General features: G+C 62.5%; 51 protein-coding genes (1 of these 51 running past the window's edge). 13 read left to right on the plus strand and 38 right to left on the minus strand.

The window, feature by feature from the left end:
* Positions 1-815: 815 nt before the first annotated feature.
* The 26 genes from JNB89_RS26085 to JNB89_RS26210 form a co-directional block, all read right to left on the minus strand.
* Positions 816-2,546, minus strand: a complete 1,731-nt coding sequence (locus JNB89_RS26085) for an AMP-binding protein (protein WP_220364141.1) — start codon at positions 2,544-2,546, stop codon at positions 816-818.
* A gap of 241 nt (positions 2,547-2,787) precedes the next feature.
* Positions 2,788-3,213, minus strand: coding sequence for a F0F1 ATP synthase subunit epsilon (locus JNB89_RS26090; protein ID WP_013340935.1), 426 nt, complete (start codon positions 3,211-3,213; stop codon positions 2,788-2,790).
* A 111-nt stretch (positions 3,214-3,324) separates the two neighbouring features.
* Positions 3,325-4,719 (minus strand): F0F1 ATP synthase subunit beta, encoded by a 1,395-nt coding sequence (gene atpD / locus JNB89_RS26095; RefSeq protein WP_013340936.1) that lies wholly within the window; start codon positions 4,717-4,719, stop codon positions 3,325-3,327.
* Positions 4,720-4,844: 125 nt separating this feature from the next.
* Positions 4,845-5,729: a F0F1 ATP synthase subunit gamma gene (gene atpG / locus JNB89_RS26100; RefSeq protein WP_013340937.1), complete on the minus strand. Its 885-nt coding sequence runs from the start codon at positions 5,727-5,729 to the stop codon at positions 4,845-4,847.
* 139 nt (positions 5,730-5,868) lie between these two features.
* Positions 5,869-7,410 carry a F0F1 ATP synthase subunit alpha gene (gene atpA, locus JNB89_RS26105; RefSeq protein ID WP_013340938.1) on the minus strand — a complete coding sequence of 514 codons (1,542 nt, stop codon included), beginning with the start codon at positions 7,408-7,410 and terminating at the stop codon, positions 5,869-5,871.
* 55 nt (positions 7,411-7,465) lie between these two features.
* Positions 7,466-8,005, minus strand: a complete 540-nt coding sequence (locus JNB89_RS26110) for a F0F1 ATP synthase subunit delta (protein ID WP_013340939.1) — start codon at positions 8,003-8,005, stop codon at positions 7,466-7,468.
* Positions 8,006-8,007: 2 nt separating this feature from the next.
* On the minus strand, positions 8,008-8,478 hold the full coding sequence (locus JNB89_RS26115; RefSeq protein ID WP_013340940.1) for a F0F1 ATP synthase subunit B: 471 nt from the start codon (positions 8,476-8,478) through the stop codon (positions 8,008-8,010).
* 135 nt (positions 8,479-8,613) lie between these two features.
* The gene (gene atpE / locus JNB89_RS26120; protein WP_007180033.1) at positions 8,614-8,883 is read right to left on the minus strand and encodes a F0F1 ATP synthase subunit C; all 270 of its coding nucleotides are present in this window, start codon (positions 8,881-8,883) and stop codon (positions 8,614-8,616) included.
* A gap of 82 nt (positions 8,884-8,965) precedes the next feature.
* On the minus strand, positions 8,966-9,817 hold the full coding sequence (atpB, locus tag JNB89_RS26125; protein WP_015004084.1) for a F0F1 ATP synthase subunit A: 852 nt from the start codon (positions 9,815-9,817) through the stop codon (positions 8,966-8,968).
* A 156-nt stretch (positions 9,818-9,973) separates the two neighbouring features.
* A complete protein-coding gene (locus JNB89_RS26130; protein ID WP_013340942.1) occupies positions 9,974-10,528 on the minus strand; it encodes an ATP synthase subunit I in 555 nt (184 codons plus the stop codon).
* 435 nt (positions 10,529-10,963) lie between these two features.
* On the minus strand, positions 10,964-11,851 hold the full coding sequence (locus JNB89_RS26135; protein WP_013340943.1) for a ParB/RepB/Spo0J family partition protein: 888 nt from the start codon (positions 11,849-11,851) through the stop codon (positions 10,964-10,966).
* Positions 11,852-11,869: 18 nt separating this feature from the next.
* The gene (locus JNB89_RS26140; RefSeq protein ID WP_013340944.1) at positions 11,870-12,661 is read right to left on the minus strand and encodes a ParA family protein; all 792 of its coding nucleotides are present in this window, start codon (positions 12,659-12,661) and stop codon (positions 11,870-11,872) included.
* Between the two features lie 76 nt (positions 12,662-12,737).
* Positions 12,738-13,421, minus strand: coding sequence for a 16S rRNA (guanine(527)-N(7))-methyltransferase RsmG (gene rsmG / locus JNB89_RS26145; RefSeq protein WP_220364142.1), 684 nt, complete (start codon positions 13,419-13,421; stop codon positions 12,738-12,740).
* A complete protein-coding gene (gene mnmG, locus JNB89_RS26150) occupies positions 13,418-15,376 on the minus strand; it encodes a tRNA uridine-5-carboxymethylaminomethyl(34) synthesis enzyme MnmG (RefSeq protein ID WP_220364143.1) in 1,959 nt (652 codons plus the stop codon). The genes rsmG and mnmG overlap by 4 nt, the downstream gene beginning before the upstream one ends.
* A 163-nt stretch (positions 15,377-15,539) precedes the next feature.
* Positions 15,540-16,289 (minus strand): ABC transporter ATP-binding protein, encoded by a 750-nt coding sequence (locus JNB89_RS26155; protein ID WP_013340947.1) that lies wholly within the window; start codon positions 16,287-16,289, stop codon positions 15,540-15,542.
* Positions 16,290-16,300: 11 nt separating this feature from the next.
* Entirely contained in the window at positions 16,301-18,085 is a 1,785-nt protein-coding gene (locus JNB89_RS26160; RefSeq protein ID WP_220364144.1) for a branched-chain amino acid ABC transporter ATP-binding protein/permease, read from the minus strand.
* A gap of 4 nt (positions 18,086-18,089) precedes the next feature.
* Complete coding sequence (locus JNB89_RS26165) at positions 18,090-19,145, minus strand: branched-chain amino acid ABC transporter permease (RefSeq protein WP_220364145.1); 1,056 nt, start codon at positions 19,143-19,145, stop codon at positions 18,090-18,092.
* Positions 19,146-19,340: 195 nt separating this feature from the next.
* Positions 19,341-20,501 (minus strand): ABC transporter substrate-binding protein, encoded by a 1,161-nt coding sequence (locus tag JNB89_RS26170; protein WP_220364146.1) that lies wholly within the window; start codon positions 20,499-20,501, stop codon positions 19,341-19,343.
* Positions 20,502-20,913: 412 nt separating this feature from the next.
* Complete coding sequence (locus JNB89_RS26175; protein ID WP_220364147.1) at positions 20,914-22,080, minus strand: ABC transporter substrate-binding protein; 1,167 nt, start codon at positions 22,078-22,080, stop codon at positions 20,914-20,916.
* A gap of 543 nt (positions 22,081-22,623) precedes the next feature.
* The gene (locus JNB89_RS26180; RefSeq protein ID WP_220364173.1) at positions 22,624-23,595 is read right to left on the minus strand and encodes a branched-chain amino acid ABC transporter permease; all 972 of its coding nucleotides are present in this window, start codon (positions 23,593-23,595) and stop codon (positions 22,624-22,626) included.
* On the minus strand, positions 23,595-24,479 hold the full coding sequence (locus tag JNB89_RS26185; protein ID WP_006050831.1) for a branched-chain amino acid ABC transporter permease: 885 nt from the start codon (positions 24,477-24,479) through the stop codon (positions 23,595-23,597). The genes JNB89_RS26180 and JNB89_RS26185 overlap by 1 nt, the downstream gene beginning before the upstream one ends.
* Before the next feature lie 174 nt (positions 24,480-24,653).
* Entirely contained in the window at positions 24,654-25,868 is a 1,215-nt protein-coding gene (locus JNB89_RS26190) for an ABC transporter substrate-binding protein (protein ID WP_013340953.1), read from the minus strand.
* 53 nt (positions 25,869-25,921) lie between these two features.
* Positions 25,922-26,680 (minus strand): ABC transporter ATP-binding protein, encoded by a 759-nt coding sequence (locus JNB89_RS26195; protein ID WP_013340954.1) that lies wholly within the window; start codon positions 26,678-26,680, stop codon positions 25,922-25,924.
* Positions 26,677-27,456 (minus strand): ABC transporter ATP-binding protein, encoded by a 780-nt coding sequence (locus JNB89_RS26200; RefSeq protein WP_013340955.1) that lies wholly within the window; start codon positions 27,454-27,456, stop codon positions 26,677-26,679. The genes JNB89_RS26195 and JNB89_RS26200 overlap by 4 nt, the downstream gene beginning before the upstream one ends.
* A 319-nt stretch (positions 27,457-27,775) precedes the next feature.
* Positions 27,776-29,494, minus strand: a complete 1,719-nt coding sequence (locus JNB89_RS26205; protein ID WP_220364148.1) for a GMC family oxidoreductase — start codon at positions 29,492-29,494, stop codon at positions 27,776-27,778.
* Positions 29,495-29,598: 104 nt separating this feature from the next.
* Positions 29,599-31,137, minus strand: a complete 1,539-nt coding sequence (locus JNB89_RS26210; protein WP_013340957.1) for a CoA-acylating methylmalonate-semialdehyde dehydrogenase — start codon at positions 31,135-31,137, stop codon at positions 29,599-29,601.
* Between the two features lie 160 nt (positions 31,138-31,297).
* Here JNB89_RS26210 and JNB89_RS26215 point away from each other — a divergent pair, with 160 nt between their 5' ends.
* Both JNB89_RS26215 and JNB89_RS26220 read left to right on the plus strand, forming a co-directional pair.
* The gene (locus JNB89_RS26215; protein WP_013340958.1) at positions 31,298-32,197 is read left to right on the plus strand and encodes a LysR family transcriptional regulator; all 900 of its coding nucleotides are present in this window, start codon (positions 31,298-31,300) and stop codon (positions 32,195-32,197) included.
* Positions 32,198-32,464: 267 nt separating this feature from the next.
* A complete protein-coding gene (locus JNB89_RS26220) occupies positions 32,465-33,001 on the plus strand; it encodes a class IV adenylate cyclase (RefSeq protein ID WP_027210595.1) in 537 nt (178 codons plus the stop codon).
* Between the two features lie 24 nt (positions 33,002-33,025).
* Here JNB89_RS26220 and JNB89_RS26225 read toward each other — a convergent pair whose 3' ends face one another.
* Both JNB89_RS26225 and JNB89_RS26230 read right to left on the minus strand, forming a co-directional pair.
* Positions 33,026-33,520 (minus strand): Lrp/AsnC family transcriptional regulator, encoded by a 495-nt coding sequence (locus tag JNB89_RS26225; RefSeq protein WP_220364149.1) that lies wholly within the window; start codon positions 33,518-33,520, stop codon positions 33,026-33,028.
* A gap of 237 nt (positions 33,521-33,757) precedes the next feature.
* The gene (locus JNB89_RS26230) at positions 33,758-33,982 is read right to left on the minus strand and encodes a DUF3717 domain-containing protein (protein ID WP_220364150.1); all 225 of its coding nucleotides are present in this window, start codon (positions 33,980-33,982) and stop codon (positions 33,758-33,760) included.
* Positions 33,983-34,091: 109 nt separating this feature from the next.
* Here JNB89_RS26230 and JNB89_RS26235 point away from each other — a divergent pair, with 109 nt between their 5' ends.
* Positions 34,092-34,778: a response regulator gene (locus JNB89_RS26235; protein ID WP_007180058.1), complete on the plus strand. Its 687-nt coding sequence runs from the start codon at positions 34,092-34,094 to the stop codon at positions 34,776-34,778.
* Between the two features lie 132 nt (positions 34,779-34,910).
* On the plus strand, positions 34,911-36,416 hold the full coding sequence (locus JNB89_RS26240) for a sensor histidine kinase (protein WP_013340962.1): 1,506 nt from the start codon (positions 34,911-34,913) through the stop codon (positions 36,414-36,416).
* Positions 36,417-36,479: 63 nt separating this feature from the next.
* Here JNB89_RS26240 and JNB89_RS26245 read toward each other — a convergent pair whose 3' ends face one another.
* The 7 genes from JNB89_RS26245 to mnmC form a co-directional block, all read right to left on the minus strand.
* A complete protein-coding gene (locus JNB89_RS26245) occupies positions 36,480-37,019 on the minus strand; it encodes an SET domain-containing protein (RefSeq protein ID WP_013340963.1) in 540 nt (179 codons plus the stop codon).
* 228 nt (positions 37,020-37,247) lie between these two features.
* Positions 37,248-38,360, minus strand: a complete 1,113-nt coding sequence (locus JNB89_RS26250; RefSeq protein WP_135892564.1) for an NADH:flavin oxidoreductase/NADH oxidase — start codon at positions 38,358-38,360, stop codon at positions 37,248-37,250.
* 90 nt (positions 38,361-38,450) lie between these two features.
* Positions 38,451-39,164, minus strand: a complete 714-nt coding sequence (locus tag JNB89_RS26255) for a glutamine amidotransferase (RefSeq protein ID WP_220364151.1) — start codon at positions 39,162-39,164, stop codon at positions 38,451-38,453.
* A 121-nt stretch (positions 39,165-39,285) separates the two neighbouring features.
* Positions 39,286-39,924 (minus strand): MarR family winged helix-turn-helix transcriptional regulator, encoded by a 639-nt coding sequence (locus tag JNB89_RS26260; protein WP_013340966.1) that lies wholly within the window; start codon positions 39,922-39,924, stop codon positions 39,286-39,288.
* Between the two features lie 538 nt (positions 39,925-40,462).
* Positions 40,463-41,578 carry a YbdK family carboxylate-amine ligase gene (locus JNB89_RS26265; protein WP_013340967.1) on the minus strand — a complete coding sequence of 372 codons (1,116 nt, stop codon included), beginning with the start codon at positions 41,576-41,578 and terminating at the stop codon, positions 40,463-40,465.
* 99 nt (positions 41,579-41,677) lie between these two features.
* Complete coding sequence (locus tag JNB89_RS26270; RefSeq protein WP_013340968.1) at positions 41,678-42,883, minus strand: cation:proton antiporter; 1,206 nt, start codon at positions 42,881-42,883, stop codon at positions 41,678-41,680.
* Positions 42,884-43,767: 884 nt separating this feature from the next.
* Entirely contained in the window at positions 43,768-45,777 is a 2,010-nt protein-coding gene (mnmC, locus tag JNB89_RS26275; protein ID WP_220364152.1) for a bifunctional tRNA (5-methylaminomethyl-2-thiouridine)(34)-methyltransferase MnmD/FAD-dependent 5-carboxymethylaminomethyl-2-thiouridine(34) oxidoreductase MnmC, read from the minus strand.
* 425 nt (positions 45,778-46,202) lie between these two features.
* Between mnmC and JNB89_RS26280 the strand changes: the two genes are divergently transcribed.
* Positions 46,203-46,481 carry an HU family DNA-binding protein gene (locus JNB89_RS26280; protein WP_006050811.1) on the plus strand — a complete coding sequence of 93 codons (279 nt, stop codon included), beginning with the start codon at positions 46,203-46,205 and terminating at the stop codon, positions 46,479-46,481.
* 140 nt (positions 46,482-46,621) lie between these two features.
* On the opposite strand, the gene JNB89_RS26285 is transcribed toward JNB89_RS26280, so the two are convergent.
* A complete protein-coding gene (locus tag JNB89_RS26285) occupies positions 46,622-47,965 on the minus strand; it encodes a GTP-binding protein (RefSeq protein WP_220364153.1) in 1,344 nt (447 codons plus the stop codon).
* 173 nt (positions 47,966-48,138) lie between these two features.
* Complete coding sequence (locus JNB89_RS26290) at positions 48,139-48,585, minus strand: lytic transglycosylase domain-containing protein (protein ID WP_135892558.1); 447 nt, start codon at positions 48,583-48,585, stop codon at positions 48,139-48,141.
* Positions 48,586-49,103: 518 nt separating this feature from the next.
* Between JNB89_RS26290 and gspD the strand changes: the two genes are divergently transcribed.
* The 3 genes from gspD to gspF are packed head-to-tail and all read left to right on the plus strand — an operon-like array spanning position 49,104 to position 54,251.
* On the plus strand, positions 49,104-51,452 hold the full coding sequence (gene gspD / locus JNB89_RS26295; RefSeq protein ID WP_220364154.1) for a type II secretion system secretin GspD: 2,349 nt from the start codon (positions 49,104-49,106) through the stop codon (positions 51,450-51,452).
* Positions 51,449-53,029, plus strand: a complete 1,581-nt coding sequence (gene gspE / locus JNB89_RS26300) for a type II secretion system ATPase GspE (protein ID WP_346656227.1) — start codon at positions 51,449-51,451, stop codon at positions 53,027-53,029. The genes gspD and gspE overlap by 4 nt, the downstream gene beginning before the upstream one ends.
* Before the next feature lie 4 nt (positions 53,030-53,033).
* A complete protein-coding gene (gene gspF / locus JNB89_RS26305; RefSeq protein WP_013340974.1) occupies positions 53,034-54,251 on the plus strand; it encodes a type II secretion system inner membrane protein GspF in 1,218 nt (405 codons plus the stop codon).
* A gap of 66 nt (positions 54,252-54,317) precedes the next feature.
* Here gspF and JNB89_RS26310 read toward each other — a convergent pair whose 3' ends face one another.
* Positions 54,318-54,740 (minus strand): general secretion pathway protein C, encoded by a 423-nt coding sequence (locus JNB89_RS26310; RefSeq protein WP_013340975.1) that lies wholly within the window; start codon positions 54,738-54,740, stop codon positions 54,318-54,320.
* Positions 54,741-54,886: 146 nt separating this feature from the next.
* Between JNB89_RS26310 and gspG the strand changes: the two genes are divergently transcribed.
* The 5 genes in view from gspG to gspK are tightly spaced (at most 17 nt apart) and all read left to right on the plus strand, a layout consistent with a single transcriptional unit that may run on beyond the window.
* A complete protein-coding gene (gene gspG / locus JNB89_RS26315) occupies positions 54,887-55,351 on the plus strand; it encodes a type II secretion system major pseudopilin GspG (RefSeq protein WP_220364155.1) in 465 nt (154 codons plus the stop codon).
* 17 nt (positions 55,352-55,368) lie between these two features.
* Positions 55,369-55,977 (plus strand): GspH/FimT family pseudopilin, encoded by a 609-nt coding sequence (locus JNB89_RS26320; RefSeq protein WP_431026608.1) that lies wholly within the window; start codon positions 55,369-55,371, stop codon positions 55,975-55,977.
* A 1-nt stretch (position 55,978) separates the two neighbouring features.
* On the plus strand, positions 55,979-56,392 hold the full coding sequence (gene gspI, locus JNB89_RS26325) for a type II secretion system minor pseudopilin GspI (RefSeq protein WP_013340978.1): 414 nt from the start codon (positions 55,979-55,981) through the stop codon (positions 56,390-56,392).
* Positions 56,370-57,113, plus strand: coding sequence for a PulJ/GspJ family protein (locus tag JNB89_RS26330; RefSeq protein ID WP_220364157.1), 744 nt, complete (start codon positions 56,370-56,372; stop codon positions 57,111-57,113). Before gspI ends, JNB89_RS26330 begins: the two co-directional genes overlap by 23 nt.
* 1 nt (position 57,114) lies before the next feature.
* On the plus strand, positions 57,115-57,671 hold the start of the coding sequence (gene gspK, locus JNB89_RS26335; RefSeq protein ID WP_223216862.1) for a type II secretion system minor pseudopilin GspK. Its footprint extends 637 nt past the window's final position; 557 of the gene's 1,194 nt are visible here — the first part of the coding sequence; its start codon is at positions 57,115-57,117; the stop codon falls past the right edge of the window.

Below are 57,671 nucleotides of genomic sequence, written 5' to 3' on the forward strand. Positions count from 1 at the left end.
GCGGTGGACGGTGGGCGGCCCACATTGTGTAACGCAGGGCTGCCCGACCTTGTCCGTGAAGCAGCGACGGTCGTTTTTGGGGCGACCAGTGAACGAGCCCCTTACAGATCTGCGAGGTGCCCGATGTATGTTGCGGTGCATCTGCCGTGCGGCATTCGCAGACGAAAAATTCTGCAGCGCCCGAGACAGTTGTAACAGCGGCGATTCGCCAGCAAAAGGATGAACACGCAACCATTTCATGCGGAATTGGCTTAACGGTTTATGCGGCGCTATGCGTCGCGAATATCATTAAACAACCGTATTAAACTGCCGGTCAGTCATAGGTAAAAATTGCTGATTTGACGCCTGTTCTACGCAATAAATCCCGCGGCGCCTTATCTGGCGGGCGTTACAACCTGAAACACTTTGTTACGGCGCTGTCTGGTTAATTCGCCCACAATGCCCTCAACGGTTTCAACACGGATGTGGCTGGGTGCGTGGTGTGAGCGGATACGATGCACTTGCCGGTCGGCGTATGCCGAAGCCCTGAGAAGGGGCATCCTTGCTGGGACCGTAGTCGACGCCGGGTCGTCGTCTCAGTCGGTTCCTACTTTGGTCTCCTCGCGCTAACCCCGTAGCGTGTGGTTTTTAGCGGGCTCCAGGCCCGCTTTTTTTTCGTCTTGCCAAACGTTTGCGCAGTGCAAGATAGCATCTTTTACCGGCCATTTGGCGGCTGTTCGGTATTGTGCCCGCGCTCGGACTCCCATCATTGGATTCAACGAAAAGGCCGCCCTGCGGCGGCCTTTTGTAGCGTCCTGGTCGCGGGTGCCATTCAATCAGGCGGTCTTCCCTTCCTGCAGCTTGAGTTCGTCGATCATGCGCTGGCGCATCACGAACTTCTGCACCTTGCCAGTCACCGTCATCGGCAGTTCGTCGACGAAGCGGATGTACTTCGGCACCTTGTAGTGCGCGATCTGGCCATGACAGAACTGCTGGATCTCCTCCGCTGTCGCGTGTTCGCCAGCATGCAGGACGACCCAGGCGCACACTTCTTCGCCGTATTTGGCGTCCGGCACGCCGAACACCTGCACGCTCTGGATTTTCGGGTGGCGGAACAGGAATTCTTCGATCTCGCGCGGGTACACATTCTCGCCGCCGCGAATCAGCATGTCCTTCAGGCGGCCGACGATATTGCAATAGCCTTCGGCGTCCAGCGTCGCAAGATCTCCGGTGTGCATCCAGCCGTCCACGACGCTCTCACGCGTTTTTTCCTCGTCGCCCCAATAGCCTTGCATGACCGAATAGCCACGCGTACAAAGCTCGCCGATTTCCCCGACGGGCACGACGTTGCCCAGAGAATCGATAATTTTCACCTCGAGATGCGGCTGAATCCGGCCCACGGTGGTGGTGCGCTTATCGAGCGGATCGGTGGTCGAACTCTGAAACGAGACCGGGCTTGTCTCAGTCATGCCGTAGGCAATCGTGATCTCACTCAGATGCATCCTGGAGACCACCTTCTTCATCGTCTCGATCGGGCACGGCGAGCCCGCCATGATGCCCGTGCGCAAGCGTGAGAGGTCGTATGAAGCAAAGTCCGGATGATCCAGTTCAGCAATGAACATGGTGGGCACGCCGTGCAAAGCGGTGCACTTCTCCTCGGCGACGGCAGCCAGGGTTGCGGCAGGGTCGAAGCCCTCGCCCGGGAACACCATGTTGGCGCCCACGGAAACGCACGCCAGCACCGCGAGCACCATGCCAAAGCAGTGATAGAGCGGCACAGGGATGCACAGCGCGTCCTGCTCGCTCAGGTTCATCGCCATCGCAATATAACGGGCGTTGTTGACCACGTTGCTGTGCGTGAGCGTCGCCCCCTTCGGGTTGCCGGTGGTGCCGCTGGTGAACTGGATATTGATCGGCTCGTGGCAGGACAACGTTGCAGCTATCGCGTCGAGCTTCGCAACGTCGAGTGTCGCGCGCCCCCGCTCGATCACGTCGGAGAAGCTCAGCATTCCCGGCGTTTCGGTGTCGCACATGCGAATAACGTGGCGCAACTCCGGCAATCTTGCCGCGTGCAGTTCGCCAGGCGCGTGCGTCGCAAGTTCGGGTGCGAGCTGCTGCAGCATTTCCAGATACATCGACGTCTTGAAACGCTCGGCCGCGACAATCGCTTTGCAGCCGACCTTGTTCAACGCGTATTCGAGTTCGGCCAGCCGATAGGCAGGGTTGATGTTCACCAGCACGGCGCCGATGCGCGCGGTCGCAAACTGGGTCAGCAGCCATTCCACACGATTGGGCGACCAGATACCCACGCGGTCGCCTTTGACGATGCCAAGCGCCAGAAAACCGGCGGCCAGCACGTCGACTTCTTCGGCGAACTCTTTCCACGTCCACCGAATGCGCTGCTCGCGGAACACCACGGCCGGGCGGTCCGGGAAGCGCCCGGCGGTCTCGCGCAAAAACTCGCCGATCGTCGCCTCGCTCAACCGAATGTCTGTCGATCCGCGGACATACGAGAGTCCGTCTTTCGGCTCGATGATTGCGCCTTCGCCCGACATTTGCGTTGCCATGGTGCTGTCTCCGTGAGCAGGATCGCCCTATTGAAATGAATTTGAAACCGATTGTGCCACCGGCGCGCGCCCGTTCGGCATCAAGTCTTACCCGCAGGGAGCCAGCGCCTCCCGCCACACGTCTCGCCGCAGTTGCACCGCCGGTTCGGCGACAGACAATCTCGCTGACCTTTCCGTAAACGTCAAGTCATAGTCAAAAAAAAGCAGCCACACGGGCCGCTTTTTCTTTGATACGTGCTGCTTAGTTTTGACTGCGCAGCTTGCGCAGACGCTGGATCGCAGCGAGTTGAGCCGTCGCATACGCCAGTTCCGCCTGAGCGGTCGCGTATTCGAGGTTTGAGCCCGTGTTCTGCAGTGCTTCTTCCGCACGCTTGCGCGCGTCTTCAGCCTTGGCTTCGTCGAGATCCTTGCCGCGAATAGCCGTGTCGGCGAGAACCGTCACAGCGCCTGGCTGGATTTCAAGTATGCCGCCGGCGACGAACACAAACTCTTCTTCGCCGTTTTCAGCCTCGATACGCACCGCGCCCGGACGGATCCGCGTGATAAGCGGCGTGTGGCCCGGCAGAATGCCGAGTTCACCCGCTTCGCCCGGCAGCGCGACGAACTTCGCCTGGCCCGAGAAGATCTGCTCTTCCGCGCTGACGACGTCTACTTTGATAGTTGCCATATGTGTCGACTCCTGTGGCGGGTTGAGCGTAGTGAAGACGCCGGCTGTGCGACAACCGCCACTCGGCAGTTATCGCGCGGACGCCGGCGCCCGCTTCGTTACACCCGACCTTTACTGGATCTTCTTGGCCTTTTCGAAGGCTTCGTCGATCGTGCCGACCATGTAGAAGGCTTGTTCCGGCAGGTGGTCGCACTCGCCTTCAACGATCATCTTGAAGCCGCGGATCGTTTCCTTCAGCGGAACGTACTTGCCCGGCGAACCCGTGAACACTTCAGCGACGTGGAACGGCTGCGACAGGAAACGCTGGATCTTACGAGCGCGCGCCACGGCGAGCTTGTCTTCCGGCGCCAGTTCGTCCATGCCCAGAATCGCAATAATGTCGCGCAATTCCTTGTAGCGCTGCAGCGTTTGCTGCACGCCGCGCGTGATCGAGTAGTGCTCTTCGCCGATCACGTTCGGATCGATCTGACGCGAGGTCGAGTCAAGCGGGTCCACGGCCGGATAGATACCCAGCGAAGCGATGTCACGCGACAACACGACGGTTGCGTCCAGGTGGCCGAAGGTCGTAGCCGGCGACGGGTCGGTCAAGTCGTCCGCAGGGACGTACACGGCCTGAACCGACGTGATCGAGCCGGTCTTGGTCGACGTAATACGTTCTTGCAGCTTGCCCATTTCTTCAGCCAACGTCGGCTGATAGCCCACTGCCGACGGCATACGGCCGAGCAGCGCCGACACTTCGGTACCGGCCAGCGTGAAACGGTAGATGTTGTCCACGAAGAACAGCACGTCGAGGCCTTCGTCACGGAAATGCTCAGCCATCGTCAGGCCGGTCAGCGCGACGCGCAGACGGTTGCCCGGCGGCTCGTTCATCTGGCCGTAGACCAGCGCGACCTTGTCCAGAACGTTCGAGTCCTTCATTTCGTGATAGAAGTCGTTCCCTTCACGGGTACGCTCGCCAACACCCGCGAACACGGAGTAACCGCCGTGCTCCTTCGCGATGTTGTTGATCAGTTCCATCATGTTCACGGTCTTGCCCACGCCTGCGCCACCGAACAGACCCACTTTGCCGCCCTTGGCGAACGGGCAGATCAGGTCGATAACCTTGATACCCGTTTCGAGCAGTTCGGTCGACGGCGACAGTTCGTCGAACGCCGGTGCCTTCTGGTGGATCGAGCGCATGTTGTCGCTTGCGATCGGGCCGGCTTCGTCGATCGGACGACCCAGCACGTCCATGATGCGGCCGAGCGTCGGCTTGCCGACGGGCACGCTGATCGGCTTGCCGGTGTTCTTGACGACCGTGCCACGGCGCAGGCCGTCCGATGCACCCAGACAGATGGTACGGACAACGCCGTCGCCCAGCTGCTGCTGGACTTCGAGGGTCAGTTCCGAACCTTCCAGAATGAGCGCGTCGTAAACTTTCGGCATGTCCGAACGCGGGAACTCCACGTCGATCACCGCGCCGATGCACTGTACGATCTTGCCTTCTACCAAAGCAGTAGTACTCATCGCTTTTCCTTTAGATACTCAATTCTTCACTCGCGCAAAGGCGCTGTTTCGATGGGATCGCCCAGACCGTTGCCTAGACGGTGCGCCACACGGGCGCACACGAAGCGGCGTGTCCGACCTGAAGGTCAGACTGCCGCCGCGCCACCGACGATTTCCGACAGTTCTTTCGTGATCGCGGCCTGACGGCTCTTGTTGTACACAAGCTGCAGTTCGTTGATGACCGACTTCGCGTTGTCCGAAGCGGCCTTCATTGCGACCATGCGGGCCGACTGCTCCGACGCCATGTTCTCCGCGACGGCCTGATAGACCAGCGCCTCGACATAACGCACCAGCAGTTCGTCCACCACTGCCTGCGCATCCGGCTCGTAGATGTAGTCCCACTGGGTGCTCGGCGTCGCGCCCTGCTCTTCCTTGCGCTCGAACTGATCTGCCGCGAGCGGCAGCAGTTGCTCGATCACCGGCTCCTGCTTCATCGTGTTGACGAAGCGCGTGTATGCGAGATACACCGCCGAAACCTTGCCTTCCGAGTACAGATCGAGTTGCACCTTCACCGCGCCGATCAGCTTTTCCAGATGCGGCGTATCGCCCAGATGCACGACATTCGATACCACCTTGGCGCGCAAGCGGTTCAGGAAACCCAGACCCTTGGTGCCGATCGCGGTCGCCTCGATCGTCTTGCCCTGTCCTTCCAGTTCCTTGAACTTCTGCAGCGCCGCCCGCAACACGTTGGTGTTCATACCACCGCACAGACCCTTGTCGGTCGTGACGAGGATGATGCCCGCCGTCTTCGCGCCTTCGTTCGACACCATGAACGGGTGACGATACTCGGGGTTCGCACGGCTCATGTGTGCAGCGATATCGCGGACCTTGTCGGCATACGGGCGAGCAGCGCGCATGCGCTCCTGAGCGCGGCGCATCTTCGATGCCGCCACCATCTCCATCGCTTTCGTGATCTTGCGCGTGTTTTGCACGCTCTTGATCTTGCCGCGAATTTCCTTCATTCCAGCCATTGCTTGCTCCTTGTCGGCCCGAGTGAGCGCCGTATTGCCTACCCGGGTCCCATGCAAAGCGATCGAAGCAGCGCGTCAGCATTCACACGCAGCGCGCGCCGCTTCGACGTCCGCTTATGCCTTGCGGATCACTTGCGGATCAATAAGCGCCGGATTTCTTGAAGTCTTTGAGGGCCGTGTGCAGCAGGCCTTCGTCGTCCTTCGAGAGTTCCTTGTTGTCTTCGACGCGCTTGACCAGGTCAGCGTGGCTCGACTTCAGGTATTCGCGCAGGCCCTTTTCGAACGGCAGAACTTGCGACACTTCCAGATCGTCGAGGTAGCCATTGTTCGCCGCGAACAGCGAGATAGCCAGTTCCCACACCTGCAGCGGCTGATATTGCGGCTGCTTCAGCAGTTCCGTCACGCGGCGGCCGCGCTCCAGTTGCTTGCGGGTGGCTTCGTCGAGGTCCGACGCGAACTGCGCGAACGCTGCGAGTTCGCGGTACTGTGCGAGGTCGGTACGGATACCGCCCGACAGCTTCTTCACGACCTTGGTCTGAGCCGCACCACCAACGCGCGACACCGACACACCGGCGTTAATTGCCGGGCGGATACCTGCGTTGAAGAGGTCGGTTTCCAGGAAGATCTGGCCGTCGGTAATCGAAATTACGTTCGTCGGCACGAATGCGGTCACGTCGCCGGCCTGCGTTTCAATGACCGGCAGTGCCGTCAGCGAACCGCTCTTGCCCTTCACCTCACCGTTGGTGAACTTCTCGACGTACTCTTCCGAGACGCGAGCAGCACGCTCCAACAGACGCGAGTGAAGATAGAACACGTCGCCCGGATACGCTTCACGACCCGGCGGACGGCGCAGCAGCAGCGAGATCTGACGGTATGCCCAAGCCTGCTTGGTCAAGTCGTCGTAAACGATCAGCGCGTCCTGGCCGCGGTCGCGAAAGTATTCGCCCATCGTGCAGCCGGCGTACGGTGCCAGGTACTGCATGGCAGCCGATTCCGAAGCGGAAGCAGCGACGACGATCGTGTATTCCAGCGCACCTGTTTCTTCCAGCTTGCGCACCACGTTCATGATCGACGAAGCCTTCTGGCCGATCGCGACGTAAATACAGAAGAGGTTCTTGCCCTTCTGGTTGATGATCGCGTCGACTGCGACTGCGGTCTTGCCGCACTGGCGGTCGCCGATGATCAGCTCACGCTGGCCACGGCCAACCGGCACCATCGCGTCGATCGACTTCAGACCGGTTTGGACCGGTTCCGAAACCGACTTACGCCAGATCACGCCCGGAGCGATCTTTTCGATTGCGTCGGTCTTCTTCGCGTTGATCGGGCCCTTGCCGTCGATCGGGTTGCCGAGTGCGTCGACCACGCGGCCGAGCAGTTCCGGGCCCACCGGCACTTCGAGAATGCGGCCCGTCGTCTTGACGATGTCGCCTTCCGAGATGTGCTCGTACTCGCCCAGAATCACGGCGCCGACGGAGTCGCGCTCGAGGTTCAGTGCGAGGCCGAACGTGTTGCCCGGAAATTCGAGCATTTCGCCCTGCATCACTTCCGACAGACCGTGAATACGCACGATACCGTCGGTCACGGAGATCACGGTGCCCTGGTTGCGAACGTCTGCGCTCGCTTCAAGGCCCTGGATCCGGCTCTTGATCAGCTCGCTGATCTCAGAGGGATTGAGTTGCATTATTCGCTCCTGATAGTCAATTCTGTTGCGTGCCAGCCGCCTGGCGCGAGGCGCTTCAGGCCGTCAGAGCCGTTTGCATGCTGGCAAGCCGCGCGCGGACCGAGGTATCGAGCACTTCGTCGCCGACCGTCACGCGCACGCCGCCGATCAGCGACGAATCGACCTCGACCGTCGGCTTCAGCTTGCGTTTGAACTTGCGTTCGAGACTTGCGACGAGGTCGTTCAACTGCGCGCCTTCGAGCGGGAATGCGCTGGTAATCAGCACATCGGCCGCCCCTTCGCGGGCGTTCTTCAACTCTTCGAACTGCGCGGCGATTTCCGGCAGCAATTGCAGGCGATGGTTGTCCACCAGCATTTGCACCAGATTCTTCGCTTGCGCGTTGTCCTTGAGCGGCGACTTGACCGCAGCCAGCAGCAGTTCGCTGACCTGGGCGCGGCTTACTTTCGGGCTCGAGGCGATCGACAGCACTTCGGGCAGACGCGCAACCTGTGCCAGCTCCTGCACGAGCGTGGACCAGGCGGCGATGTCACCAGCTTCGGCCACGCCAAACAGCGCTTCTGCGTACGGACGGGCGATGGTTGCAAGTTCGGCCATGATCAGAGCTCAGCTTTCAGTTGATTCAGCAGGTCAGCGTGCGCTGCCTGGTCGACTTCGCGCTTCAGGATCTGTTCGGCGCCCTTCACTGCGAGTGCAGCGACTTCGCCGCGCAGCGTTTCGCGCGCCTTGACCACTTGCTGCTCCGCGTCGGCCTTCGCTTGCGCGATGATGCGAGCGGCTTCAGCTTGCGCTTGAGCCTTGATTTCGTCAGCGACTGCAACAGCGCGCTTTTCTGCGTCGGCAATACGTTGCTGACCGTCGTTGCGTGCCTTGGCGAGTTCCTGGTCGACGCGCTTGTGAGCGGCTTCCAGTTCTGCCTTGCCCTTTTCGGCAGCCGACAAACCGTCAGCGATCTTCTTCGAGCGCTCGTCGAGGGCGTTGATCAGCGGCGGCCACACGAACTTCATCGTGAACCACGCGAGGATCAGGAACACGACCATTTGCGCAAACAGGGTTGCGTTGAGATTCACGGTGTTTCCTTAAACGTTGCTAGTTCGGAAAGTGAAACGGCAAGGCGCTCATCGATTCAGTGCTCGATCAGCGCCCAAGTGCCCGTTCCGCCCTGCGCCTTTAGTTATAGCTCAGGCGCAAACTTCCGAGGAACCTCAGCCTGCCAGCTTCGACAGCAGCGGGTTCGCGAACGCAAACAGCATTGCCACACCAACGCCAATCAGGAACGCCGCATCGATCAGACCAGCCAGCAGGAACATCTTGGTTTGCAGCGGGTTCATCAGTTCCGGCTGACGGGCACATGCTTCGATGTACTTGCCGCCCATCAGGCCGATACCGATACAGGCGCCGATTGCACCCAGGCCGATGATGATGCCGATACCGATGGCGGTCAGACCCTGGATGTTGGCGATGAAAGCTTGCATGATCACTCCTTTGTGAAAAGTCTTTTAGAACTGGTTGGAACTGGGATTTGAAAAACTACGATTCTTTCTACGGCAGCGCAGGTTAGTGCGTGTCGTGTGCCTGGCCGATGTACACCAGCGTCAGCATCATGAAAATGAACGCTTGCAGCAGAACGATCAGGATGTGGAAGATTGCCCACACGCTGCCCGCGATCACGTGGCCGATGAAGCCAAGCACCGTCGTGTCCGCGCCGAAGCTCCAGATGCTGCCGAGCAGGGCAATCAGCAGGAACAACAGTTCGCCCGCGTACATGTTGCCGAACAGCCGCATGCCGAGCGAGACCGTCTTCGCGACGAACTCGATGATGTTCAGTGCAAGGTTCGGGATCCACAGGAGCGGATGCGCGCCGAACGGAGCCGACAGCAGTTCGTGCACGAAGCCGCCGGCGCCTTTGATCTTGAAGTTGTAGTAAATCATCAGCGCGAACACACCGAGCGCGATGCCGATCGTGCCGTTCAGGTCGGCAGTCGGAACGATACGGTGGTGCGGGATGGCTTCGGACAGACCCAGCCAGCCAATCACGTGGCCCGGCAGGTCAACGGGGATAAAGTCGAGCGAGTTCATCAGCGCGACCCAGACGAAAACCGTCAGGGCCAGCGGTGCGATGAAAGTGCGCGTGCCGTGGATCATCGATTTCGATTGATCCTCGACCATTTCGACCAGCATTTCGATTGCGCACTGGAAACGGCCGGGCACGCCGGACGTCGCCTTGCGGGCAGCGAGATGCAGGATGATGATGGTGGCCAGACCGCAAACGATCGACCAGAAAAGGGTGTCCAGATTCCACACGTGAATGTCGAAAATCGACGTTTGGTGCGCGGTGGAAAAGTTCTGCAAGTGGTGCGCGATGTACTCGGACGGATCCATTGCGCGCGTGCCTTCGCTAGCTGCCATATCGTTAAAGCCACCCAAATTGTCGAAAATCGTCTTAGGCCGCTCCCGCCGAAATGCTCTATTGCGGGAACGCGCCGGGTGCGGATCGTGTCGTATCCGCACGCTCTAGCCGACGCCATGCGCCGGCTTTGAATCTTTGCTGTTACCTGTTGCTTCCTAGCGCCATGCCAAGGCAATCCAGTACGTCTTGAGCGCGATGAGATAAGTCACGAGCAGCGGAACCCAGCGTACCTCGTGATACCAGAAGGCGATGGCTACAAACATCGCGATCGTCGCCCCCATCTTCAGCGCTTCGCCCAGCACCCAGCTCATTACTGTCTCGGCACCGCTCAGCGTTCTCAGTCGCGCCGCGAACAATGCGCCCGGCACCCAGCAGATCGCTCCCCCCAGGAACGCGGACAGCGCAGCAGCGCCCGGTGGCTCGTAGAACAGCCACCACACCAACGTCGCAACCAGGGACAAAACCATTTGCGCTGCCACGACCTTGAAAGGAGTGACGCGCGATGGACGACTCACGTTCGGGCCAAAAAGCTTCTCTGCCTCGGCCCGGGTAAGCGGAACGATATTGTTATCCTGCTCGGCCTCCCACGAGTCCTCGCGCGCGACTGACTGAGCGGTGGGCGAATTCGGAACGGTGCGCCGATTGCGGCTCGCGTCGCGCCCATTGTCGCGCCCATTTTCCGGCGCTTGATTTGACGCTTTGACCGCCATCGCAGTGTTCCGAAAGTGCCGTTCCGATCAGCGAGCTTTCGCTGCGCTTACGGGGTTGCCGTGCAATTAAATCCGGGCGATTGTAAGCGATAGTTGCAGGCAATTCAAGACTTTAGGCCGTTCAATAAACAGTGCGAAATGACGCCTCGCAATGTGGAAAAAGCCGCATGGCAGCGCGCAGCACGCCAAATGTAAGGCTGTCGGGCGCAGGCAAAACCTGTACGCATTCTGGCAAGTTTCGGCCCCGCACTGCTGGGTAAAAAGCGCTGCAGCAGACGTCTCGAAAATGCAACAAATGCCGACTGGCGATTTACTTGAGCGGCGCGGACTGGTTGTGTTCGAGCCGAAGTTAGTTAGGAATCCGAGCCAAATCAGAGCAGTGTCGGCGCTTTGTCGACACTGCAACCTGGATGAGTCTGTATGCAGCGTTCCGCTCTAGGCAGTGGCATTCCCGCGCAAGCGCACCAGAATGCCTTCCAGAGCATCCAGATCGCCGAAGTCCACTAGCACCTGGCCGCGGCCGCGTCGGCCGAGCTTGATCTTGACAGTCGCGGCGAGCAGATCGGACAGCTCTTCCTCGAGGCGCCGCGTGTCCCGCCCACCGTCCGGATTCGCGCGCGCCTTCACCGCCGGTGCCGCCTTCGCGGTTGCCGTCACCAGTTTTTCGGTTTCGCGCACCGACATCCGCTTGTTGACGACCTGATTCGCCAGCGTGATCTGCGTCGCGGAATCGACTGCAAGCAACGCACGCGCGTGCCCCATGTCCAGATCGCCAGCGAGCAGCATGGTCTGGACCGGCGGCGCAAGGTTCAGCAGACGCAGCAGATTCGAGACGGCGCTGCGCGAGCGGCCGACAGACTCTGCCGCCTGTTCGTGCGTGAAATTGAATTCGTCGAGCAAACGCTGAATGCCCTGAGCCTCTTCCAGCGGGTTCAGATCTTCGCGCTGAATGTTCTCGATCAGCGCCATCGCTGCCGCAGCCTGGTCGGGTACGTCCTTGACCAGCACCGGCACTTCCTCGAGACCCGCGAGGCGCGCTGCGCGAAAACGCCGCTCGCCCGCGATAATTTCGTACTTGTCCGCAGATACCGGCCGTACCAGGATGGGTTGCATCAGTCCTTGGGCGCGGATGCTGGCCGCCAACTCCTGCAGCGCTCCCTCGTCCATCCGCGTGCGCGGCTGATATTTGCCGGCCTGCATCTTCGACAGAGGCAGCACGTTCGGCGCGCCTTCTATCGCCACCGCCTCCGTGATGTCGGCGCTGCCGCCAAGCAGTGCTTCCAAGCCGCGGCCCAATCCCTTCTTTCTTGCTACTGCGTTCATTGTGCTTCCTTGATCCACTTAGGATGCCTGGGGCGCGTCATTCAGTGCGCGCACCCGCTCAATCATTTCTGCGCCGAACTGCACATAAGCCTGCGCGCCGCGCGAGGCCCTGTCGAATACCACGCCGGGCAAACCGTAGCTGGGCGCCTCGGCAAGGCGCACGTTACGCGGAATCACTGCGTCGAACACCTTGTCGCCGAAATGCTCTTTCAACTGATCCGAGACCTGCTGCTGCAAGGTAATGCGCGGGTCGAACATGACACGCAACAAACCGATCACTTTCAGATCACGATTCAGGTTCGCGTGGACCTGCTTGATCGTATTGACGAGATCCGACAGCCCTTCGAGCGCGAAGTACTCGCACTGCATCGGAATGACGACGCCATGGGCGGCGCAAAGACCGTTCAGCGTTAGCAGCGACAAGGCCGGCGGACAATCGATCAGCACGAAGTCGTACTCGCCTTCCACGGCGGCAAGCGCCGCCTTCAACTGACGCTCGCGGTTCTGCACGCTGACGAGTTCCACCTCGGCACCGGCGAGTTCGCGGTTAGCAGGGAGCACGTCATAGTCGACGGCTTCAGGACGCATACGCGCCTCAGCTACGGAAACGCCATCCACCAGCACTTCGTAGACGGTGTTCGCGCACGCCGCCTTGTCGATGCCGCTGCCCATTGTGGCGTTGCCCTGGGGGTCCAGATCGATGAGAAGGACCCGCTGCCCCTGCGCTGCCAGGCTGGCCGCCAGATTGACTGTCGTCGTCGTCTTGCCGACGCCGCCTTTCTGGTTCGCAACGCAGAAGATTTTTGCCATCGTTGGAGTGTCCCTTTTTGCTGCTTGAATGTGATTGTCTCTATGCGATTACGCGATCAACGTGAAGAGTGGTCGCCTAGCGCGCTTCGTCGACAAGTACCGTGACCAGGTGCCGCTCGGCGTCGAGGAACGGCACCGCGAGCCGCACCGTCTGTTCCACGTGGGCGCCGGCTGGCAGGCGCGCTATTTCATCGTCCGGACGCACGCCCTTCATCGCGAGAATGGCGCCATGGCGCGCGACCAGATGACGGGCCAGTGTAACGAAATCGGCGAGCTCTGCGAATGCTCGCGAGACGATTACGTCGAACTTTGCCGGCACTTCGGCGCCGGCTTGCAGCGTCTCCACACGACCCGTCACCACCGAAAGGTTGCTCAGCCCTAGCTCGGCCTTCGCCTGTGCCTGAAAGGCCGTTTTCTTGTGAACAATGTCGTTCACCGTGACGCGCCAGTCCGGCTTGACGATCGCCAGCACGATGCCCGGCAGTCCACCGCCAGATCCCACGTCGAGCACGGAGCCCGGCTTGCGCTGCGACAAGTGCGGCACGATCGAAAGCGAGTCCAGGATGTGCTGGATCAGCATCTGCCGCGAATCACGGATCGCGGTCAGGTTGTACACTGCGTTCCACTTAGCCAGCAAGGCGACGTACTCGAGAAGCTTGGCCCGTTGCGTGTCGTCGAGATCGAGGCCCAACTCAGCCACGCCGTCGGCCAGAACCGGAGCCAGCGCTTCACGGCCGCTTCCATTTTGCTTCGAGGTCATTGGGTCACCGGTGCAGTGTCGGCACCGGGCTCGGCCGGCTTAGTCGCGCGGCGACCCAGCCCGCGCTTCAAGTGCACCATCAGCAAAGAGATGGCCGCTGGCGTGATCCCCGAAATACGCGACGCCTGGCCGATGGTCTCAGGACGGAACTGCGTCAACTTCTGGCGAGCCTCGAACGAGAGGCCCCTTACCTCGGCGTAGTCCAAGCCTTCCGGCAGCCGCGTGCTCTCATGCGCCTCGTTCCGCTCGATCTCGCCTGCCTGGCGGTCGATATAGCCTTGGTACTTGATTCCGATTTCGATCTGCTCCTTGATCTGCGCCAGCAGGACTTCGTCTTCTGCCAACGGGCCCGGTGCAGCGCAAGTGCCTTCGCGAAGCGCGCAGACGCCGTCGTAGCTGACGCCCGGGCGGCGTAGCAACTCCGCCAAGCTATATTCATGATCAATCGGTTTGCCGAGCAACGCGGTTGCTTCATCAGCCGATAGGGTCTTCGGATTCACCCACGTCGTCCGCAGCCGTTCGGTTTCACGTGAAACAGCGTCGCGCTTGCGGCTGAACGCATCCCAACGAGCGTCGTCGACAACCCCCAGCTCGCGGCCGATCTCCGTCAACCGCATATCGGCGTTGTCCTCACGCAGACTGAGACGATATTCCGCACGACTCGTGAACATGCGATACGGCTCTGAGACGCCCCGGGTCACCAGATCGTCGACCAGCACACCAAGATACGCCTGGTCGCGACGCGGGCACCATGCATCCCTGCCCTGCACGAACAACCCGGCGTTGATGCCGGCCAGCAGCCCTTGCGCCGCTGCTTCCTCGTAGCCCGTCGTACCGTTGATCTGGCCCGCGAAGAACAAGCCGTTGATGACCTTCGTCTCCAGTGACGCCTTCAGGCCCCGCGGATCAAAATAATCGTACTCGATCGCATATCCGGGCCGCAGAATGTGAGCATGCTCCAGCCCACGCATCGACCGCACGAGTTCGAGCTGCACATCGAACGGCAAGCTTGTGGATATGCCATTCGGGTAAAACTCGTTGGTCGTCAGCCCTTCCGGCTCCAGGAAGATCTGGTGTGATTCCTTTGTCGCAAAGCGGTGAATCTTGTCTTCAATGGACGGGCAATACCGCGGCCCCACGCCCTCGATCACGCCGGTGTACATCGGCGAGCGATCGAGTCCGCCGCGAATGATCTCGTGGGTGCGCTCATTAGTGTGGGTAACCCAGCACGGCACTTGTCGTGGATGCTGCTCAGCGCGGCCCAGAAACGAAAACACAGGCACCGGATCCAGGTCGCCCGGCTGCTCTTCCAGTTGCGAAAAATCTATCGTGCGACCGTCGATACGGGGCGGCGTCCCAGTCTTCAGACGACCCTGCGGCAGCTTCAATTCCTTTAGACGAGCCGACAACGACACGGCCGCGGGATCGCCTGCGCGGCCACCCGTGTAATTATTCAGGCCGACGTGGATCTTGCCGTCGAGGAACGTGCCGGCCGTCAGCACGACTGCGCGCGAGCGGAAGCGAATTCCTACTTGGGTCACTGCCCCGACTACACGGTCGCCTTCGACCATCAAATCGTCGACGGCCTGCTGAAACAGCCACAAGTTCGGCTGATTCTCCAGCCGATGACGGATCGCCTGCTTGTAGAGCAACCGATCGGCCTGCGCGCGCGTGGCGCGCACTGCCGGCCCCTTCGACGAATTGAGGATGCGAAATTGAATACCGCCCTCGTCCGTCGCAGCGGCCATAGCACCGCCCAGCGAGTCGACTTCCTTAACCAGATGACCCTTGCCAATGCCGCCGATCGACGGGTTGCAACTCATCTGACCGAGCGTTTCTATGTTGTGAGTCAGCAGGAGCGTCTTATTGCCCATGCGCGCGGAGGCCAAAGCGGCCTCGGTGCCGGCATGCCCTCCGCCGACAACGATTACGTCAAATTCTGTGGGAAAAAGCATCGCGGATCTCACGCCAGATCATCGCGTGAGCCTTCAAAGGAAAATGTATGGGCGAATTATAACGGGTTCGGTTTTGGCACGAATTCGGCCGAATGGCCAAGCATGAAAAAAGCGGCGTGTTTCACGTGAAACACGCCGCTTGGAAGGCCGGAGTCCGACTAGGTCAGGCTGCTTTCTTTGCCAGCCCCAGATACGTCTCGATGACTCGCGGATTCTTCGCCAGATCCGCAGCTGGACCTTCCAGCGCTAGTTCCCCGGTTTCGAGGACGTAACCATAGTCCGAAATCTGCAGCGCAGCGCGCGCATTCTGTTCGATGAGCAGCGTGGCAACCCCCGTCTGACGCAGCGCACTGATGATATGGAAAATCTCCTTCACGATCAGCGGCGCGAGGCCCAAGCTCGGCTCGTCCAGCATCAGAAGATCGGGCTTGCCCATCAACGCGCGGCCGACGGCAAGCATTTGTCGCTCGCCACCAGATAGTGTCCCGGCGGCCTGCTTGCGGCGTTCCTTCAAACGCGGAAAGAGCTCGAATACCGGTTCGATCTGGTCGAGGAAATTGCGCTCGCCGGCGCGCTTGCGCCGGTATGCACCGAGGACCAGGTTGTCCTCCACTGTCATCGACGCGAAGAGCTCCCGCTTCTCCGGCACGAGGCACATGCCGCGCGCCACGCGCTTTTCGACGGGTACGGCGCTCACATCCTCACCCTGATACATAACAGCGCCCTTCGCGTGTCCGGTGGGCGGCAAGGCGCCCATGATCGCGTTCAGGAGCGTCGATTTGCCCGCGCCATTGGGGCCGATGACTGACACGATCTGTCCCGCCCGCACCTTGATCGCCGCGCCGTGCAGCGCCTCAACCTTGCCATAGCGCACGGAAAGACCGTTTACATCGAGAATGGGCGCTGCATTCATGTTGTTCTCCATTACTCCACCCCGCCGAGATACGCCTCGAGCACCGCCGGGTCCTGCTGCACTTCCTGCGGCAGACCTTCGGCGATACGCGTGCCGAACTCCATCACGACCAGCCGGTCGGTCAGGTTCATCACAAAGTCCATGTCGTGCTCGACCAGCAGTACGCTCATTCCTTCTGCCTTCAGCCGGCGCAGCAGATCCGCTAACTGCAACTTCTCCTGATACCGCAAGCCGGCCGCCGGTTCGTCCAGCAACAGCAAGGTGGGGTCGCAGCAGAGCGCCCGAGCGATTTCCAGAATCCGCTGCTGGCCCAATGCGAGGCTGCCAGCCTCGTCGTACATATGCTGCTCGAGTCCGACGCGGCGAATCTGGCGTGCGGCTTCGGCCATCAGCCGCGCTTCCTCCGCGCTGTTAAGACGCGCAACGCTGCGCCAGACACCTGCATGTCCACGCAGATGCGCGCCGATCGCCACATTCTCCAGCACCGTCATGCCCGGCAGCAGCTTGACGTGCTGGAACGTGCGGCCGATTCCCCGCTTGACGATTTCACGTGAACTGAGCGCATCGATCCGCTCGCCGCGGAACGTAATCTCACCGCTCGTCGCCTGCAGCACGCCGGTTACCAGATTGAAGGTAGTGGACTTGCCCGCGCCGTTCGGGCCGATGAGGCCGATAATCTGCCCCGCCTTCACGTCGAAGCTCACATCGTTGACTGCAACGAGACCACCGAACTGCTTGCGGGCCTTGTTCACCGTCAACAGGTTCTCCCCGGCTGTCGGTTTGCTGCGCTGCGGCAGCGGCTCCGCGTGTTCAGGCAGACGCGCGCGCGGGCCGCGCGGAAAGAAACGGGCGACGAACGGCCAGACGCCTTGCCGTGCGTACTGCAGCAACAGCACCATCAAAATGCCGAAGACGATCACTTCGAAATTCCCGTTCTCGCCCAGCAGCTTGGGCAGCAGTGTTTGCAGATAGTCCTGCAGCACAGTCAGGATCGCCGCGCCAAGCACCGCGCCCCACACGTGAGACACACCGCCCACCACTGCCATGAACAGGAACTCGATGCCGTGGTTCAGACCGAACGGCGTGGGATTCACAGCCCGTTGCAGATGCGCATACAGAAAGCCGGACACGGACGCCAGCACCGCCGCGTACACGAAGATAACCACGCGCATCCATGCCGTATTCACGCCCATTGCCTCGGCCATCATGCCGCCTCCGCGCAGCGCACGAATTGCCCGCCCCGGGCGGCTGTTAAGCAGGTTCTGAACAGACACCACTGCACCCAGCACGACCAGCCAGATCAGGTAATAAATGTGACGGCCCGATTCCAGGTCGATGCCAAAAACATTCAGCACTGGAATGCCGTTGATGCCGTCGTACTTGCCGAGCATCTCAAGGTTACCGAACAGGTAAAAGAGCGAGAGTCCCCACGCAATAGTGCCAAGCGGCAGGAAGTGGCCAGACAGACGCATTGTCACCAGGCCAAGAACCAGCGCGATCAACGCCGTCAGCAACACGCCGGCGATCAGCGCAAACCACGGCGAGACGCCAAAGCGCGTGGTGAGGTACGCGGTCGCATACGCTCCGATGCCGACAAACGCCGCCTGCCCGAAACTCGTCATTCCACCGATCCCGGTGAGCAGCACAAGCCCTATGGCGACGATCGCATACAGCCCGATGTAGTTGAGCAGCGTCACCCAGTACTCAGGCACATGAATCGGCTGCGGCAGCACTGGCAGCGCAAACAGCACCACGAGGAAGAGCCAGAAGAACTTGTTTGTCATGATCCGTTTCATCGCGTCACTCCTCTTCCTCTTCAGCGTGCGGGCTGGCCAGACTGCGCCAGAGCAGCACCGGAATAATCAGCGTGAACACGATCACTTCCTTATAAGCGCTCGCCCAGAACGACGAATACGATTCCAGCAGCCCGACCAGAACGGAGCCGGCCGCCGCCAGCGGATAGCTGACGAGTCCACCGATAATCGCCCCGACAAAGCCCTTCAGACCGATCAGGAAGCCCGAGTCGTAGTAGATGGTGGTCAACGGCGCCACGAGGATGCCGCACAGCGCGCCAAGCCCCGCTGCGAGCGTGAAGGCGAGGCGCCCTGCTTGCGTCGTGCCGATCCCGACAAGCCGCGCGCCGAGCCGGTTGACCGAAGTCGCGCGCAACGCCTTGCCGGAGATCGAACGATCAAAGTACAGATAGAGCGCGCCGATCAGCACTACCGCCGTGCCGACCACCCACAGGCTTTGTCCGGAAATCGACAGGCTGCCCAGGCTGAACGTCGCGTCCGAAAACGCCGTGGTGCGCGAGCCTTCCGCACCGAACATCACGAGACCGAGGCCGACCATCGCAAAGTGCACGGCTACCGCCACGATCAGCAAAAGCAATGTGGTGGCCTCCGCGATCGGCTCGTATGCGAGCCGGTACACGAACGGGCCCATCGGAATCACGATCAGCAGCGTCAACGCGATCTGCGCGATCATCGGCAAAGGCTGCAGGAAAACGCCCTGGGTCAGCGCATACACGGCCACGGGGAACAGCAGATACTTGCCGGCCAGCACAGCGAGCGTACGCGCGGCATGTCGGCGCCGCTCCGCGTGCCGCGCAAGCCCCGCTATTTCGACGACGAAGCAGGCCGCGCCCATCGCCATCAGCAGCCAGCAGGTGGCCGGAAATTTTTGTGTTTGCAGCGCGGCGAGCGTGAGCGCGCCGTACGAAACAAACTCGCCCTGCGGAATGAAGATCACCCGCGTCACGGAAAACACCAGCACCAGCGCGAGCGCGAGCAACGCGTAGATCGCGCCCGTGGTAATGCCGTCCTGCGCGAGGATCGCCGCAATTGATAGATCCATACTTCCTCGTCCTGAAGCGTCGAAATCGAAACTGGGAACAGTCGTGTCGGCACGCGGCCGTCCACGAAACTGCGGTGCTGAAAGACAACCGCCGCGCCGGAGCACGGCGCGGCGGTGGGTGCCATTGTCGTCGAACAGAATGGCAGTGCGGCGTCATGTGCCGCAATTCACGAGAGGCGCGTACCGCTACTTGTATTAGTCGTTCTGCAGCTTCCACTTACCGTCGACGATCTGCACGATCACGCGTGCGCGCTTGTCGAGGCCGTTGTGGTCAGTCGTGGTCGTGTTCATGATGCCGTGCGAGACCGGCAGCTCCTTGATGCTTTCCAGCGCGCCGCGCAGCGCCACGCGGAATGCCTCGGTGCCCGGTTGCGCCGTCTTGAGCGCTTCCGGAATCGCACGCTGCAGCATCTGGCCGGCGTCCCACGCATGACCGCCGAAGGTCGCCACCGAACCAGCGCCATACGCCTGTTCGTAGGCCGCCTTATAAGCCAGCGACGACTTCTTCACCGGGTTAGATTCCGGCAGTTGGTCGGCGACAAGAATCGGCCCCGCCGGCAGGATCTCGCCCTCGCAATCCTTGCCGCACACGCGTAGGAAGTCGTTGTTGGCAACGCCGTGCGTCTGATAAATCTTGCCCTTGTAGCCGCGCTCCTTGAGCGTCTTGGCCGGCAGCGCGGACGGGGTGCCCGAGCCGGCAATGAGAACCGCGTCGGGATTGGCGCCCATTGTCTTCAGCACCTGGCCCGTCACCGATGCATCGGTGCGGTTAAAGCGCTCGTTCGACACCACCTTCAGCTTGTGAGCGGCTGCGGCGGCGGTGAACACGTTGTTCCAGCTATCGCCGTAGGCGTCCGCGAAACCGATGAAGCTCACCGTCTTCACGCCGTGACGCTCCATGTGGTCGGCAATGGCGTCGGCCATCAGGCTGTCGTTCTGCGGGGGTTTGAAGGCCCAGGCGCGCTTTGCATCCATGGGCGAGATGATGGCGGCCGAAGCCGCGAGCGAAATGACCGGCGTCTTGCCTTCGGATGCGGGATCGAGCATAGCCAGCGAATTGGGCGTCACGGTGGAGCCGATGATCGCGTCCACGTGATCTTCGTCGATCAGCTTGCGTGTGTTCTGCACGGCCTTACCCGTGTCGGACGCGTCGTCGAGAATGATGTACTGCACCGTCTTACCGCCTATCTCCTTCGGCAACAGCGCAATGGTGTTCTTTTCAGGAATCCCGAGCGATGCCGCGGGCCCCGTGGTGGACAGCGTCACACCGATCTTCACCTGCGCGAACGCCGCGCCTGCACCGCACATTAATGCCATCGCGATGCCGGTTCGTACCCATTGTTTTGTCTTTCTCATTGCAAGTCTCCAACGCTCCGAAGTGCGTATCTGTTATCCGACTCGTGGGTCGGGTGTCTGAATCTAGTTATAGGGTCCGGCCGTGCCAAGCATGGTTTTCCCTGCTCGACCTGCGCGCCTTCGCCGCTTGTATGTCGCTCCCTACTGCCGCAATAACCGAATGCCTTCGCGAACTCTCGCAATCCAAACCACTAACATGTTAGTAGTATTGCGTTGTGCCGCGCCGACGGTCAATAGACTGCAACCCAAATGCGGGTTTGTCCTGAAGCCGCACTGCTGCACGTTTCGCACGGCAGTGCCCTCGCCTGCGTTGCTCGAGCCCACGCGCCGCGTCGCCACAAGCGGGCAATAAAAAAGACGCGGCAACTGCACGCGTCTTTTTCTATGAGCTCATCTAGCGCTTTGCCTTTGCTCAGTCGCCGGCCAACTTCCACTTGCCGCCGACAATCTGCACCATCACGCGCGCCCGCTGATCGAGGCCAGCGTGATCGTTCGCGCTCATGTTGAAGATGCCGTGCGACGCGGGCAGATCTTTCGTGCCTTCCAGCGCTGCGCGCAGCGCTTCACGGAAGGCCGGTGTACCAGGCTGCCCCTTCTTCAGCGCGAGCGGAATCGCGCGTTGCAGCAGCAGACCCGCGTCCCATGCGTGACCGCCGAAGGTCGATACCGAGCCTGCTCCATAAGCGCCTTCATACGCGCGCTTGTAGGCCAACGCACTCTTCTTCACCGGGTTCGAATCGGGCAATTGCTCCGCGACGAGCAACGGGCCCGCAGGCAGATACGTGCCCTCGCAGTCCTTGCCGCACACGCGCAGGAAGTCGTTATTCGCGACGCCGTGCGTCTGATAGTACTTGCCTTTGTAGCCGCGCTCCTTGAGCGTTTTCTGCGGCAGCGCGGCCGGTGTCCCCGCGCCTGCGATCAGCACCGCATCCGGATTCTGCGAGACGATCTTCAGCACTTGCCCCGTGACCGATGCGTCGTTACGCGCGAAGCGTTCGTTCGCCACCACCTTGATTTTCGCCAGGTCCGCGGCCCTGCTGAATTCCTTGAACCAGCTTTCGCCATAACCGTCCGAGAAGCCGATGAAGGCCACGGTTTTTACGCCGTGATTGGACATGTGTTGCGCGATGGCGGTAGCCATCAATATGTCGTTCTGCGGCGTCTTGAACACCCACGCGCGCTTCGCGTCCATCGGCTCGACAATGCTTGCCGCGGCGGCGAGCGAGATGACGGGCGTGGTGTTTTCCACGGCGACGTCCATCATGGCGAGTGAGTTCGGCACGACGGTGGAGCCGATCATTGCGTCCACGTGGTCTTCGCTCGTGAGCTTGCGGGCGTTCTTCACGGCCTGGGTGGAGTCCGTGGCGTCGTCAAGCACGATGTAGTCGACTTTCTGGCCGGCCACTTCCTTGGGCAGCAGCGCAATGGTGTTTTTCTCCGGAATGCCGAGCGATGCGGCCGGACCGGTTGCCGAGACGGTAACGCCGATTTTCACATCTGCGAATGCATGGCTGCTCCAGGCAGCCGAAACTCCGGTGGCGACCAATGCCGCGCTGATCCAACGCAATGCCGACTTCATTCCGCTCCTCTATGCCCCGTTAAAACAATTCGCCTTAAATTCGTGCGCAAATTCTTGAGTTAAATCCCAACCCAGCGGTCGGTGAATAAGAAGTGTAGCGGACGGGAGTCCCACGCCGCAAGCGTTTTGAAGGGGTGACACACGCGGACGGGTCGATTATCGGCGAGATAAAAATAGCACCGACTTAGAGAAAATCTTGGAATGCCGCAAATGGAAAAGCGCAAAATAAAAAGCGCTGTTGGATATCAATCCAACAGCGCTTTCGTGCGGGCACTTTGTGCCTCATGTCTCCTCGTTCTCCACCTGCAAATTCGTGGTGCATCAGAACTGCATGAAGGTTAACCGAGCCCCCTCCCCCCCACAACTAGCAATTACCCTAGTGGTGCACTGCGGCACCGAATTGGGGCGCGTTTGGGCGGCGTTGCCGCAAGTTCCATAAATAAGGGCTCAAGCCGGCTTCGCGCGTCATACTGCACAGCAGCGCGATTAGATCGGACGCCGAAGCAATTTGCCACACCGTTCCACTCCTGCCCGTCGCGCTTCTTAGGCGCGCAACGGCCGCACGCGCGCGATGACTTCGCCGACAATGCCGCGCCGGAACGCGAGTACGCACGCAATGAAGATCACCCCGGTCACGATGGTCACCGACTCGCCCAGCGAGCGGAACCAATCGACGCCCGTGGCCGCAGCGAGCACGCTGCCGATATCGCCCAGGCGATCTTCCAGCGCCACGATCAATGCGGCACCCAGCAGCGGCCCGAACAACGTACCCATGCCGCCCACCAGCGTCATCAGCACAACGAGACCCGACATGGTCCAGTATGCGTCGCTCAAGGTCTCGAAGCCTTGCACCACGACTTTCAGTGACCCCGCGAGCCCTGCGAGTCCAGCAGACAGAATGAAGGCGAGCAGCTTGAACCGGTCTGTATCGTAGCCAAGCGACACCGCCCGCGGCTCGTTTTCCTTGATCGCGACGAGCACTTGCCCGAACGGCGAATGCACGATCCGCACAATCAGGAGGAATGCGAGCACCATGACCGTCAGCACGACAAAGTACAGCGCGACGTCGGACGAGAGGTCGAGCACACCGAACAGCTTGCCGCGCGGCACGCCTTGCAGGCCGTCTTCGCCGTGTGTGAAGGGCGCCTGCAGAAACACGAAGTAGACCATTTGAGCAAGCGCGAGCGTCACCATCGCAAAGTAGATGCCCTGGCGCCGGATTGCGAAGATGCCGACCACGAGCCCCAACAAGGTCGCGCAAGCCGTGCCGGCCAGGACACCGAGCTCGGGCGAGAAGCCGAGCGTTTGCATCGCATAACCGGTGATATAACCTGCCGACGCGAGAAACATTGCGTGTCCGAACGACAGCAGGCCCGTATAGCCAATCAGCAGATTGAACGCCGCGGCGAAGAGTGCAAAGCACATCACCTTCATCACGAAGAGCGGATAGATGCCGAGCACGGGCACCGCGAGGAGCGCGAGCAGCAGCAGACCGTAGAGCACTTTTCTCTGCATCATTTTTCCTTGCCGAAGAGACCCGCCGGGCGCACCAGCAACACCAGCGCCATGATGACGAACACGACGGTGGCCGACGCTTCCGGATAAAACACGCGCGTGAGACCTTCAATCACGCCGAGCATCAGGCCCGTCAGGATCGAGCCCATGATCGAACCCATTCCGCCGATCACCACGACTGCGAACACCGTGATGATCATCGGCTGGCCCATCAGCGGCGATACCTGAATGACCGGTGCGGCAAGCACGCCGGCAAACGCGGCGAGCGCGACACCGAAACCATAGGTAAGCGTAATCATCAGCGGCACATTGATGCCGAACGCTTCGACCAGCTTCGGATTTTCGGTGCCCGCGCGCAGATATGCGCCAAGCCGCGTCTTTTCGATCACGAACCAGGTGGCGAAGCAGACGATCAGCGAAGCCACCACGACCCACGCGCGATAGTTCGGCAGGAACATGAAGCCGAGATTGGTCGCGCCCGAGAGTGCCGAGGGTACGTCGTACGGCTGTCCCGACGAGCCGTAGATCGAGCGGAACACACCCTCGACGACGAGCGTGAGCCCGAAGGTCAGCAGCAGCCCGTACAGATGATCGAGCTTGTAGAGCCAACGCAGCATCGAGCGTTCAATCAGGACGCCGAACAGGCCGACGAGCAGCGGTGCAATGATCAGCATCGGCCAGTACGGCACGCCGAAATAGGAAAAGCCCATCCACGCGAGCATCGCGCCGAGCATGAACAACGCGCCATGAGCGAAGTTGATCACGTTCAGCAAGCCGAAGATCACCGCAAGTCCCAGACTCAGGATTGCGTAGAACGAGCCGTTCACGAGTCCGAGCAGCAACTGGCTGAGCATCGCGGGAAGCGGAATGCCAAAGATGTCCATTGAAGCCTTCACCCATCGTCAAGGTGAGATCGGTTGTGCGCAATCGGGCCGGCACACGTTGAACACGCGCATGACGCCGGCCACGCGCGGCATATGAAACAGACGGAGCGACGCACACCAACGGCCGGCCGCGGGCACGGCGAGCCAGCCGTTGGCCAGACCTTCAGGCCACGCTTACTTCCACAGCGCGCAGCGCGTCTCCGCCTTGGTGGTGAACGCCTGTTCGCCGGGAATCGTCGCGGTGATCTTGTAGTAGTCCCACGGTTCTTTCGACTCCGCGGGCGTCTTCACCTGCATCAGGTACATGTCGTGGATCATGCTGCCGTCCTGACGGATGTAGCCCTTCGCATAGAAGTCGTCGATCTTGGTCTTCTTCAGTTGCGCCATAACCTTGTCGGCGTCGGTCGAGCCGACCGCCTGCACCGCCTTCAGGTAGTTCATGGCCGCCGAGTAGTCAGCGGCCTGAAGGCTCGACGGCATCTTGCGCATCTTGTCGAAGTAGCGCTGCGCCCACTTGCGCGTATTCGCGTCCTTGTTCCAGTACCAGCTGTCGGTGAGCACGAGGCCCTGCGTCGTTTCGAGGCCCAGGCTATGCACGTCGTTGATGAACATCAGCAACGCGGCGAGTTTCATGCTCTTGGTAATGCCGAATTCCTTCGCGGCCTTGATCGAGTTGATCGTGTCGCCGCCCGCATTTGCGAGACCGAGAACCTGCGCCTTCGACGACTGAGCCTGCAACAGGAACGACGAGAAGTCCGACGCCGACAGCGGATGACGCACCGCGCCCAGCACCTGGCCGCCGCTCGCCTTCACCACGTCCGACGTGTTTTTTTCCAGCGCCTTGCCGAACGCGTAGTCGGCGGTGAGGAAGTACCAGGACTTGCCGCCCTGCTTCACGACCGCGGACCCGGTGCCTTTGGCGAGCGCCGTCGTGTCGTACGCATAGTGAATCGTGTACGGCGTGCACTGCTCGTTCGTCAGCGTATCGGCCCCCGCACCGATGCTGATGTACACCTTGTGCTTTTCACCGGCCACGGTGTTCATCGAAAGACCGGTCGCGGAATTGGTGCCGCCGATCAGCAGGTCGACGCCCTCGCGGTCGAACCATTCCCGTGCGCGCGACGCCGCGATGTCCGCCTTGTTCTGGTGATCCGCATACAGCACGGTGATCGGCTTGCCGTTGACCTTGCCGCCGAAATCCGCAACGGCCATGCGGATCGCTTCGAGGCCGCCCTGGCCGTCGATGTCCGCGTAAAGCCCCGACATATCCGTGATGAAGCCGATCTTCACTGCATCGTCTGCCGCTTGCGCGCTGCCCGTAGCGATGGCGGCGCCGGCGGCGACCGCGAAACAAGCCGAAGCAAGCCGCGCGAGTGGGTTCTTTTTCATTCCTGTCTCCTGGTTCTTCACTTGTGGTTATCAGAGGCAATCGGGCGCGAGCGCTACACGCCCAGCAGATCATGCAGTACCGGCATCTTGCTTTCGAGTTCACCAGCCCCGAAGTGCTCGACGATCGTACCGTGCTCCATCACGTAGAAACGATCGGCAAGCGGCGCCGCAAAGCGGAAGTTCTGTTCGACCATCACAATGGTGTAACCGCGCGTCTTCAGTGTGACGATCATGCGTGCGAGTGCCTGCACGATGACAGGCGCGAGGCCTTCGGAAATCTCGTCGAGCAGCAGCAGGTTCGCGCCGGTGCGCAGAATTCGCGCCACCGCGAGCATCTGCTGTTCGCCTCCCGACAGCCGCGTGCCCTGGCTCATGCGGCGTTCCTGCAGATTCGGGAACATCGAGTAAATTTCCTCGAGCGACATCATGTGCGCCTTGTCGCCCACGGGCGGCGGCAGCAACAGATTTTCCTCGCACGAGAGGCTCGAAAAAATGCCGCGCTCTTCAGGACAGTAACCAATGCCGTGATGCGCAATGCGATGCGTAGGCAGGTTGATCGTTTCACGACCGCCAATGCGAATCGAGCCCGTGCGCCGGCCGGTCAAGCCCATGATCGCCCGCAATGTCGTGGTGCGCCCTGCGCCGTTGCGGCCGAGCAGCGTCACGACCTCGCCGCGATCCACTGTCAGATCGACGCCATGCAAGATGTGCGACTCACCGTACCAAGCCTGCAATCCCGCGATCTCCAGCGCAGGTGCGCCAGCGGCCTTGCCGCTCACCTCGAGGCTTTCGCGCTCGGCAATTGTGTTCATGCGTGGGCTCCGGCGAGCGCCGCGTCGGCGCTGCCCATGTAGGCTTGCATTACCAGCGGATTTTTCGACACCTCGGCATACGTGCCCTCGGCAAGCACTTCGCCTCGTTGCAGCACGGTGATGGTGTCGGAGATACCGGCAATCACATTCATGTTGTGCTCGACCATTAGAATCGTGCGGCCACTCGATACTTTCTTGATCAATGCCGTGACCCGATCCACGTCTTCGTGACCCATCCCTTGCGTCGGCTCGTCGAGCAGCATCAGCTCGGGTTCCATCGCGAGCGTGGTGGCGATTTCCAGCGCGCGCTTGCGGCCGTACGACAGTTCGACCGTCAGCACATCGGCAAAATCGGTCAAGCCCACTTGCGTGAGCAGATCCATTGCGCGGTCGTCGAGCCGGCGCAACGTGCGCTCGCTCTTCCAGAAGTGAAAAGCGGTGCCGAGCGAACGTTGCAAACCGACACGCACGTTCTGTAATGCCGTCAGATGCGGGAACACAGCGGAAATCTGGAACGAACGGATAATGCCGCGCCGCGCGATCTGCGCGGGGCGCTCATGCGTGATGTCGACGCCGTTGAAGACGATCTGTCCGGCTGTCGGCTCGAGGAACTTGGTGAGCAGGTTAAAGCAGGTGGTCTTGCCGGCTCCATTGGGGCCGATCAGCGCATGAATCGAGCCGCGGCGCACGCGCAGGTTCACGCCGTTCACGGCAATGAAGCCTTTGAACTCACGAGTGAGGCCGCGCGTTTCGAGAATCGTATCGCCGAGAATCATGTTCCCTTCCATGCGGAGTTAGGCGAAGCATTACGATCTTTCGCGCGAAGCTCTGCGCGACTTTTATTTGGACGGCGGCACCCCGTGCACGCTCGTTGGCGTGCTGCACCAATCCGGACGGTAATCCCTGGGGCAGCACGCAGCATGGCTGCCATTGTCGCGCCAATGATGCAGCGCATTCATTGGGATTTGCACTTAGTGGACGATGTATCCTCACTAATCGTGCGCCGCAGTCTCCGCAGTCTCTTATTGGAGACATGCGGGCGCGAAGCTCACGCGTGCGCCATGCGCACCGCGTGCAGGTGGCGAGAAGAGCGTGTCACACTGCAGACATGGACACCGCATTTGCAGCATGGGCGGCCATGCTGCCGCTCACGCGCGCGCGACGGTCCTCGCGGATCATGTCGCTCGCCCGCTCGGCAATCATCAACGTGGGCGAGTTCGTGTTGCCCGAGGTGATGGTTGGCATGACGGATGCGTCGACGACGCGCAAACCGTCGACACCGATAACTCGTAGTCGGTTGTCCACCACTGCGCCGGGATCGTCGGTCGTGCCCATGCGACACGTGCCCACCGGATGAAATATCGTGGTGCCGACAAGACCCGCGGCACGTTGCAGTTCTTCCTCGCTCTGATACTCGATGCCCGGCAAGATTTCCCGAGGCTGATAACGCGCCAATGCGGGCGCGGCGGCAATGCGGCGCGTGAGACGCAATGCGTTGGCGGCAACGTGCCGGTCGTAGTCGGTGGAAAGATAGTTGGGAGCGATGAGCGGCGGCGCCGAAGCGTCTGCCGACTCGATATGAATGCTGCCGCGCGAAGTGGGCCGCAACTGGCATACAGACGCCGTGAATGCATTGAAGCGGTGCAGCGGTTCGCCAAAGCGATCCAGCGAAAGCGGCTGTACGTGATATTCGAGGTCGGGGCGAGTGATCGAGCGGTCTTCGCGATCGGACTTCGCGAACACCCCGAGCTGCGACGGCGACATCGACATCGGACCGCTTTGAAAAAGCGCGTACTGCACGCCTATCATCAGCTTGCCCCACCAATGTGCGGACGCCGTATTGAGCGTACGTACGCCGTCGACCTGGTACGCCATACGCAATTGCAGATGGTCCTGCAGATTTTCGCCGACGCCGCGCAGGTCATTGACCACTTCGATACCCAGCCGTTGCAGACGCGCGCCGTTACCAATGCCGGACAACTCCAGCAATTGCGGCGAGTTCACCGCGCCTGAAGCAAGTATCACTTCGCAACGCGCTTTGGCCACGAAGTCGATACCGTTGCCGCGATATTCGACACCGGCGCAGCGGCGTCCTTCGAATATCACGCGCCGCGTGTGCGCGCCGGTAATGACCGTGAGATTCGGGCGCCGCATTGCAGGACGCAAGAAGGCCTTCGACGCATTCCAGCGAATGCCGCGCTTCTGATTCACATCGAAGTAGCCGACGCCGCTGTTGTCGCCGCGGTTAAAGTCGTCGGTGGCGGGAATGCCGGTCTCCAGCGCGGCCTTTGAAAATTCCTCGAGTATCTTCCACTTCAGGCGTTGCTTCTCGACACGCCATGGCCCGCCTGCTCCATGTGACTCGCTTGCGCCGCCGTAGTAATCCTCGCTTCGTTTGAAAATGGGCAACACCGAATTCCACGACCACGACGCGTCGTTCGTCACACGCGCCCACTCGTCGTAGTCCTCGCGCTGGCCGCGCATATAGATCATGCCGTTGATGGACGACGAGCCGCCCAGCACCCGCCCGCGCGGATACGACAGCGCGCGCCCGTTCAGTCCCGGCTCTGCTTGCGTTTTGTAGAGCCAGTCAGTGCGGGGATTGCCGATGCAGTACAGATAGCCGACCGGCACATGGATCCAGTGATAATCGTCCTTGCCGCCCGCTTCGAGCAAAAGCACCTGCACGTCCGGATCTTCGGTCAGGCGATTGGCGAGCACGCAGCCTGCTGTCCCCGCGCCGACGACAATGTAGTCGAATTCGCCTTCAAGGCGCCGCTCCGACGCCGACGACGCGGCTTGCACGTGGCTCATCGTTCAGTCTCCTAATCATTTTTTTGCCGATGGCGTGACGCCCGGCCTGATCGACGCCTTCGGCGCGCTGTTCGCTCCGCGCAGCCGAAGGCTAACGTCCGTAGTTACTTCGCGACCGGCATCGTGAATTCGGCGCCCTTCGCGATACTGTCGGGCCAGCGCTGCATGATGCTCTTGTAGCGCGTGTAGAACCGCACGCCCTCTTCGCCGTACGCGTGATGGTCGCCGAACAGCGACTTCTTCCAGCCGCCGAACGAGTGCCACGCCATAGGCACCGGAATCGGCACGTTGATGCCCACCATGCCGATCTGAATCTGCCGCGAGAATGCGCGCGCTATGCCGCCGTCGGACGTGAACAACGAGACGCCGTTGGCAAACTCGTTCGCGTTGATCAGTTCAACCGCCGACGCGAAGTCAGGTACACGCACCACGCACAGCACCGGCCCGAAGATTTCCTCGCGATAGATCTTCATTTCCGTCGACACATTGTCGAACAGCGTACCGCCGAGGAAGAAGCCCTTCTCGTGTCCTTCTACCCGATGAGCGCGGCCATCCACGACAAGCTTTGCGCCTGCCGCGATGCCGGCTTCGATGTAGCCGAGCACCTTCTCGCGATGCGCGGCCGTCACCAGCGGTCCCATTTCGGCGGCCGACTCCATGCCGTTCAGAATCTTCAGGCTTTTTACGCGAGGCGTGAGCCGCTCGACCAGTTCGTCCGCGATATGGCCCACTGCAACGGCGACGGAGATCGCCATGCAGCGCTCGCCCGCTGAACCGTATGCGGCGCCGATCAGTGCGTCGACGGCTTGATCGAGATCCGCGTCGGGCATCACGACGAGGTGATTCTTGGCGCCGCCCAACGCCTGCACGCGTTTGCCGTGCTTTGTGCCCTCGGCATGGATGTACTCGGCAATCGGCGTGGAACCGACAAACGACACGGCGCTCACGTCGGGATGCACGAGCAGTGCGTCAACCGCGACCTTGTCGCCGTGCACGACGTTGAACACGCCGTCGGGCAAACCGGCTTCCCGCAGCAGTTCCGCAATACGGTTGGATGCCGACGGGTCGCGCTCCGAGGGCTTCAGCACGAAGGTGTTGCCGCACGCAATCGCGACGGGGAACATCCAGCACGGCACCATCATCGGGAAATTGAAGGGCGTGATTCCCGCGACCACGCCAAGCGGCTGACGCAGGTTCCAGTTGTCGATGCCGCCGCCGATCTGGTCGGTGAAGTCCGTCTTCAGCAGATTGGGAATGCCGCACGCGAACTCGACCACTTCGATACCGCGCATCACCTCGCCTTTCGCGTCGGAGAACACCTTGCCGTGCTCGCGGGTGATCAGTTCGGCGAGTTCGTCGTGGTGGCGGTCGAGCAGTTCCTTGAACTTGAAGAGCACGCGGGCTCGCTTGATGGGCGCGGTTTCGCTCCATGCGGGAAACGCCGCATACGCAGCGGCAACCGCCGCATCCACTTCTGCCACGCTGCCTAGCGGCACACGCGCACTCACTTCGCCGAGCGCTGGATTGAAGACGTCGCCAAAACGGCCGCTGGTTCCGTCAATGGCCTTGCCGTTGATGAAATGCGTCAGCGTCTGCACGCCGGTGCCCGTGCGAACGATTTCGTCTGGATATGTCTCGCTCATGTTCTGTCCTCGCGGTTGTGGACCATCGTTCATGATGGCTGCTGCGAATTTTTCCGCCGCCCAAAAAATGGCGCGCTGAAACACGAGCGTACGGCGCTTCGCGTGCGGAAATCCAATGAGTAATGCTCAACTGCGCTATAAGGAGAGTTAATATCAGCGGATGGATCTCACTCTGCTACGTGCGTTCGTCACCGTGGCACGCGAGGGCAACCTCACGCGCGCGGCAGTGCAACTGCATCTGACGCAACCGGCCGTCAGTCTGCAAATCAAGCATTTGCAGGAAACGCTCGGCGTCACGCTGTTTACCCGGACCTCGCACGGACTTTCTCTCACGCGCGACGGCCAGGCGCTGTTGCCGCACGCGGAGCGCGCCCTCGCGGCGGCAAGCGACGTGCAGCGCGCCGCGCAGTCGCTGCGCCAGGAAGTGCGCGGACGCTTGCGCATCGGCACCATTCTCGACCCCGAGTTCCTGCGGCTCGGCGGCTTTCTGAAGCAACTGGTGGAAACGTGGCCGCACATCGAGACGGCCTTGCGGCACGGCATGTCGGGCTGGGTGCTCGAGCAGGTGCGCGCCGGCGAGCTGGACGTGGGCTATTACATCGGCGTGCCCGCCGATGACGAAGGCCGCGATGCGCGCGCCTTTCACACGCTGACCCTCACCCATTTCCAATACCGCGTGCTGGCGCCGGCCGGCTGGAAGGACCGCGTCAAAGGCGCGCGCGACTGGCGTTCGCTCGCCGCGTTTCCGTGGATCTGGACACCGCCTGCGTCCGCGCACAACCGGCTGTTGTCGCACGCATTCAGCGAGGCGGGGGTGAAGCCCGTCAAGGTCGCGGAGGTGGACCAGGAGCCGTCCATGCTGGATCTCGTCAAATCGGGCGTAGGGTTGACGCTCGCGCGCGACGCGATTGCGATTGCCGAGGCCCACGCACATGCGCTGACCATCGTCGAAGGAATTACGGTGCCGACGCAACTGAGCTTCGTCACGCTGGCCGAACGCAAGGACGAGCCCGCGATAGCGGCCGCGCTCAAGCTGATCGAACTGCAATGGGCAAGCTGAATCCGCCCGAGCAGCGTCTGGCCTCCTTCCAGCAGCGGCGCATGCGTTGTGCGTTGCGATATGAGCCGTTCTCATGACAGCGCCGGCCAGGCGCCGTCAGACGCTTGCATGCGCAATGAAACCGCGGCGTCACGCAGTATTTGTTAGATTGGCGGTTCACTGACGCGCCCGCCGCCGCTTTTCCGTTCCAACCGACTCTGTCTTTCCCGGCAGCCTCGCGGCTCGCGCCCCAGGCAGCCGGCCATCCCATCCCGACAGGAGACTGATATGGCACGCAACATCGAAATCAAAGCCCGCGCCCAGCATTTCGAGCAACTGCGCGAACGCGCGGCGCAACTCGCGCCGGATGCGCCGCTCATTTTCCGCCAGCAGGACTTTTTCTATGACGTGCCGCGCGGGCGTCTGAAGCTGCGTCAGTTCGACGACGGCACGCCTGCCGAACTGATCTTCTATCAGCGCGACGACCGCGACGGGCCGAAAGCGTCTTACTACACGCGCAGTCCCGTGACGAACCCCGAAGCCATGCACGCGCTGCTGGCCACCGCGCTCACCACGCGCGGCATCGTCACCAAGGAGCGGCACGTGTATCTGGCGGGGCGCACGCGCATTCATCTGGACCGCGTGGACGGTCTCGGCGATTTCGTCGAGCTCGAAGTGGTGCTCGCGCAGGACGACAACGAGGAAGACGGTCACGCGGAAGCCCACGCGATGTTCGCGAGCCTCGGCGTAGCGGAATCCGATCTGGTGGCAGTGGCCTACGTGGATCTGCTCAACGCCCCTCACGAGCCGAAGCAGGCGGCATGATCCGCGCGGCCGCGCGAGCTGAAGTCAGGCGGCGGCCGTTCCGGAAGAAGACAGATGTGCAAGCGGCAACGGACCGTTGCGCTTGAACGTGGTGAGCACGATGTTCGAGCGCACGCTGTCCACACCAGGCACACGCATGAGCCTTTTCATGACGAACGTGGACAGATAGTTGAGGTCGGGCGCGACGATGCGCAGCAGATAGTCGGCGTCGCCCACCACCGCATGGCATTCCAGCACTTCCGGCAACAGGTCGATCTGCTGCTGGAATTGTTCGATCACCGAATCGCCGTGATGCTTGAGCTTCAGACTCGTGAAAGCCGTCACGCCCAAGCCGAGCTTTTCGGGGCGCAGCACGACCCGATAGCCGTCCACCACGCCGATCTGCTCGAGCCGCTGCAAGCGCCGCCCGATCTGCGACGGCGACAGCGGCACCTGTTCGGCAAGCTGCTGATGCGTGGCGCGGCCAAAGCGCTGCAATACGTCGAGCAGCGCAAGGTCGAAGTGGTCAAGATCCAGCATGTAACGGTCCGGCATCCAATAGGCGCTTAATACCCGATTATTGCATGCTCGAGCTGCTGCGGCCGGACGGCCGCGCAACGCCAATTCGTGAGGCACGCATGAGGCGGATTGCCTCGCTGCGAGCGACATACAGAACCGGACCCGCTGCAACGGGAGAATGGCGCGGACCCGGCGGCAGCGAAGAATTCCTCGTATTGAAAGGGCTTTGCAGGCAACGACGCGCACAAACCTTCAGTTCTACAGGCTATTCTTAAGGCTCACGTAAGAATCCCACGCCTGGCGCGCAATCGCGTCCAGATCATCGCGCGATAGCGTGTTCTGACGCTGTACAATCAGCATCGCATACGGCTTGGAGAGCGCGCTTGCCTCCTTGCACAGAACGAGTTCGTCTCCGCTCGAAGGTGAGCGGGCGCGCCAGAAGTTGATCGCGGCTTCGAGTTCCTGAATGCTGATCTCGGACATGCTTCGATTATCCGGAGGGCGCGAGCACGTCGGCTCGACGACTGCATGGCAGGCGCTCCGGCGAACCGCTTGCCCGAACGCCTAAACCCATTGTAATTGAGCGAAATCCATGCGACTCCTTCTGATCGAAGATGACCGCCCCATCGCACGCGGCATCCAAAGCAGCCTCGAACAAGCCGGCTTCACGGTCGACATGGTCCACGACGGCATTTTCGCCGAACAGGCCCTCACGCAAAACCGCCACGAACTGGTGATTCTCGACCTCGGCCTGCCGGGTATCGACGGCATGACGCTGCTCTCGCGCTTCCGTCAGAGCAATCGCCATACGCCGGTCATCATTCTCACCGCGCGCGACGAATTGAACGACCGCGTGCAGGGCCTGAATTCCGGCGCCGACGACTACATGCTCAAGCCGTTCGAGCCCACCGAACTCGAAGCGCGCATTCGCGCCGTGATGCGCCGCAGCGGTCCGCATGGCGACATGCCGCGTCCGGAGGTGTCGCTCGGCGGTGTGCGCCTGTCGGGCGTCGATCGCCGCATTTTCAACGACGACAAGCCGCTCGAATTGTCGCCGCGCGAATTCGCGGTGCTCGAAATGCTGCTGCTGCGCCACGGCCGCGTGGTCAGCAAGGCGCAGTTGCAGGACCATCTGACGCATTTCGGCGGCGATCTCGGCGACACGGCAATCGAAGTCTATGTGCACCGCGTGCGCAAGAAACTCGAGAGCTGCCGCGTCGAAATCGTCACGGTGCGCGGCTTCGGTTACCTGTTGCAGGAAATCCGCCAGGCCGCATAATCGTCATGAAGGCCGCCATTCACTTGCGGCCAGACGGCGCCGGGCCGGCGCGGCGCGCTGCGTGAGCGAGCCGCCGGCGCCCGGCGAAACTTCAGGGCGCCTCGCGCCAGCCTCTTTCCAGCGCGTTCGATCATGCCCCAGCCGGCCGCCAATAGCCTGCGCCGCACGCTGCTGCGGCGCCTGGCTGCTCCCCTTTCGCTGCTCGCGCTCATGAGCGGCCTGATCGCCTACTGGCTTGCGTGGCAGTACACGCAGCACGTGGTCGACCGCTCGCTCGCGGATCTCGCGACCGCCATCTCCAAGCAGATCCAGATTGCGGGCCCCGACGCGCCCATTACCGTGCCGCCGCTCGCGCAAGCCATGTTCTCCGATCCGATGGAGCATCTCGTCTATCGGATCAGCAATGGCGAAACAGAGATTGCCGGCGACGAGACGCTTCCGCTGCAAGGCGCGAGCGTGCGGCGCATGCATTATGCGTACGTGTTCGAAACGCAGCACCAGGGGGTCACCGTGCGCGTCGCGCAGGTGCGGGTCGATCAGCCGGTCGGCAATCCGATCGTCGTGGAGGTCGGGCAGCCGGTGCATCACCGCTTTCGCATCGCCGCCGAGTTTCTGGTTGCGATCATGATGCCGCTGCTGTTGCTGCTGCTCGCCGGCTGGGTGATCGTGTGGCGCGTGGTGAATCAGCAGCTCAATCCGCTGACCCATCTCGCGGATTCGCTGAACCGGCAAACGCACACGTCACTGGAACCGGTGGACGAAACCTATGTGCCGGTCGAGATCCGGCCGCTGACCGGCGCCGTGAACGCGCTGCTCGGCCGTCTGAAGACCGCGCTCGACGGTCAGCGCAAGTTCATTGCCGATGCCGCGCACCAGTTGCGCACGCCGCTCACGGCCGTCAAGCTGCATGCGGAACAGGCCGCAGTCGCGCGCGACCCGCAGCAGACGCTCGCCGCTGTGCGCGAGTTGCGGGCGGCGGCCGATCGCGCGGTGCGTCTGTCCAATCAGTTGCTGTCCCTCGCGCGGGCAGAGCCGGCCGAGCAGGCCGCGCGCTTCGTCAATGTCGACATGGCCGCGCTCGCGTTCGACACGGGCGCCGAATGGGTGCCGCGTGCATTGGCGTCGCACATCGACCTGGGCTTTCAGCGGCTCGACGACCCGACCAACGATCATCCGTTGATCGCGCGCGGCAATCCGGTGTTGCTCCATGAAGTGATCGCCAATCTGCTGGATAACGCGCTGAAGTACGTGCCGCCTTCGCGCTTCGATGGCGGGCGCATAACGGTCACCGTGTCGCAAACCGTCGTTGACGATGTGCGCATGGCCGAGATCGTGGTGGAAGACAATGGCGCGGGCGTGCCTCACACGCAGCAAGCCGATCTCTTCAAGCGCTTTTTCCGCGGCGACGGTCAGAGCGATAACGGCGTGGACGGCGGGGCCGGTCTCGGCCTTGCGATCGTTCACGACATCATGGTGCTGCATGGCGGCAGCGTCCATTACGAGGACGCGCCCGAAGGCGGAGCCCGCTTTATCGTGCGTATTCCGCTCGTGCAAGCGGCGGTGCGGCCGTCCGACGCGAGCGCCGACGCGCCGGCCGGCGAACAAAAACCGGCGCACTCGGCGCCGGTCGATATGTAGCGGTGAGGCCCGGCAACGAGCCGTCGCGGCGCCATTCGCATGGCGAGCGCGCCGCTGCGCGCATTACTTCTTCTTGGCCTTTTTCGTCGACTTCGCGGACTTTGCCGACTTGGCCGACTTCGAGGCTTTGGCTGTTTTAGCCGCCCCCTTCTCCTTCTCGGGCGGCGCCAGCATCGTGCCGCGGCACTTGCGCGAGCCGCAGCGGCATTCGTATTCCTTCTTCAGCTTGTTGGTCTGGCGGGCGTCGATCACGAGGCCGTAGTCGTAGAACAGCTCCTCGCCTTCGGCAATGTCGCGCAGCGCGTGCACATACACATGCCCGTCTATCTCTTCCGCTTCGCAGTTCGGCGCGCACGAGTGGTTGATCCAGCGCGCGCTGTTGCCGTTCACCTTGCCGTCGATCACCTTGCCGCTATCGAGCGCAAAGTAGAACGTGTGATTCGGTTCGTCAGGATTATGCGGATGGCGGCGCAACGCTTCTTTCCAGGAAATGCGCTCACCCTTGTATTCGATTAGCCGCTCGCCGGCAGCAATCGGTTCGAGCGCAAACACGCCTTTGCCGTGCACACCGGAACGACGCACGGCGATCCTGCGTGAACTCATTGAATGAATCCTTGTGAAGAACTGGGGTGAAGTCCGGCAGCCGTCGAAAACGCCCGCGTCTGACGCGCTGATTTTTTCTGGCGCTCATAGCAAACGCGGCGCCCTGCGAGCGCCGCGTCGACCTGCGACGCACATGCGCCACATCCGGCATCGTACACGCTCAAGACGGCTTCGTTCAACCGTCAAAAACGTATGCCGGATGCGCGTGCGCCGTGCGCGTGAACCGCCTCATCTTTGGCCAAACGAAATCTCGCCGAACAGCGCCTTCTGCTCGCGCGGCTGCGAGCGCCAATACTGCGGCGGCGCTTCGACTGTCGCGCCAAGTTGCGCGGCGGCATGCCACGGCCAGCGCGGGTTGTAGAGCAATGCGCGAGCCAGCGCGATCAGATCGGCATCGCCCTGTTCGATCAGTTGCTCCGCATGCACCGGATCGGTAATCAGGCCGACACCGATGGTGGTGAGACCCGTCGCCTGTTTGACCGCCTTGGCGAACGGAATCTGATAGCCCGGCTCGAGCGGAATTTTCTGCAACGGCGACACGCCACCGGACGACACGTCGATCCAGTCGCACCCGCGTTTTTTCAGCTCGTGCGCGAACGCAATCGTGTCTTCGAGCGACCAGCCGCCTTCGACCCAATCCGTTGCAGACACACGCACGCCGACTGGTTTGTCGGCCGGAAAAGAGGCCCGCACGATGTCGAAGATCTCAAGCGGAAAACGCATGCGGTTCTCGCGCGAGCCGCCGTAGTCGTCACTGCGTTGATTGGCGAGCGGCGAGAGAAACTGGTGCAGCAGATAGCCGTGCGCGGCATGCACTTCAAGTGCGTCGATGCCAAGGCGCGCGGCGCGCCGCGCGGATGCGGCGAAGGCTTCGCGGATGCGATTGAGCCCCGGCGTGTCGAGCGCGAGCGGCGGCTCTTCACCCGCCTTGTGCGGCAGCGCGGACGGCGCATGCGGCAGCCAGCCGCCTTGCGATACCGGAATCAACTGGCCGCCTTCCCACGGCACATGGCTCGACGCCTTGCGTCCCGCGTGCGACAACTGCATCGTCACGTTGATATGCGAATGCTTGCGGATGGCGGCGAGCACCGGCACGAGCGCCGCCTCGGTCGCGTCGTCCCACAAGCCGAGATCGCTCGGCGTGATACGGCCGTCCGGTTCGACCGCCGTCGCCTCGATGCACAACATGCCGGCGCCCGACAACGCAAGACTGCCGAGGTGAATCATGTGCCACGCGGTGGCCTCGCCCCGCTCGGCGGAATACTGGCACATCGGCGAGACGACGATGCGGTTAGGAAGCGTCACGCTACGCAGCGTGAGTGGGGAAAATAGCGCGCTCATGGATCACCGCCTAGTAGAAACCCGAGAGCGGTCGAGCATAGCACCGCGGTTCATTTGCTGCAGGCCGCCTCGCGTCGCGCAGGTTGACGCTCAGGGTTTTGCTTCCACCTGATTGAGCCATTCGCCGAACATGCGGCACGCCGCGGCCTCCATAGCCGGACCGTACTGCGCAGTCTGCGCGCGCAATTGCCGCGCGTCGATGCCATGACTCGCGAGCTCGCCCGCATTGCCGATCAACCAGCGCTCGAAGCCGTCCACGCGGACCTCGGGATGACATTGCAACGCGAGCACATGGCTGCCCCATGCAAACGCCTGGTTCTCGCACGCATTCGTGGAGGCAAGACGCGTCGCGTTCGCGGGAAGGTCGAAAGTGTCGCCATGCCAATGCAGCATGGAAGTGTGCGCGCCGTCCAGATGACGCACCGGCGAAGCGCGGCCCGCGTCGGTCAGCGTGAGCGGTTCCCAGCCGAGCTCGGTGTGCCCCGCCGGATAGACGCGCGCACCGAGCGCGCGCGCGATGAGCTGCGCGCCCAGACAGATGCCAAGCGTGGGAAGTCCTGCTTCGATGCGCTTCTCGATCATCGAAAGCAGCGGTACGAGAGTCGGATAGAGCGCGTCGTCGGTGGCGCTGATCGGGCCGCCGAGCACGACCATTAGCGACGGCGTGACCGGATTCGGCGCCTCGATGCGGGCAAAGCCTACATCGAGATAGCGGACCGGACGCCCGCGTTCGCCAAGCACCAGTTCGAGACTGCCGAGATCTTCGAAGTGGACGTGGCGAATGGCCAGAACTTCCTGATGCATCAGCCTGTCACCTCAGGTTGACTGAAGACTGCCGCTACGCGGCACCGGAAAGCGTGGCAGGCGGCGAGTGCCGTCTGCCCTGCCGGTTGCAGTGTAGCGGATTGCCAGGTAAGCAGCGGCCTTACTGGGCGAAGATCTTCCAGGTCTTCTTCTGGGTGGCGACGTCGGCGGTTTCATGCACCGCGCAGTCCAGACGCAGGTCCGTATCCGCCATGTTCAGGTCGAGCAGCGCGCAACGATGCGGCGTCTTTTTCGGATTCTTGCTCGGCTCGAAGTGCGTGCAGCTCAGGCACATGCGGTGCGGCGGAATATTGCCTTGCGCTTCGAGTTGATGAACCGTCTTGAGCAGCGTGCGGTAGAACAACGCCTGTTCCTCGTCGCGCAACGTGCCGACTGCCTTCGCGAGGAAGTCGGGCCATTGCGCGGCACGCTTGGCAGCCGTGCGGCCGCGAGCGGTCAGACGCACGGCGAGCGCGCGGCCGTCGTCGAGCGCGCGGCGCTTCTCGACCAGTCCCTTGGTTTCGAGCGTGCTGACGGCGTCGCTGGTGGTGGCGGCGGTCAATGCCGTTTCACGTGCGATTTCCCCGAGCCGCATAGGACCCTTTCGCTGCATCAACAAAACCAGGATCTCGCCCTGAGTGGGCGTGAGTCCCGCGCCTTCCGCCCATTCCCAGGCCTGGCTTCGCATGGCCGTGCTCAGTCGCAAGAGGCTGTGGGTGACTCGCCCGGTTGCCTGTTCTCCGTATACGCCTTCGCTCATAATCTTCGATTGGTTTATTTACAGCTCTTGTGCGGTGCCGGCCGATTGCTTGCCGGGAACGCCCGTAGCCTGTGTGGGGTAGCCCCGCCCAAAACAGGACGAGACGGTCTCAACTATCTCAAAAATTCACCGCCTTGCAAGCCAAAGCAGTTAAGACGACATTCTATGCGAGAGCGGCGAATCGTACAGCTAAGTTATCCAACGTAATCTGTGGATAACCGTGGGATAACGTCGGGGAAGACATGTGTGCCGATTCTTGATAAACCTGTGCCCCCGGTCAAGCAGTCCTTAAGTTGTCCTCGTTTACCGCTGCGCACGCACCGCCCCGCAGCCCACTTATGATTTACGCAGCGCCTTGACTTTGCAGGAAATTATTCAGTTGTCCACAGCCCAAGGCGATGCTTGTTAACTACTACTACGTATGTATACGTACATCTTTGGAAAACCTTAAGGGCCCCGAACTGGAAATTTTATCGGCGAAAAAAAACCCGCACGCGGCGGGTTTTCTTACGGTTTAACACAAAGGGCGCGAGGCAACTCACGCGCGCCACGCCAGACACTGTTGCCTGACCACTTCATGCAGCGACTTTTCCTGTTCCGCGACGCCTCTTAGCCAGGTCGCGTCGTTGATCTGACCGCGCGCGATTGCGCCGATCTCAGCCAGCGCATGACCGGAGCCCAACGCGTCGCCGTGCGGCGCGATCCGCTCGAGCGTTTCGAGAATGTCTTCGGAAATGGTCTTGCGTTCGCCGGTTTGCGGATTGATGCAGGTTCCGGCCAGACCGAAGCGGCAAGCCTCGAAGCGGTTGAACGTGTAGACGAGGTAGTCGTCTTCGTGCGGCGTAACGGGCTTGTCGAGGAGCAGATGCCGGGCGAGCGTCTGGATGTAGCACGCAATGGCCGCGGCGCGATCCACGGAGAGCGGCGTATCCATCACGCGGACCTCGATGGTGCCGAAACCCGGCTTCGGCCGGATGTCCCAATAGAAGTCTTTCATGCTGTTGACCACGCCGGTGTGCACCATCTTCGAGAAATATTCCTCGAAGCTGTCCCACGTCAACACGAACGGCGCGCGGCCCGAGAGCGGAAACGCAAACACGGAATTCAGGCGTGCCGAATGAAAACCGGTGTCCACGCCCTGCACGAAAGGCGACGACGCGGACAACGCAATGAAATGCGGAATGAAGCGCGACATCGAATGCAGCAGGAATAGCGCGCTGTCCGCATCCGGGCAGCCGATGTGCACGTGCTGGCCGAACACCGTGAACTGCTTCGCGAGATAGCCGTACAGTTCGGAAAGGTACTGGAAGCGAGGCGTGTCCACGATCTGCCGCTCGCTCCATTGCTGAAAAGCGTGCGTGCCGCCGCCGCACAGGCCGACGTTCAGATGATCGGCTGCGGCCACGAGCGTGTCGCGAATCTTGCGCAGATCGGCAAGCGCCTGTTCGTGGTTCGTGCAGATGCCGGTGGAAAGCTCGATCATGCTCTCGGTGATTTCCGGCGTAATGTTGCCGGGGATCTTCTGATCCTTGACGAGGCGCAGCAGATCCGAGCCGGCTTTGGTCAGATCATAGTCATGCGTATTGACGATCTGCATCTCGAGTTCGACACCGAAAGTGAACGGCTTCGAATCGATGAAGGGTTCGAGTGACATGGCGTCCCCTGAGTGAGGTCGGCCAGGCATTTGTCAGAAGCCCGGCCGTTTTTTTAAAACGAATAAATCGGATAGCGTGTGGCCCGCAATGCGAGGCGCTTACTCTTCGCGCCGCTCGGCAACCAGCGCGAGGCTGCGATAAACGAGCCACGGCCCGAGGATCTGCAGCACGACAATCGAACACATGACGATCGCGCGCAATCGCGGATCGAAGTTCGGATACAGGTTGTAGGTGTCGTCGACGAGCAGATAAGCCAGCGCCGACATGGGCGATAACGACAAGCCAAGCGCCATGCCCTGCTTCCAGTTCAGCCCGCTCGGCTTGGCGAACGCGAGCACGCCGACCAGCTTGGCGACAAGCCGCGCAACAATCAGGCCCAGTGCCGCAACGCCGCCCAGCGCGATGTCTTTCCATTCGAACGAAGTAAGCGTCAGCACGAACAGAATCACAGTGAGGAGCCACCCGGCGGTGCCGAAATGCTGCGGCCACAACTGCGGCCGCGCTTCCAGATTTTTCACGATAATGCCGGCCGCCAGCAGCGCGAGAATGGTCGACAGCTTGAACAGGTGCGCGAGCGCAATGGCCAGCAGGACCAGACCGAATAGCGCAACGAACGAATGCTCGTCCTGCATGTTGAGCCGTCGATAAAAGAACGTGCAGGTACGTGCAAGCAGATACGCGAGCACCAGCGAGCCGGCCAGCAGATAAAGCGGTTGCACAATGGTGGCAAAAACATTGCCATACGCTTCCTGATGCAACCAGCTCGACACGAGCTTCTCGATCACCACTGCATACATGCTGTTCAACGCGGTCAGCGTCAAAAGACGTTGCGTGACCTGGCCTTCCGCGCGCAATTCGGTCTTGAGCTGGATGACCATGGCGGGCGAAGTCGCCATGGCAATGGCCGCAAGTACCGTTGCGACCATTAGCGGCACGTTCAAAAACAGCAGCACCGGCAGAACCAGCGCGAACGTGAGCGTGGCTTCCGCGACGCTCGACATGACGAGCCACGGATTACGGCGGATCCAGCGCAGATCGAGCCGGCTGCCGAGTTCGAACAACAGCAGGCCAAGCGCCACATCGAGCAATGGCCGGGCCGCCTTGGCCGAGTCGGCGTCGATTACGCCCGAGCCTGCCGCGCCCGCAATCAGACCGATGACCGCGTAGCCCGAAATACGCGGCAAACGCCACGCCCGATAGCACAACTCGCCGCACAAACCCGCGGCAAGCAACGCCAGACCAGCCCAAAAAATGGCGTCGGGGGCGAGCGGCCAGGCTGGAAAAAATGAAAACGCCGAGTTCATCGTTATGGCTTCTCCTTTGCAGCAACGGCAGATGACACGAACCAGCGTAAGCCGGCGCGAACACCGGCGAGCGGGTGAACGCACGAGACGCTCACTGTCGCAATCGCTTCGCGTGATCCGCGTTGCGAGTTTTTCAACGATCGGATGATTCGAACGCGCCGCAGTGGCAGGGAACTCGGCGCATTCAGGGGTGCGGCCGTAGCAGCCGGCACGGCACGGTGAAAGGACGCCGTCGACGTTGAATCAGAGTCGGATTGGACGGCACCGTTCCGTAGCAGCGGGCACCGCTAGAGGCGAGGCACCACGCGGAAAAGAACGGCGATTGTGCCATAGCTTGTTCAGCTTCGACCGAAAACACACGAACATGCAGACAAAACGGTAAAAACGTACTTCATCTTGATGACACGTGGAAAAAGCGACCGCCTTTATCGGTTGAGCCGGCTTTACCGGTGCGACGCGCACGCATCGCCGGCCGGTTCACTCGCGGAGGTCCAAGGCAGTGTGCTCGCTTCATATGTGCTTTTCAGGACAGCGCTTAGCGCAAGGGTTGCAGTGCTTGCCTGATCTGTGCGGTGGCGCACGGTCCAGCTCAGGCCTTGCTGTTTACGCGTTTACTGTATGTATACGTAGTAGCAGTTAACAAGCTGCCTCGTTTTCTGTGGATAACCGGTGTTTACCGAATCAAATCATCGCGTTGCCGACTTCATAACCGGGCGCACAGCATGTGCGATGACGACTCGTATACGCGGGTAACTTTTTGCGAAATTGCGAGGCGCTGGAGTTACCCCGTTTACGTCCACAACGGCTCCACATGAGTTGCGCCGGTAAACAGCGCGGTTATCCACAATTTGCGGTGGATAACCGCGGCGCGTCAAACCCGAGCGTTAACCGGCGACGCTTCCCTGCCGCAGCGCGCGCAGTAAAAAGCGCGCGGGGTCGATGTCCTCGGCAAGGTCGCGTGTGAGCGGCCAGGGCTCCCCTTCGATTTGCGAGGCAATCAGTTCCGCGCCGAGCGCGGCCCACACCAGGCCGCGCGAACCATAGGCGAACGCGCCGTACAGCCCCTGCGCGCGCGGCAGATCGAGCGGCCAGGCGCCGCGCAAGCGCTCCGCGTCGCGCGTGGCGAGCGCTTCGTCGGCGAGGTTACCGACCATCGGCATGCGGTCGCTTGTCACACAGCGGAATGCAACGCGGCCTGCGAGCGCTGGCGCTTGTGCACGCGAGCCGGCGGGCGCGGCTTCTTCGGCGCGGCCGGCCACGCGCGAGAACGCGGGGAGCATGTGTGCGACGCGCTCCAGGTTTTCCAGATGACCGGCTGCGCGAAGCGACGTATCGACATCGTCGAGTTCATACGTGGCTCCCGTCAGTGTGACGCCGTCAGGCAGCGGTATCGCGTAGCCCTCGCCGATTACCGGCAATTCGAGCGACGGCGCCGCTCCCCGACGCAGCAACGTGAGCTGGCCGCGGATGCTGCGAGTCGGCGCATGGCGCAAGCCGGCAATGCGCGCCGCATCGTGAGCGCTCGCGACAATCACCACAGGCGCACGCGCCAACAACTCGCCTGCCGTGTCGAGCACGCTCCACTGGTTGGCCGCACGCTCGAGGCGCGCGGCTTGCACGCCGAAGCGCCGCTCGAGCCGGTCACCGGCCGCGGCGCATTGCGCAGCGCACAGCGATGCCGGATCGATCCAGCCGCCCTGCGGGAAGAACCATCCGCCGCGCGCGAGCGCCGTGCCGGCGAGTTGACCACCGGTGTCGGCGGAAAGCGGCGTGACGAACTCCGGCGGATAACCGAACGCCGCGATGGCCTCGTGCATCGCGCGCGCTTCGTCTTCGGTTTCGGCGATTTGCAGCAGACCAGGGCGCCCGCGCGTCGGCGCATGGCCGAGCCGTTCCAAGTCCGTCCAGCGCCGCAGCGCATACAGAAAACCGGCGCGGGTGACGCGCGAGGCGACGCTGTCGTCGCGCGAAATCATTGGGTGGAAGACGCCCGCCGGATTGCCCGAGGCGTCCTCTGCGACGCAAGCGTGCCGTTCCAGCAATGTCACGCGCCAACCGCGCGCCGCAAGGCGCTCGACCACCGCACAGCCGGCGAGGCCCGCGCCGATCACCACCGCGTGCCGTTCGTCGGGGGCAAACGGTCCGAGCGCGACGGGCGGCTCGTGCCGGCGTACGCGCCAGCGCGGCGCAAAGTGGCCGACCAGCATCGCGCGCTTCCAGCCGAAGCCGTCGACCTTGCGGTATTCGAAGCCCGTTTGAGTCAGCGCGCGCTTGATGTCGCCCGCGCTGCTGTAAGTGGCGAAGGTCGCGCCCTCGCCTGCCAGCCGCGCGAGCGACTTGAAGATCGCAGGCGTCCATAGTTCGGGGTTCCTGGCGGGCGCAAAGCCGTCCAGATAGAACGCGTCAGCGCGCAGCCGCAGATTCGGCAAGCTCTGCTGTGCGTCGTCGAAAACCAGTGTCAGGACCACGCGGCCATTGTCGAATTCCAGCCGATGCGTGCCGGGCACGAGCATCGGCCATTGGTTCGCCAGCGTGTCGGCAAGCGCCGCGATTGCTGCGTCCGCAACGATCGCGGCGTGCGCGCGGCGCAGATCGTCGCGTGTGAAAGGATGCTTTTCCGTCGAAACGAAGTGAAGCCGCTCGCAGCGAGAAGGGTCGGCACGCCACGCGGCCCACGTGACGAGAAAGTTGATACCCATGCCGAAGCCCGTCTCCAGCACGGTGAACACGCGCCGGCCGTGCCAGCGCTCGGGCAGCGCATTGCCGCGAAGGAACACATGGTTGGCCTGCTCGAGCGCGCCGACGGCGCTGTGATAAATGTCGTCGTAGAGCGGCGAAAACGGCGTGCCGTTGCTCCTGAACGAGAGCACGGCTGGAATGAGCGGATCGGTCATGCGGGAGGCGAAGCGATGCCCTGAAGTGACCCGCGCGAGCGGGTGCAGCGTTACCGCCAGCGCGCGCGGCTCGCCGGGCGGCGAAACAGACGCGCCGAGCGTTGGCAAAAACCAACGTCAAAGCCCCGTCCACACTGGGTTTCGGGCTTCTCAGCAAGGGGCGGCCAGCAAAAAGTGCCGTTTCCTTGCTGTATCTGTTCCAAAACCGCGTAATTCTTCGAAACCCTTGTCCTGATTGGGTTTGCGCTGCGCTATCATAGCAAGCGCCGCGAAGGGAGCGGCAGCACGGCCGACGGACATTCGCTGTCCGGCGCTTTCGATCCGGAGGGGCTCCGGAGCCGCAGCTGCTCGACGGCGCGGCGCGCGCACGTATAATCGGCGCGTTCGCGCTGTTCGTGTCAACCTAAACTCAGAAAGGAACCTTAATGAACAAACAGGAACTGATCGACGCCGTCGCTGGACAGACGGGCGCCAGCAAGGCTCAAACCGGTGAAACGCTGGACACGTTGCTTGAAGTGATCAAGAAGTCTGTGTCGAAGGGCGACGCGGTCCAGTTGATCGGCTTCGGCAGCTTTGGTTCGGGCAAGCGCGCAGCGCGTACGGGTCGCAACCCGAAGACGGGCGAGACCATCAAGATTCCGGCCGCGAAGACCGTCAAGTTCACGGCCGGCAAGGCGTTCAAAGACGCAGTCAACAAGCGCTAAGCAGATTACTGCCAGGCAGTTGACACCCGCCCACGGCGGGTTTTTTTTCGTCTTTTTGCGGGCAGATGGAGCGGGCGCGACGCGCAAGCGAGCCGCGCGCGGGGCCGCGGCTCGTGTCGGGAAGGCGGCCGGCAGCGCCGCTAGTCGTGACGATGCACGATCTGGCCGTGACCGTGACCGTTTTCGCCGTGATCGTGGTCGTGGTCGTGCCCATGACCGTGATGGTCGTGATCGTCCTCGTCGAAATCCCATGCCGGGAACGGGTCCTTGAACTGTTGCCAGCCTTGTGGTCCCAGCGCGAATTCGTCGTCGGTGAGCAGGCATGCGTCGAACTTCGCGGACCACCGCGCCGGGTCGATGTTCACGCCGATCAGCACCAGCTCCTGGCGACGGTCGCCGATGCTCATGTCGTCCGGCGCCCCGTACCAGTCGGCAGCGATTTCGGCGGCCAGTTCGGCATCCTGATCGGCGTCGGGCCACTCGCTGCGATCCTGTGCGGCCCACCACATACCCGCCGGACCATGCCGGCATGCGCCGCCCGCCTGTGACAGCGAACCGGCAATGTCATTGCGCGTCGCGAGCCAGAAAAATCCCTTGCTGCGCAGCACGCCCTTCCACTCCTCGTGCAGCAGCGCCCACAGGCGCTCCGGATGAAACGGCCGGCGCGCGCGATAAACGAAGTTGCCGATCCCGAACTCGTCCGCTTCGCCATGATGGCTATGGCCGTGTTCATCGCCATGCTCGTGCTGATGGAGCGACGCCAGCCAGCCCGGCGCGCCCGACGCCTCGTCGAAATCGAAGCGGCCTGTATTCACCACCTGCTCGAGCGGCACCGCGCCGAAGCGGCTCACCACCTGCACGGCCCGCGGGTTGATCCGCGCGAGAATGCGTTGCAGACGCGTCAACTCGTCAGCGCTGACGAGGTCGGCCTTGTTCACCACCAGCACGTCGCAGAACTCAATCTGCTCGATCAGCAGTTCGACCAGCGTGCGGTCGTCTTCTTCCGTGGCGGCAATGCCGCGTTCGGCAAGCGCGTCCGCCGAGCCGTAGTCGCGCAGAAAGTTGAACGCGTCGACCACGGTGACCATCGTATCGAGCCGCGCCACGTCGCTGAGCGCGGCGCCGTCGTCGTCCACAAAAGCAAAGGTCTCGGCAATCGGCATGGGCTCGGCCACGCCGGTCGACTCGATCAGGATGGCGTCGAAGCGCTTTTCGGCGGCAAGGCGTTTGATCTCGACCAGCAGATCGTCGCGCAGTGTGCAGCAGATACAGCCGTTCGACAGTTCGACAAGCTGTTCTTCGAGATGCGACAGCGCGGCGGCCTCGCGCACGAGCGAGGCGTCGATATTGACGGCGGCCAGATCGTTGACGATCACGGCCACCCGCAGGCCGGCGCGATTGGCGAGGATGTGATTCAGGAGCGTGGTCTTGCCGGCGCCCAGAAAACCGGAGAGCACGGTGACGGGCAGTGGCGGCTGGTTCATCGCAGTACAGGAAATCGGGAGGATTGGAAGGCGTGGCGCGCCGAACGCCGCCGCGTGACTCCGAAACGTCCGAAACGGCGGTCGAGCGCCGGCGGCGGCACGAAGCCGCATTGTGCATCAAATCTGCAGGGACAAGCGGGAGAGGCCGGAAACCGGCCGCTCGGACCGGCGATTCAGCGTGCTGCCGGCATCAGGTTCCACTTGCGCAGGATCGCCGCGATCTGCTGAGCGTACTTGTCGCGCAACGCGGGCGTTTCCGAGTGATACGCGCCGACGGCTTGCCACGTATTGCCGTATTTGTTCATCTGCCGGCGCAAATGCCAGGCCGCGATGTACACGTTCTTGCACGGCTCCATCAGCGTGCCCTGCGAGATGCCGTATTGAGCCAGCGTGGGCAGATGAATGGAGTTGATCTGCATGACGCCGTAGTCCGTCGAGCCGTTGGCGTTCTTGTGCTGCGCGTCCGGACGGTTGTGCGATTCCTGCCACGCGATCGCACGCAGGATCAGCGGGTTGACCTTCTGGTATTTCGCGGCTTCGTCGAAGCAATCGGCGCGTGCGGTCCCGGCCGCGGCCAATACGGTAAATCCTGCAAGAAGCGTGACGAAGGTTCGTTTCATCGGTAAGGACGACGAGGCAAAACGCAAGGGTAAGGAATCGTAACGTTGTGCATCGGACAATGTTCAGACGAGGTGAGCCGGCGGGTTTAATCTGGATGCGGCATTGGCCGGCAGTACGGGAAAACCCGCCTTCGCGGCGGTGAACCGCTGGCTTGAACGGCTCGTATGATACCGGCAGGCCGGGGTCCGTCAAGTTGGCTAACCGACATAAGGCCGCGAAAACACGGCGTTTTCTGGGGGCTTTCGGAATGCGGCGGTTCACCTTTCAAGGGCCTCGCAGCAGGCGCGGACCTTAGGGGAAACTCTCCGGAGCTTTCCATTTGTGACAAATCCGACATGAAAAACTGTTACTGTTCTTTCTTTTCGGACATCGGATGGCCAGCATTTTAGGGCGGGTTTCGCCCACCTGGCCCGCCGGCAGACCGACCGACCGGCGGTTTGCTCCCCTGTCCGTGCTGCATGACCGTCGGCAGCTTCCGCTGCCGGCACCGACATTACATTCCATGAGAAGAAATCGTATGGCTTTGCGTCGCGTCGCAACGGCGTTGCTGCTGGCTGGACTGGTCACTGCGCAGACCGCACACTCGCAGGTGACCCTCAACTTCGTCAATGCCGATATCGACCAGGTCGCCAAGGCGATCGGCGCGGCGACCGGCAAGACAATCATTGTCGACCCGCGGGTCAAAGGTCAGTTGAATCTCGTGTCGGAAAACGCAGTGCCGGAGGACCAGGCGCTGAAGACGTTGCAATCGGCGTTGCGCATGCAAGGCTTCGCGCTCGTTCAGGACCACGGCGTCCTGAAGGTCGTGCCCGAAGCCGACGCCAAACTGCAAGGCGTGCCCACCTACGTCGGCAATTCGCCCACCGCGCGCGGCGACCAGGTTGTCACGCAGGTATTCACGCTGAAAAACGAATCGGCAAACAACCTGTTGCCGGTGCTGCGCCCGCTGATCTCGCCGAACAACACCGTAGCCGCCTACCCGGCCAACAACACTATCGTCGTCACCGACTACGCGGACAACGTGCGGCGCATCGCGCAGATCATCGCGGGTGTCGATACGGCGGCGGGTCAGTCCGTGTCTGTCGTACAACTGAAGAACGCCAACGCGCTCGACATCGCCGCGCAGTTGAACAAGATGCTCGACCCCGGCGCGATCGGCAGTACCGACGCCACGCTCAAGGTCTCGATCACCGCTGACCCGCGCACCAATTCGCTGCTCATTCGCGCGTCGAACGGGGCACGGCTTGCTGCCGCGAGGACCCTTGCCCGCGAGCTCGACACGCCGACCACCATGCCGGGCAACATGCACGTCGTGCCGCTGCGTAATGCCGAAGCGACCAAGCTCGCCAAGACCTTGCGCGGCATGCTCGGCAAAGGCGGCGAAAGCGGCTCGGCCACCGGCGGCAACGACGCGAATTCGTTCAACCAGAATACCGGCGGCGGAATCGGCGGCAACAATTCGACTGGCACGGCCGGCACGCCGCCGCTGCCGTCCGGCGGGCTGAACTCGAGCTCCATGTCTTCGCCGATGGGCGGCGGCGCGGGCGGCTATGGCGCGAACAGTAACGCTCAATCGGGCGGGCTTCTTGGCGGCGACAAGGACAAGAACGAAGACAATCAGCCAGGCGGCATGATTCAGGCGGACGCCGCGACCAATTCGCTGATCATCACCGCGTCCGAGCCGGTGTACCGCAATCTGCGCGCGGTGATCGACCAGCTCGATGCGCGCCGCGCGCAGGTCTATATCGAGGCGCTGATCGTCGAGCTCAATTCGAACACGAGCGGCAACCTCGGCATTCAGTGGCAGGTCGCGAACAATTCGATATTTGCCGGCACCAATCTGGCAACCGGGCAGAGCAACAGCATCATCAACCTGACGACCGGGGCCGTGGCGGCCGGAGCCACCGGCGGTCTGGCTTCGGCAATCGCCACGCAAGGCGTGCAGCAGGGGCTGAACATCGGCTGGATTCACAACATCTTCGGCGTGCAAGGACTGGGCGCGTTGCTCCAGGCGCTCTCGCAAACCGCCGACGCCAACGTGCTGTCCACGCCTAACCTCATTACGCTCGACAACGAAGAAGCGAAGATCGTCGTCGGTACGAACATACCTATTCAGACCGGCTCGTATTCGAACCTGACGAGCGGCACCGCAAGCTCGGCGTTCAACACCTACGACCGCGTCGACGTGGGCCTGACGCTGCATGTCAAGCCGCAGATCACGGACGGCGGCATCCTCAAGCTGCAGCTTTACACCGAAGACTCCGCGATCGTGAACGGCACGACCAACGCGACGACGAACCCCGCCGGCCCGCAGTTCACCAAACGCTCGATCCAGTCTACGGTGCTTGCCGACAACGGCGAGATCATCGTGCTCGGCGGGCTGATGCAGGACAATTACCAGGTCAGCAACAGCAAGGTGCCGCTGCTGGGCGACATTCCATGGATCGGCCAGCTGTTCCGCTCCGAGCAGAAAAACCGCAACAAGACGAATCTGATGGTGTTCCTGCGTCCGGTCATCATCAACGATCGCGATACGGCGCAGGCTGTCACGTCGAACCGCTACGACTATATTCAAGGTGTGCAGGGTTCGTACCGTCAGGACAACAACCTGATGAAGGACAACGACGATCCGGTGGTGCCGCCGAAACCGACGGGTCCGAGCCAGGGCGGCTCGACGCTGAATCTGTTCGATCTCGACCAGATGCGCCGTCAGCAGATGCAGCCGCGGGGCGCCACGCCGCAGGCGAACCCGGCGCCCACCACCGCGCCGTCCACCGTGCCCGCGGCGCCTGGCGTCAACGGCGCCGTGCAAAGCAATCCGGTGCCGGTCGCGCCGTCCACCGCATCACCAGGAGTCAAGCCGTGAATACGCCGTCCATGCCGCCGTCAGCAGCAACGTCGCCGGCATCGTCGCGGGCCGCCAGAGCGCCGTCCGACGGCGCGCCCACTGTCGGCTCCGCCTCTGCCGGCGTAGCGGAGCACGCGGAACGCGCGGCGCCGTCGGCAATTGCCGCGCGGCTCGTGCCGTACGGCTTCGCGCGCAGCGGCCAGATACTCGTCGCGCACCAGCACGCCGACAGCCTGGAAGTGTGGATCAGCGAGCGCACGAGCGAAGCGGCGCTCGCCGAAGTCGCGCGCAATTTCGGCGCGGTTTCAGTGGTGCGTCTGCCCGCCGACGAGCTCGCGCAGGCGATCAACCAGGCGTATGCGCGCCAGGACGGCAGCGCTGCGCAGGTGGTTGGCGAAGTAGAAGGCGAAGTCGACCTGTCGCGCCTGATGCAGGACATTCCCGAGGTGGAAGACCTGCTGGAATCGGAAGACGACGCGCCGATCATCCGCATGATCAATGCGCTTCTCACGCAGGCCGCGCGCGAACAGGCGTCGGACATTCACATCGAGCCGTTCGAGAATGCGTCGGTGGTGCGCTTTCGCGTGGACGGCACGCTGCGCGACGTGGTCCGCCCGAAGAAAGCGCTGCACGGCGCGCTGATTTCGCGGATCAAGATCATGGCGCAACTCGACATTGCCGAAAAACGTCTGCCGCAGGACGGCCGCATCACGCTGCGGGTGGGCGGTCGTCCGGTCGACGTGCGGGTTTCCACGCTGCCCACCGGCCACGGCGAGCGCGCGGTGCTGCGTCTGCTCGAAAAAGACGCTGCCCGCTTGAACCTCGAGGCGCTCGGCATGGGCGCGGACACGCTCGGCAAGTTCGACAAGCTGATCGGCAGGCCGCACGGCATCGTGCTCGTGACCGGCCCGACCGGCTCGGGCAAGACGACCACGCTGTATGCGTCGATGTCGCGTCTGGAAACCGCGACCACCAACATCATGACGGTCGAAGACCCGATCGAATACGACCTGTCGGGCATCGGCCAGACGCAGGTGAACGAGCGGATCGGCATGACCTTCGCGCGGGCGCTGCGCTCCATTCTGCGGCAGGACCCCGACGTGATCATGATCGGTGAAATCCGCGACCTGGAGACCGCACAGATTGCCGTGCAGGCTTCGCTCACCGGCCACCTCGTGCTGGCCACGCTGCATACCAACGACGCCGCCTCGGCCGTCACGCGTCTGACCGACATGGGCGTGGAGCCGTATCTGCTGGCTTCGTCGCTGCTCGGCGTGCTGGCGCAGCGGCTCGTGCGGCGCCTGTGCCCGGTGTGCCGCGAACAGCGCGTCGACGAAGACGGCAGCGTGCACTGGCATCCGGTCGGCTGCGACAAGTGCGGCCAGTCGGGCTACGCGGGTCGGCGCGGCGTATACGAACTGCTGCTGATCGACGACGAGATCCGCACGCTGATTCATCGCAATGCGTCGGACGCCGACATTCTTGCGGCGGGCCGCGCGCAGGGCATGCTCACGCTGCGCGAAGACGCGCAGCGCTGGCTCGAGTCCGGCCTCACGTCGCTCGAAGAAGTGATTCGCGTGACGGGCGGAGCATAAGCGCATGCCGGCATTCCGTTTCGAGGCGATCGACGCAGCGGGCAAGGCGCAAAAAGGCGTGCTGGACGCGGACAGCGCGCGCGGTGCGCGCACCAATCTGCGTTCGCAGGGACTTACGCCGCTCGTCGTCGAACCGGCGGCGACGCGCACGCGCGGCGAGCGCAATCAGCGTCTTTCGCTCGGCCGGCGGCTGTCGCAGCGCGAACAGGCAATTCTCACGCGGCAACTCGCGAGCCTGCTGATCGCCGGACTGCCGCTCGACGAAGCGCTCGCCGTGCTCACCGAGCAGTCGGAGCGCGACTACATACGCGAGCTGATGGCGGCCATTCGCGCCGAGGTGCTCGGCGGCCATTCGCTTGCCAATGCGCTTGCGCAGCATCCGAAAGACTTTCCCGAGATCTACCGCGCGCTGGTCGCAGCGGGCGAACATACCGGCAAGCTCGGCCTCGTGCTGTCGCGGCTCGCGGACTACATCGAGCAACGCAACGCGCTCAAGCAGAAGATCGTGCTGGCGTTCACCTACCCGACCATCGTGACGATCATCGCGTTTGGCATCGTCACGTTCCTGTTGAGCTATGTGGTGCCGCAGGTGGTCAACGTGTTCGCGAGCACGAAGCAGCAACTGCCCTTCCTCACCATCATGATGATGGCGCTCTCCGGTTTCGTGCGGAACTGGTGGTGGGCCGTGCTGATCGCCGCCGCGGTGCTGTTCTATCTGGTGCGCTCAACGCTGCGGCAGGCCGGCCCGCGCCTCGCGTTCGACCGCTGGCTGCTTACCGCGCCGCTCCTCGGCAAGCTCGTGCGCGGTTACAACACCGTGCGCTTTGCGAGCACGCTCGGCATTCTGACGGCGGCGGGCGTGCCGATTCTGCGCGCGCTGCAGGCCGCCGCCGAAACACTCAGCAACACGGCCATGCGCGGCAACATCGACGACGCGATCGTGCGTGTGCGCGAAGGCACCTCGCTCTCGCGCGCACTCGGCAATACGAAGACGTTTCCGCCGGTGCTGGTGCACCTGATCCGCTCAGGTGAGGCAACCGGCGACGTCACGACCATGCTGGACCGCGCGGCCGAAGGCGAGGCTCGCGAACTCGAGCGCCGCACGATGTTCCTGACGAGTCTGCTGGAGCCGCTGCTGATTCTGGCGATGGGCGGTGTGGTGCTGGTGATCGTGCTTGCGGTGATGCTGCCGATCATCGAGTTGAACAACCTGGTGCAGTGAGCGGCCAGGCGCCGCCGCGCCTTGACCGCTTCAAGCGCTTGGGCCGCGTTGGCTGCCTCGACCGTTTTAACGAACGTAGATGGTCGGGCCTGCTGCGTTGGCCGGCAGGAATACTTCGGAATGCGCGCCGTTGCGGTCGATCACGATGGAGCGGGCGCGCACTTCGGAGAGCTTTGCGCCTTGCATGAGCGTACCGCCGAGGGAGACGGCATGCGGCGGCTCGCCGCCCACGCTGACGATGGCCGCAGCGCCGTTGCGCAGCGCGAGAATGCCGAACAGATGCACGTCCTGATTGACCGTGCGCGTGAGCTGCCCGCCGAACAGCGTGGCGGCCTGGTCGGTCGAGGGCTGCGCGTGTGCGGCGGCGGCCGGCAGCGGCGCGCCGGACATGGTGGTGAGAGTGATGGTCCAGTAGGTCAGCGTCGCGCAGAAAACGGCGAACAGCGCGAGCGACAGAAGGCGGATTTGGAGGGCGTTCATGCGCCTCATTGTACGGACTATTGTGAAAATTGCGTTGGGTTCAAACCCTTCAACTGCGTGACATTAAAATGACCGGCCGGACGTGTCCAATGGCATCCAACGTGCTGGACGCAAACTTCCGCAGTCAAAAATTAATCTGAAAGAGGTAGCAAGCTATGCAACTGTCGACCACTCGCCGCACAGCAATCGCGCGTCTGCGCAGCCGTCGTCAACGCGGCTTCACGCTGATTGAAATCATGGTCGTGATCGCGATTCTCGGCATCCTGGCCGCGTTGATCGTGCCGAAAATCATGAGCCGTCCCGACGAAGCGCGGCGTGTGGCCGCGAAGCAGGACATCGGCACCGTGATGCAGGCGCTCAAGCTTTATCGGCTGGACAACGGCCGTTATCCGACGCAGGAGCAAGGCCTGCGCGCCTTGATCGAAAAGCCCGCCACGGACCCGGTGCCGAACAACTGGAAGGACGGCGGCTATCTGGAGCGTCTGCCGAACGACCCGTGGGGCAACAGCTATCAGTATCTGAATCCGGGCGTGCACGGCGAGATCGACGTGTTCAGCTACGGCGCGGACGGCAAGGCAGGCGGCGAAGGCAATGACGCCGATGTGGGCTCGTGGCAATAGACGATAGACATGCGCGCATCCCGACGACTGCGCCTGCCCGTGAGGCGGGCGCGGCGCTGCGCGCGCACGGCTGCGCGCGCCTGAATCGGGACGTGAGAGTCGGCGCGAATGCCGACGCAAACCCCACGCACGACGCCGGGACCACGGCGCACGCCAGCGTCGGCGCATGCCGCCGGTCGCAGGCCGGCTTCACGCTGCTCGAAATGATGGTGGTGCTGGTGATTGCAGGCCTGCTGGTGTCCTTGACCGCTTTGACGATGACGCGCAATCCGCGCACCGACCTCAACGAGGAAGCGCAGCGTCTCGCGCTGCTGTTCGAGTCGGCCGGCGACGAGGCGCAGGTTCGCGCGCGGCCCATCGCATGGCAGCCGCTCGACGGCGGCTTTCGCTTCGACCTGCGCACCGACGACGGCTGGCGTCCGCTGCGCGACGACCTACTCAAGCCTCGCGAGTGGGAAGGCGGCGTGACCGGCGTAACGATCGACTATCCTGGCTCCAGCTCGCAGGCGAGCCGCGTGGTGTTCGGCACCGAGGCGATCGACGTGCCCGTGCGTATCACGCTGTTCTCCGCCGTGGGCCGCGCAACGATTGTCGGCACCGGCAATGGCCGCTACGAGGTGCACTGACATGCGTTGTCGCAGCAGCACGGCGGCTCGCGCGGCCGCCCACCGTGAGCGCGGTTTCACGATGATCGAGGTGCTGGTCGCGCTCGCGATCATCGCCGTGGCGCTGGCCGCATCGCTGCGCGCGGTGGGCGGTCTGGCGAGCGGCGAGGCCGATCTGCACCGGCGTCTGCTCGCCGGCTGGAGCGCGGACAACACGCTCGCGCAATTGCGTCTCACGCATGCATGGCCGAATGTCGGCTCGACGAGTTTCGATTGTTCGCAGGGCAACCTGCAGTTGATCTGTACCGAGCAGGTCACGGCGACACCGAACCCGGTGTTTCGTCGTGTGGAAGTGATGGTGACGATGCCCGGGCGTTCCGGCAATCTCGCCCAGATGGTCACGGTGGTCGCGAATGAAACCAATCGTTCGCTCTGAGCGCCGCGGCGCCAGGCCCCACCGCTCCGGCCGCCTTAGCCGCTCCGGCCGACTTAGCCGCCTTAGCTGCGTCAGCCGCCGGCGCGCGTCTGGCTTCACGCTGATCGAGCTGCTGGTCGCGATTGCGATCATGGCGGTGATTGCCGTGCTGTCGTGGCGCGGGCTCGATCAGATCATTCGCGGCCGGCAGACCATCACGAATGCAATGGAAGACGAGCGCGTGTTCGCGCAGTTGTTCGACCAGATGCGCATCGACGCACGCCAGGCCGCCTCCGACGACGAGTCCGGCCAGCCCGCCGTGTCCCTCGCGGGCGGCGCCTTGCAGATCGTGCGGCAAATGAGCCTGCCCGGCTCCGCGCCGCGCTTGCAGGTGGTGCGTTACCGCGTCACGGAAGGCCGCGTGATCCGCTATGCGTCGCCGCCGCTCGCCAATGTCGGCGATCTGCGGGCGGCCTCGCGCGGCACAGAAGGCGAAGGCTGGTCGGCGGTACCGTTGATGGGCGGTGTCGGCGCAATTTCTGCGCGCCTCTATGTGCCGCGCGTCGGCTGGACCACGCAGATGAAGGACGTGCAAGGCGCGATCACGGAGGCCGACAATAACCTCAAGGTGCCGCAGCTTGGCAACGCACCGCTGCCGCGCTCCGTGACGGGGCTCGAAGTGAGCGTGGGCGCGAAGTCGCTCGCGCGTCCGATCACGCGCGTTTTTCTGGTTGGAGAATGAGATGAGATTCTCCTCTTTGCATGGGCGATGCGTGACCGCTGCCTGGCGAGCCGGGCGCGGTTGCCGTAAGGCGGCCTGCCGGCGCGCGACGCGGGGTGGGCCACGGCTGCAACACTTGCCATCGCGGCAACCCGCACAACAGCGTGGCGCGGCCATCATCAGCGCGTTACTGGTGGTGGCGCTGTCGGCGATTCTCGTCGCCGGCATGTTGTGGCGTCAGCAGGTTCAGGTGCGCCGGATCGAGAACCAGCGTCTGCTTGCGCAGGCGCAATGGGTCGCACGCGGTGCGCTCGACTGGACGCGGCTGATTCTTCGCTCGGAAGGCGACACGTCAGCGGGTATCACGTACCTCGGCGGCGTGTGGGGCGTGCCGATCGCCAAGACGCGGCTGTCCGACTTCCTCGGCCAGATTGGCGAAGTGCGCGCGCAGCAGGGCGCGGCGACCTACCTGTCGGGATCCATCGAAGACGCCCAGGCCAGATTCAACCTGCGCAACCTGGTGGCGAGCCCGGCGCCCGGTGTAATGCAGCTCGACCTCGAGCAGATCGGCGCCTATCA

Source organism: Paraburkholderia phenoliruptrix, assembly GCF_019511605.1.
GTDB classification, from domain to species: Bacteria; Pseudomonadota; Gammaproteobacteria; order Burkholderiales; family Burkholderiaceae; genus Paraburkholderia; species Paraburkholderia phenoliruptrix_A.

Excerpts from the sequence above, each read along its gene's own strand:
- JNB89_RS26185 (WP_006050831.1), bottom strand. The coding sequence starts at position 24,479 with ATGGACATCTTTGGCATTCCGCTTCCCGCGATGCTCAGCCAGTTGCTG.
- JNB89_RS26165 (WP_220364145.1), bottom strand. The coding sequence starts at position 19,145 with ATGGATCTATCAATTGCGGCGATCCTCGCGCAGGACGGCATTACCACG.
- JNB89_RS26250 (WP_135892564.1), bottom strand. The coding sequence starts at position 38,360 with ATGAGCGCGCTATTTTCCCCACTCACGCTGCGTAGCGTGACGCTTCCT.
- JNB89_RS26205 (WP_220364148.1), bottom strand. The coding sequence starts at position 29,494 with ATGAGCCACGTGCAAGCCGCGTCGTCGGCGTCGGAGCGGCGCCTTGAA.
- JNB89_RS26180 (WP_220364173.1), bottom strand. The coding sequence starts at position 23,595 with ATGCAGAGAAAAGTGCTCTACGGTCTGCTGCTGCTCGCGCTCCTCGCG.
- mnmC (WP_220364152.1), bottom strand. The coding sequence starts at position 45,777 with ATGACCGATCCGCTCATTCCAGCCGTGCTCTCGTTCAGGAGCAACGGC.
- gspG (WP_220364155.1), top strand. The coding sequence starts at position 54,887 with ATGCAACTGTCGACCACTCGCCGCACAGCAATCGCGCGTCTGCGCAGC.
- JNB89_RS26220 (WP_027210595.1), top strand. The coding sequence starts at position 32,465 with ATGGCACGCAACATCGAAATCAAAGCCCGCGCCCAGCATTTCGAGCAA.
- JNB89_RS26255 (WP_220364151.1), bottom strand. The coding sequence starts at position 39,164 with ATGCATCAGGAAGTTCTGGCCATTCGCCACGTCCACTTCGAAGATCTC.
- atpG (WP_013340937.1), bottom strand. The coding sequence starts at position 5,729 with ATGGCTGGAATGAAGGAAATTCGCGGCAAGATCAAGAGCGTGCAAAAC.
- atpA (WP_013340938.1), bottom strand. The coding sequence starts at position 7,410 with ATGCAACTCAATCCCTCTGAGATCAGCGAGCTGATCAAGAGCCGGATC.
- JNB89_RS26330 (WP_220364157.1), top strand. The coding sequence starts at position 56,370 with ATGAAACCAATCGTTCGCTCTGAGCGCCGCGGCGCCAGGCCCCACCGC.
- atpB (WP_015004084.1), bottom strand. The coding sequence starts at position 9,817 with ATGGCAGCTAGCGAAGGCACGCGCGCAATGGATCCGTCCGAGTACATC.
- gspI (WP_013340978.1), top strand. The coding sequence starts at position 55,979 with ATGCGTTGTCGCAGCAGCACGGCGGCTCGCGCGGCCGCCCACCGTGAG.
- atpD (WP_013340936.1), bottom strand. The coding sequence starts at position 4,719 with ATGAGTACTACTGCTTTGGTAGAAGGCAAGATCGTACAGTGCATCGGC.
- JNB89_RS26245 (WP_013340963.1), bottom strand. The coding sequence starts at position 37,019 with ATGAGTTCACGCAGGATCGCCGTGCGTCGTTCCGGTGTGCACGGCAAA.
- JNB89_RS26200 (WP_013340955.1), bottom strand. The coding sequence starts at position 27,456 with ATGATTCTCGGCGATACGATTCTCGAAACGCGCGGCCTCACTCGTGAG.
- JNB89_RS26230 (WP_220364150.1), bottom strand. The coding sequence starts at position 33,982 with ATGTCCGAGATCAGCATTCAGGAACTCGAAGCCGCGATCAACTTCTGG.
- JNB89_RS26195 (WP_013340954.1), bottom strand. The coding sequence starts at position 26,680 with ATGAACACAATTGCCGAGCGCGAAAGCCTCGAGGTGAGCGGCAAGGCC.
- JNB89_RS26285 (WP_220364153.1), bottom strand. The coding sequence starts at position 47,965 with ATGAACCAGCCGCCACTGCCCGTCACCGTGCTCTCCGGTTTTCTGGGC.
- JNB89_RS26135 (WP_013340943.1), bottom strand. The coding sequence starts at position 11,851 with ATGAACGCAGTAGCAAGAAAGAAGGGATTGGGCCGCGGCTTGGAAGCA.
- JNB89_RS26240 (WP_013340962.1), top strand. The coding sequence starts at position 34,911 with ATGCCCCAGCCGGCCGCCAATAGCCTGCGCCGCACGCTGCTGCGGCGC.
- JNB89_RS26310 (WP_013340975.1), bottom strand. The coding sequence starts at position 54,740 with ATGAGGCGCATGAACGCCCTCCAAATCCGCCTTCTGTCGCTCGCGCTG.
- JNB89_RS26235 (WP_007180058.1), top strand. The coding sequence starts at position 34,092 with ATGCGACTCCTTCTGATCGAAGATGACCGCCCCATCGCACGCGGCATC.
- gspF (WP_013340974.1), top strand. The coding sequence starts at position 53,034 with ATGCCGGCATTCCGTTTCGAGGCGATCGACGCAGCGGGCAAGGCGCAA.
- JNB89_RS26270 (WP_013340968.1), bottom strand. The coding sequence starts at position 42,883 with ATGAACTCGGCGTTTTCATTTTTTCCAGCCTGGCCGCTCGCCCCCGAC.
- JNB89_RS26085 (WP_220364141.1), bottom strand. The coding sequence starts at position 2,546 with ATGGCAACGCAAATGTCGGGCGAAGGCGCAATCATCGAGCCGAAAGAC.
- JNB89_RS26160 (WP_220364144.1), bottom strand. The coding sequence starts at position 18,085 with ATGAAACGGATCATGACAAACAAGTTCTTCTGGCTCTTCCTCGTGGTG.
- JNB89_RS26260 (WP_013340966.1), bottom strand. The coding sequence starts at position 39,924 with ATGAGCGAAGGCGTATACGGAGAACAGGCAACCGGGCGAGTCACCCAC.
- atpE (WP_007180033.1), bottom strand. The coding sequence starts at position 8,883 with ATGCAAGCTTTCATCGCCAACATCCAGGGTCTGACCGCCATCGGTATC.
- JNB89_RS26225 (WP_220364149.1), bottom strand. The coding sequence starts at position 33,520 with ATGCTGGATCTTGACCACTTCGACCTTGCGCTGCTCGACGTATTGCAG.
- mnmG (WP_220364143.1), bottom strand. The coding sequence starts at position 15,376 with ATGCTTTTTCCCACAGAATTTGACGTAATCGTTGTCGGCGGAGGGCAT.
- JNB89_RS26090 (WP_013340935.1), bottom strand. The coding sequence starts at position 3,213 with ATGGCAACTATCAAAGTAGACGTCGTCAGCGCGGAAGAGCAGATCTTC.
- rsmG (WP_220364142.1), bottom strand. The coding sequence starts at position 13,421 with ATGACCTCGAAGCAAAATGGAAGCGGCCGTGAAGCGCTGGCTCCGGTT.
- JNB89_RS26140 (WP_013340944.1), bottom strand. The coding sequence starts at position 12,661 with ATGGCAAAAATCTTCTGCGTTGCGAACCAGAAAGGCGGCGTCGGCAAG.
- JNB89_RS26280 (WP_006050811.1), top strand. The coding sequence starts at position 46,203 with ATGAACAAACAGGAACTGATCGACGCCGTCGCTGGACAGACGGGCGCC.
- JNB89_RS26290 (WP_135892558.1), bottom strand. The coding sequence starts at position 48,585 with ATGAAACGAACCTTCGTCACGCTTCTTGCAGGATTTACCGTATTGGCC.
- JNB89_RS26265 (WP_013340967.1), bottom strand. The coding sequence starts at position 41,578 with ATGTCACTCGAACCCTTCATCGATTCGAAGCCGTTCACTTTCGGTGTC.
- JNB89_RS26155 (WP_013340947.1), bottom strand. The coding sequence starts at position 16,289 with ATGAATGCAGCGCCCATTCTCGATGTAAACGGTCTTTCCGTGCGCTAT.
- JNB89_RS26215 (WP_013340958.1), top strand. The coding sequence starts at position 31,298 with ATGGATCTCACTCTGCTACGTGCGTTCGTCACCGTGGCACGCGAGGGC.
- JNB89_RS26130 (WP_013340942.1), bottom strand. The coding sequence starts at position 10,528 with ATGGCGGTCAAAGCGTCAAATCAAGCGCCGGAAAATGGGCGCGACAAT.
- JNB89_RS26110 (WP_013340939.1), bottom strand. The coding sequence starts at position 8,005 with ATGGCCGAACTTGCAACCATCGCCCGTCCGTACGCAGAAGCGCTGTTT.
- JNB89_RS26210 (WP_013340957.1), bottom strand. The coding sequence starts at position 31,137 with ATGAGCGAGACATATCCAGACGAAATCGTTCGCACGGGCACCGGCGTG.
- JNB89_RS26175 (WP_220364147.1), bottom strand. The coding sequence starts at position 22,080 with ATGAAGTCGGCATTGCGTTGGATCAGCGCGGCATTGGTCGCCACCGGA.
- gspD (WP_220364154.1), top strand. The coding sequence starts at position 49,104 with ATGGCTTTGCGTCGCGTCGCAACGGCGTTGCTGCTGGCTGGACTGGTC.
- JNB89_RS26170 (WP_220364146.1), bottom strand. The coding sequence starts at position 20,501 with ATGAGAAAGACAAAACAATGGGTACGAACCGGCATCGCGATGGCATTA.
- JNB89_RS26190 (WP_013340953.1), bottom strand. The coding sequence starts at position 25,868 with ATGAAAAAGAACCCACTCGCGCGGCTTGCTTCGGCTTGTTTCGCGGTC.